The organism is Allobosea sp. FG18 (genome assembly GCF_057809495.1).
On record NZ_JBMDKB010000027.1, the window covers coordinates 1 to 57,671 of the forward strand.

Genomic DNA, 57,671 nt, shown 5'->3' on the forward strand with positions numbered 1-57,671 from the left:
CATCGCGGCCCATGCAGCACCGTGAGAAATGTCCGGGCTTTTGGGGGCTACAACACGCTGCCAATTGGTTACGTCCGTGCCTCCTTTGAGAGAGGGCATTTCAAAATTGATGAAGCGACCAGGCCATGCATCGAGTGGATGTATGATGCCCGGCTGCAAGGCGTGAGCATTCACGCAATTTTGCGCGGTTTGAAGGAAATGGCGCCTCCAGGCGTCAAGGTGCCAGCAACGGTATGCCAGCTCTCCAGAAGCTTGAAAAACCCGCTCTACAAAGGAGTTTTCACGTTCCGAAAGACAGAAACAAAAAAGAAGGACGGGAAGGTATTGCGTACGATGAGACATCCTTCTGAGTGGAAGAGATTATCTGTGCCTCATTTGCAGATCGTCAGCGCGGAAACGTGGGATGCAGTTTATGATACGTTTAAAGGAACTCAACAAAAGCAAAGAGGCCAACGGCTCTTGTCCGGAAAAATAGTCTGCGGTGAATGTGGATTCCGAACGCATTATCTTTCTGCAAGGCGGCGCGGACAGTACATTGGTTGCTTCAATAATAGAATTAAATATAGGTACGGAGGGGCCGCGACTTGCTCAATGGGTGTGGTTTTGGCGGCGCCCATTCACCAGGCAGCAGTCGGCGCAATTCGAGAAATGCTTCGTGGTGATTGGCAAGAGGAGGAATACCAGAGGATTCTGGATTCGGAATTGGACGAACAGCGGAAAGCGATAGAACAGCGCCGACATGATTTGGAGCGGCGCCGGGATGCGTTGAAAGAGAACATCAAACGTGCCGCTGAAAGAATGAGTCTGGGATCAATCCCCAAGGAGATTGCTGACGAAGTGATTGGTGAGGCTGCTCGCGGATGGAAGGAGGCGGTGTTCCAGCTGGAGACCCTTCCGGATTTGAGCAAGCGCTTGCTGGTCGAGAGCGGCAGGCGGGCTGGCCTCCTCGAGGTTTATGATCGCGTCGTAGCGAAGGTTGACTATCACGAGCGCGATCTAAGCACACAAGAAAGGATGGAGATCGCGGTATTGAGGCGATTGATCGCGGGGATCAAGATTGAAGAGATGCCTGCTACGAACTCGATCAGGATATCGGTCGATATTTCCAGCGCCGAAATGCTGGGGGTTAGGCTGCCGGAAGGCTCGTCGATTCCAGCAACCCGAACATATGTCGACTACGTTCATCGGCGTGGTACTGCCACTCCAGAGGTGGCGATCGCGACATACAATGAAGGAACCTATGCGCTCTCTGACGCGGAATGGGAGGTTGTGAGCACCCGTTTTCGTAAAGAGCTTTCTGGAATTTCGCTACCTCAAGAGCTGGGGATCCGCGCGTTGATCAACTTGCTGGTCTTCGCGGGCTCCACCTCGATCCGCCGGCGCTTTCTGCGAACATATAGGCTGGTGGAGTCGCAGTGGGGGATGGTTGCTCTGGGCACACTCATCCGTACTGGCCTGTGGAAGCGGATCTTTGATTGCCTGGAAGACACCTTTCAGCAGCGAAGGCGCTCGTTCAATTCGGATCTGGCAACGTTCTTTCTCTATCATTGAAGAAAGCGCCGTCTGCTCAGCAGGCGGCGCTTTTTCATAGGGGGCCACGATTTCTACTATTTTTCGGCAGCGATGCGGCCTGAACGCTTGGCTGAGGCGATATCGTAGCCCGGGGGCAATTCCTTGCCTTCGGGCCAAAATGCGCCATCGATTGTCATGAGCACGCCTGAGACCACGCGATTGTACATCAAGCGATAGAGCATCTCTGTCGGAAGCAGGGAGCGCGCAGAATGCTCCTGAATGATCTCGGGTGCTGAGAGCGGACGTCCGGCCGCCAGGATCATGTCGATCGCTTCATTGACGGCCCGCTTGTTGAACGCGCGGCTATGGTACGCTTTGTCCCCTTCAAACGCAGGTGTAAACGCAGCGGCATTGGGGGCAGCCACCTGAGATGAGTTCGCATGCGCGCGCTCTGCTGTCGGCAATTCGCCCTCGGGGATTGAGGGCACTTGCTCCCCAGTCAGCCTAGCCAGGTAACCGGCAACCGACTTTCTTTCAGCCAAAAGCGCGGCAATCCGCTCGTCCAAGCCTTCCAGTTCGCGACGCGCAAATGCCACCGCCTGGGCTTTGTCGGGATCCTGGGGCATGCGTTCATCTCCATGCAGTCCACGAAATGGTGGATGGACAAAATTAAAAAAATGATTGTACGAGTTAATCGGGTTATATGATTGACATCGAGGCCCTGCTGGGAGTTGCCCTGTGTCAATCCTGTTTGTTCATGCGTCCCCCGCCGCGATCGCGGCCTCTTTGGTCACGGAGTACGTGATCGCCCCTGAAGTCCTCCCCTGCTGCTATGAGCCGGCGCCTTTCTTGGCAGGGCACCTTGAGAGCCGCGGCCTGCGAGGCTTCAAGGCCATCCCCGAAGTCATCGATGTTTTCGCGGAGGACATCGAGAAGTGCGTTCGGAAGCATCCCATCCTGCGCGGCACGCTGCTCGCGCACTCGAAAAGTGTGATCTCGGAGATCGCCCATCTGAACCCGCGCTGCTCGCGCTTGATCCGGGCCCGCGAGCGTTTTCTTGCGGATCCGACGGTACGCGGAATGCTGGATCGCCGACCGGGCTGGGAGTTGGATGCCCTGGTCGCCGCTGCGGCCATCGAACTCAATCTGCCCGTTCTCGGATTTAGCAAATTCTACCGCGCGTACGCTGAGCATCATCCGATTTCCGCGGGAGTTAGGGATCCGCGCGATGGAGCGTGGATTATTCCGCCGGCCGCATGACGCACCCAAAAATCGAGCCTCTAATGGCGCTGCGAGGAACCCTCGCAGCGCCATTTTCGTTTTAATCCTCGTAATCATCCGGATCCCGCCCGGTGAGTATCAGCCATTGACGCATGAAGGCGCGTCGCTCTTCGTCGGGGCCTGGCCGGAACGTGATTTCCCCGCCGGGCCCGCGGACCATTCGCTCCTCCAGCGAATTAAAAAAGGCGTTCGCGTCGAATGTCTCTTGTGGCAAGTTGACTCTCCGTGTCCCGATCGGCGTGGCATTGATGCCGCGCGATGATTTGAACCATATAATATTCGGGTGCTCGCTGTAAAGAGCAAAAAGGATTAAACGGTTGATTGTCGTTTGGTGCGAGTTGGTGGTGATCGCGCTACCTCCTGGATCTGCGCTACGACGCCCGTCGCTTTTGCAAGCCATTCCCTGCCGCATCACGTTCACCTTCCACACGGCGCGGAAGCCTACGCAGGCGCGATTGGCGCTGGTGTCATCACCGTTCTGGCCTCAAGCGCACTGCTTGCCGCCAAGGAAGGCGTCGCCGAGAAGGTTCGGGACTTCGTTGAGGAGCGCATCAGTGACGCTCATGCGGTGGTTCGCAGGAGCTTCGATGAGGCGTGGCGGCATGGCGTCAACCTGGCACACCTGACTGTCGCGGCTGTCCGCGGCGCCAGCCTCCGATCGCTCAAGGAAGGCCTGGCGGCCACTCGGCAGAAAGCGCGAGACAATGGCGCCAACGGCTGGTTCCGCGGCGTGGTCCTCGGCAAGGGTGCGTTGATTTTCGCAGACCGCCGGCACCTTGCCATGGCTCTCGAAGCCGTCAGCGCCAGCCGTAAGCGTCACAAGCGGGATGCCGACATCGTTGTCATTCGCCAGGGCGAATCCATCGACGCGCCATCGATCGTCCGGCTACGGCAGGATGGCGGGGCGAGCATGGTCTGGACGGCGCGCGGGAAGGTGGTCGCGACGGCGGATTATGATGCAGGAGGCGATCTCGTCACGAAGACCGGTGACCTCGATCTTCCCGATCGACAGATCGCAACGACCACCTGTTTCGCGCGCGCTCTCCTCGCCGATCACGATATCACGCTCAATGTGCCGGCTGATCACGATTACCGCGCCGGCGGCGATGGATCGATCATTGTGATTCGGCCGGGGGACCGAAGAATCGACAATCCCATTGGCGCTGCGATGATCGGTCCGCTCGGGACTGAGCGTCATTTCAGAAGCGGGGTGGAAGCGCTCGCACCTGATGCAGCGGAGCCAGAGCTCACCTTGGCGCCGCGGTTCTAGGCCGCGCCTGCGGAGAGCTCTTTCAAGGCCTCATCGCGAGCATTGTTTATTGTGGCCATCATGCTCGTGCTGCCGCCGTGGTCAGGATGATGCTTCCGAGCGAGTCTCGCATAGGCACTCTTCACATCGCTCAGTGAAGCTCCTCGCTTGAGCCCGAGAACGGCCCAGCAGCTGGCCTCTTCTTGCGGCGCAGGTTCGGCCCTGTGCCTCCCTTGCCTGCGCCTCCTCGACGACGAATTCCGCCGCGCCCGAGCCGCGGCGTCGAGATCGCGATGGAATGCCTCCGCTGCCACCGAGACCGCGATGAGCGGATCAGGATAGATCCCTTCGCATCTTGCGAAGATCCCTTCACCCTCCAGCTCGAAAACGAAGCGAAACGCGTCGCCGAGCGTGAATGTCTGAACGAAGATGGCGACTCGGTAGCCGAACATCGCTCGTGACATGAGGTCGAGAGCCTGGCGGTGAGCGTCCTCTGCCCGCAAACGGCGGCGCCTCTCCCGCCCGCGTCGTATCAGGCGAGTAGAGAGCTCACCAAACGCCCAAAGTCCCAGCAGCAGCAGGAACCATCGCACGCCCTCGGGGCCGGCCAGAAACGCCTCGACGTGTTTCCACAGGCCATAAAGCCGCTGGCCGGCCAGTTTGACGCCTTCAAAAGGAGTAATCAGGTCGTGCGGTTCCAAGGGTGCCAGATCTGGATTCGAAGGAATACGACCATGGTCCTTCGGATGTGCAATGATGTCGACCCACCCTTGTGGATTGCGAGCCCCGGCCGATAAAATTCGGCATGTTGATCTCGATTCCGTTCACCTATGCAGCGAATGCCAAGGAGGGCCGTGCTCGCAACAGCACGCGCCTGACTTTGGCCGCCACCTCGGATGTTCTGGTTCGTGAGATCAGTCCGGATGAGGCGCCGATCGCCGTCTGGTGGACACCGGGCGATCTGCAGATGTCTCATCAGACCGCGCTGCGGGTCGCCAATGGGCTTCTCTGGCAGCCGCTTCTCCAGGACGACGGTATACGCCTCGAGGAGCCACCGGATGACGTTGTCTGCGCGCGGAGCATGGGTAGAGCGAGGCGCTCGCATTCCAGTGGCAAATTGCTCAGCCGGCCTCGTCTGGTTACTGGCGAAGGGTTGAAGGCCCACCTTCAGCGCGCTGGCCTGCAAAATCTCGGTGGTCCGGGGACGACTCGCCTGATCAGCGGCGCTTTGCTCAGCGCAAAGAGTGAGACTGATCCGTCGATCCGGGACATTGGTGACGACGATCGATCGAAAGAGCTCGCGATGGTCGGGCGCGAGATGGCGAAGATCTGCCTCATCGGCGGCGTGGCTCATCGCGCCATCGACCTGCCTCTGATCAAGATCGGGGCCGGCCCCTATGGCGATCTTGGGTTCGCCTATGGCTACGAGGCCTGGCACGAGAATGCTGCGCAGATCAGGCAGATCGACCAATTTGAAGATGCCAAGGCCTATCTCGTGTCGCTTCGTGGCAAAGGCCACCGCGTCTCTTTCCTCCCGCCCGAGATCGTTCGCCCGGACCTTCTCGATCTCAGCGAGCCGCTCATGCCGGCTGCGATGAGCCTGGCCGCCCAGATCGTTACGAAGCTCTCCCAGAGGGACAGCACCGGCTGGAGGCCATATGGATCGCCTCGGGTGTCGGGCTATCCGGTCGAGGTCATCGTCGGGTTCATGAAGGTCAGAGACGCTCACGCCGCGCGCGATACAACCTTGATTGCACAAGCGCTCGGCGAGTTTGCCGAAGCAACCGAGCCCCATGGCACGCTGCACAGCTTCCATGCAGAGGCGGCGGCGTTCATGAAGCGCTGGGAGGACGCCTACACGCCAAAAGGGGTCACCCCATGAAGGATACCGTCGAGATCCAGGTCGCTGTCGTCTACGACGCCCATGTCACCAGCAGCAACGGCAAGCATGAGGTGCGATCATATCGCGAGATCATGACGTTCAAGGTGCCATCCGTGACCGAAGAGCAGGCTCCGGTTGCGGTGCGTTGGGCGGGCAGCTGGTCCTATCAAGGCGACGACCACCTGACAGACGTGCGGGTCCGCGACGGGGTCGCTTACGAGCCGATCGTGAAACGAGAATGGGACATGGCGGCCGCGGCACACGATCGCCTGCGCCTGTTGCCTGTGACCCTCGATGACCTCTCGCAGCCGACTGAGCTTGAGTTCCAGAGCCTGGTCGCGCGTATCCCCAGCGTCCCCAAGGCCCTGACGAAGGCGACCGACGTCAAGCGCCCCGGCCCGCCGAACCCGACGTCAGTCCGGCGCAGCGAGCGCGACTGGGAGATCGAGCGGTTGACCGAATATTTCCAAGAGTCCGTTCTGTTCGTCGCCGGGACGCTTCATCTCAAGTCCTCGATCCCCGTCTATGTGATCGAGACGGGGTACGATACGCAGACCCGTAAACCGGCAGTGCAAATCAAACTCGAACCCTCCGGCGGCGGGAAGATAAAGGACTGGTTCAGGGCCTTCTCGGCAACTGAACGCGACCTGGTGCTGAAGGAAGCATCGGCCGTAGCCCGCGGATTCAAGCTGAAGGAGCCGGCTGAGCCGGCGAGGGTCGAGATCGTTGACCCTGACCTCGCTCATTTCGATGCTCTGCCATTCGTCCTCTCTCACGCTTTGGCCCAGGCTGAGACAGCTTTGGCGCGACATCTACCCAAAGGCACGATTGAATCGGCCTACCTGTTCGATGAGGTCCGCCAGCGGCGCTCGCGCCGCGAGGATATCGGCCTTCAGGCCGATAGCGACCTGCTTATGCGCGTTCGCGCTCTTCTCACCGACGAGCGCGCGGAGCGGGCAGAGGAGTTCGACAGGAGCGTCGAACGGTTCGATGCTCTTGCGGCCGAACGCACCCTCGAAGGGCTCGCGCTGTGATCATCGAGGCGAGCGTCTCATTCACCGGGCGGTACAAGCCAAAACGCGCCAGGAACTGGTCGGAAACAGAATTCCGGTCCTCGACACCCGTGCGGCTGGACGAGATATCCGGCGATGAAGCTCCGATTGTTCTTTGGTTCAGTCCGCCAGGAAGCACACCCGACCTGCAGGTGGCGATCCGAGGACATGAGGGGCGCCTGTACCAGCCGCTGATCGAAGGCACCTACCGATCACCAGGTCCCGTTCCCATCGTCGATGGAGCGGTGCGGCAGCTTGAGATCGAAGGCAGCAGCGATCGCAGCAAGCCCCACCTAGTCGACGCAAAGCGCCTCGTGGGCATGTTGGAGGTTGGCAGCCCGCGGGTGATTAACGGTGCCCTGATGTATGCCCATGAGCACAAGGGTGTTGCGCAGCGCGAGCTCGACGCGGCTGAATACGACGTCCCCGAGGAGACGAAAGCCAAAGCCGGGATCCAGCGTCTGATGCGGGGCTTCAGGCTGATTGACGGGATACCCTATTCCGTTGTCGACGCGCCTCTCCTGACGTTCGACGGCAACCGGAAAATCGCGACAAGGCATCGTGACGGGGCGTGCAACGTCGAAAGTTATGAGCTGGCGGATATCGACAGGCTCTTGGTCGTGGCCGGCGAGGGTGCGGTCATATGGGAGACATCGCGACCGGAGATCCTGCGACCAGATCTATTGCCCGAAGTCGACCATCCGCTGAACGCCGACATCGCCGATGTCGTGAAGCGGATCCTGATCGGCCCCACGACCGGCATGGATCCAGCCAACCTGGGCCGAGAGAGCCTGGAGACGACCCTTGCATGGCTGAGCCTTCGCGACGGCAGGAAGGAAGGGGTTTCCTCATCCGAACTACTGGAGCGCCTGGAGCGCCTCACGAGCGCGGCCAGTGCGCAATTGATGAAACCCTTGATCGAGCGAGCACGGGCCATCATCGCTCGTGACTACACATTGCGAGCCCATGACGAGCTAGCAGATCTCAGTTTCGACGGCCTCGCCTCATGAGACAAGTTCTCCCCTTTTCGTTCAGCGTGCACCGTCAGGAAGGCTCGCGCCATGTCACGCGAGTCTATCGTGACGAAATCGAACTCCCGATACGGGAAGCGGACGAGCGAGAGGCTCCTCTCGCGCTCCGTTGGCGAGGCGGGATCGTAACCGGGCCGAAGCCGGCCGGCGGCGTGCCTGTACGCGTCTACGGCGGGGACGGGCGGGCTTATGAGCCGGTTCGTCGCGCAGTCACCGGGAACGGGGCGAATGCGAGCGAGAATGTCAGGCTAACGCGAGGCGGCGAACTCGATCTCTCCGGGACATTCCTCGATCGCGACGAGCTGATCGCCGAGTTGAAGAACCCGAAGGCTGCGAAGACGCGCATACCCGCGCGTCCGTCCGCGGCGATCCAGGACGAGCAACGACAATCGAGCGCCGTGGTCCAGGCGTTTGCCCGAGACAATCTCTTGATCCTCGCGGACGAGCTCTGGGTCGCAACAACTCTCCCTGTCTTCATCGTGACAAGTCGGGACGCCCTCGGCCGGGTCGACCTGATACTGCCTCACCGGCATCGGGGAAGCTTCTTCAATGTCTTTGGCGTCCTGGAGCGGGACCACGCGTTGCGCGCGGCCGAGGAGATGGTCACGCAGCTCCGTTCAAAGGGCACCAAGCCGGAACCGCGGGTTCACGACGCGGCTACCCAGATTGAGGTGATCAATCCCACGCTGTGCGGCCTCGCTGTCGAGCGCAGCTGCCGTCGCGACCTGATGTGGCGATTCCGCGAAGCTTCGGCAGCATTCCTGCCGTATGGAGACGCTGATCATGCGCGGGCGTACGACAAGCTTCGCAATCGAATCGAGGCTTTCTCCCGCTCCCGCAGTGACGACGACGGTCTCGTCGAAGAAGATGTCAGCGTGACCCGCGCCTGTTTCGATGCCTATGAGGCCTGTGGAGGAAAGCGGGCGGACGAATTCCGCTGGCGGGTGGAGCGCATGGAGGAGCTCAGCGGAATGCGCAATGAGCCCCTGCCACTCCTCCCCGGGTTCTAGGCCAAAGAGAGGCTGCAGACCCCATCAGAAATAGAACGGGGCTCGCAGCGTGCGCTGCGAGCCCCGTTCCTTAAAAGCATCAGGCGGCGGTCAGAACTTGTACGCCGCCGTCGCCTGGACGAGGTGCAGCTCGTTGCCGAAGCTGTCGCCGAGACGGGCGTTCGACTTCTTGCCGAAGTCCGCATAGCGGTAGCCGATACCGAGCACGACGTTCGGGGTCAGCAGATAGTCGACGCCGGCGCCGATCGTGTAGCCCCACTGGTCCTGCTTGCCCGAGGCGACGAAGCCGGCGATCTGGGTCGCGGTCTCCTGGCGCTCGTAGGCGACACCCGCCTGGATGTACGGCAGGAAGCTCTCGTAGGCGTAGCCGAGCTTGGCGCTGAGGAAGCCGAAGCGGTCGACCTTCGACTTGGTGGTGTCGCCGAAACCGTTGGTGTGCGTCTTCTCGATGCCGGCGAAGTTGGCTTCGAGGGCGGCGCCGATCACGATGTTCGTCGGGAACTGGTAGTAGGCCTGCAGGTTGATACCGCCGAAGCCGCCGTCGGCGTCGGGCTTGCGCAGCGGCGCGAGGCTCCAGGCGGTCTGCAGGAACGGGCCGCCTTCGAAGCGGCTCCAGCCGAAGCCACCCTGCGCGCCGACCGAGAAACCGGTCCAGTCCACGGCGGTGGAACGAATCGGGGAGGCGACGGACACGGGAGCCGGGGCGAGGCCGCCGGCGATGGGCAGGTCGGCGGCGAAAGCGGAGCCGGCAGCCATCAGGGCGGCGCCGGCGAGGAGGAACGAACGAAGGGTCTTCACTGGGTGTCTCCGGGTTTGGACTTGATCGACAATCGCTCAAAAGAACGAGCAGTCAATCCTTATGCTCTGTCCTTGATTGCCCACCGGTCCGAAGGATTGATGGTCGCTCAAGTCGCCCATGAACATCACCGGACAGGGCTTGATAACACAATGTCTGCAAGCGAGGATTCGGTGGACGGCCAAAAAGAATCTTGTTTGCGATGAAGGATTGAGGGGTGCGTTCAGGCGACCTGGCCTGCCTGCTCGTCTTCATCCCAGGTGCCGGCGCCGAGATCGGAGTAATCCTCTCCGATCGAAATCACAGGCGAGCCGAGGAGATCCTCATCGACCCCGAGGAGACGATCCCACATGAGATCGGTTGAGATCACCGAGCTCGCCTCACTCTGATTGACGCGGGTGTGCGCCTCGTCGGCTTCCCGCGCGATGCGGAAGGTCGGGGACACAGCGAACGGTTTGTTCCCGTAATCCATCATTTCCGAGGGGAGGTTGATCCGGAGAGCCGTCTCGGCGGCACGCTGAGTGATGATCGCTTCCTCAAGGCGCCTTCTATCCCTGGTGCCGATCTGGTCGTCGACCCAATCGGCTTCGCGCGCTGTCCCGACCACGCGAGGCCGCACAGGCTCGCCGACCTCCAGGTCGAAGTCTGCCTCATTCCAATCCAGAATGCGCTCCAGAGCGGCCCTGACGCGATGCTCGGGATCTCTGAGCTCGGTCCTGACAAACGCGTAGGAAATGCTCTGATCGGGCCCACGCACCTTCACAGGCGTAAAGCCCCAGGTCCAGCGCTGGTTCATTCCGCAGGAGCCGTCTTCATGGCCGAAGCCGAACGACTTCATGTCCGTGATGACAGCCTTGCGGTCCCGGTACTCCGGCATCGTCGCGATCGCCAGATCGGCGTGAAGGACACCGTCACAGCGACGCACCGCTTCAAACACCTTGATGAAGCGGGTGTTCCGATAGACGAGGTCATCGAGATTGATCAGGTCGTCGACGATGACGTTGTCGGGAACGACCTTGGAAATCGCGAACCAAACGGGTGCCTCACCCTGCCGATAGACAGGGCGAAGACGGCCGACAAACTGCTTCAGCTCTTCCTCACGATACTGGCGCTGGACGATCCGGGCCCAGGTTCCCGGATACATGGGGACCGGCACCAGAGCGTCGTGTCCGCTACGCATCCGCAAAACCTGGTTTTCCACGGGAATGCGGAGCGGCCCACCATCGAAGCCACAGCCATCACCGCGCTTGTCGAATGGGTCTTCGGGCGTATCGTCGTCGAAGGTGAGCGCTGCGACGACGCCGTCGATCGTGTGGATCGGGACCTCCATACGACCGACCGAGACGGCCGCCGCATGATGTTTGGCGAAGTCGAGGCCTCGCATCGCGCCGAAGTGGCAGTAGTCGACATTCGAGGGGGAATCCCAGGCTGTATTGATCGCCCGGCGAACGACGACGCTCGCTCCGAACACAACGCGCCCGTAGCCGTACAGGCCAGACAGATTGCTCAGAACGCGGCGCAGGTTCTCCTTGCGCTTGCCGGCGTAGGTCTTCTCTTCCCAGGTCTTGTTGCGGCCGGCGACGATCGAGACGTTCGAATAGGTGCTGTCGACGGCCACGACAGTCCGAACGTTCAACGGCGCCTCGACCTCGTCGACGATGACCTCGCGCTCTCCGAAGACCTTGCCGATGATCTCTCGTGAGGCCGAGGCATCCAGCAGCAGGATGGGGGCGTTCACCCAATTCGGGGCTGAGCGCCAGGAGAGACGCACCTTCTCGCTCTTGACGTTCGAGTCGGTGTCCTGGAACAGGAACTGAATGCGTATCTCGCGATCGCCCTTGGCGCGCCGGCGGTAAGGCAGCCCTGTCTGCTCCGAGAGCGGGACATGCGCCTTGTCCTGATCCAGCAGCGCGATGCGCTCCTCGACGATCTTCCAGAACCGGTACTCTTCTCGGACCTCCGTTCCCGTCGGTGTGTTGCAGAGCTCTCTGAGATCGTCGAGGGGCGTGTCCGGGGTGACGGCCGAGCTCGTCGTCATGGCGTTGCCGCAGACGCGCAGGGCCGACGCAACCAGCATGGCGCCGGTCGTCACTGTGTCGCCCACCTTGTTGTTGAAGTCGAACAGGGCGCGCGCCGGGCAGCCCTGACGCTGGAGAGCCGCGGCAGCAATTTCCGCCGCACGCTCGCGATCCAGCAGAATTTCGTCAGCCGACATCCCGGCCTCACGCTCCTTCTTGGTGAGGCGCGGCGGACGACGAGGGCTCTTCAGCGTCTCATAGCTTAGGGTGGTCGTGTGAACGAAGAGATGAAAAATGCGCTCGTCGGCGATGACGGCACGCACCTTCTTGAGCTCTTCAGGGATCGAGAGCGTGAAGAACGCGTGCGGCAGGAACACCACATGCGAGCGAGCAATCTCACGCCGCTGCTGGATAGCCGGGCAGGTGGAGTAGTGGACGCAATATTTGTCCTCCTTCTCCCCATACTCGTCGGTGACGGTCGCCTTGCAGAGGCCAGCCGAGCCGATGCCGGCGGACATCAGGAGCTGGAGCTTTTCCTGCATCTGGCAGCCGGCGGCGAGCTTGCCCTTGTAGGTCATCGTCCGTAATGAGGCAGATGCCGCATCGCGACGCAGATCCGCGATGCGCGCTTCGATCTCATCCTCGGGGATGAGACCCTTCTCGACGGCTTGTGCGGCCAGGTCCTCATCGCTGAGGTTGGCATCCAGATTGAGGACATTCGCCCTGGTCCGGAGCTCTTCGATGTTGTGGTAGGTCGGCAGGAGGAACAGGATCGGGCCCGGCGAACCCTCCGGATCGGCATCCCATGCATAGGTGCGCTCGTCCGTCGCGATATAGCGGATCGTGGCCGTGGTCTTACCGGCGCCGGTAGGCGCTGCCAGCACCCGGATCGGGTTCTCGCGATCCTCATCTGTATCGTAGACCTGCGCGAAGAAGGCATCCAGCGACCGTGCGATGTCGCTTTGGACCTTGACCGCGATTTCGGAGCGGTCGGGAATGAGGGCTCGTTCCTCGCGTGCGCGGTCTTCCGGCGTCTGGATCTGCGCAGCGACATGCCGGCGATCGGTGATGGCGGTCCCCGTGCTCCGAGGAATGAACGACAGGCTGTCGAACTCACCGACAACCTCGCGCTCGGGAGCTTTGCTCCGCACCTGCGGCGGCACGACCTGACCCTGGGCGTCGACACGCATCGAAAGCGGCTTCAGATCGCCGTCGCGCAGCATTCGAGCGGCGCGGTCGACCTTCTCATTGACCTCGCGGTTCAGATAATCCTCGGTCCAGCGGCCTTCGAGGCTCGCAGTGGCCTTGAACTGCTGAACGACCATGCCCTTGAGGCGATTGAGGCCTTCGCCGGTCTCGTCCGTGGCCGCACCGGCGTTCATCTGCACGGCGCGGCGGGCCAGCGTGTAAAGATAGGTCTCTCGACCGTCGGTGACGCGTCCAATGTCGTCAGTCGACCAATTTTCGCCGAAATCGGAAATGCGCGGCTGAATCAGGTTGCTGGAGCTGTCGTATGTCCACTCCAGCGGCGTCGCGTTCGACGCCGAACGGAAGAACTGACGGACGGTCTGCACCTCCTCCAGGAAGGCATCGACCATTTCCAGCGTCACCAGCGGCGCGCTCTCGGGCCCGCGCATGATGGGATGCGTTGCGATCCAGTCGAAATAGCGACCGGTTTTGTGGTGAAGGCCGTAGAACGTCGCAGGCTTCCCCTGGCCGAGGAATTCGATCTGATCTTCGGAGCGTTGCAGCTCGCCATCCGGCCCCTTGTCAGCGAGAGCGAACCGGAACGACCGGTTCTTCATCTCGACGCCTTCTTCAAGGCGATAGACCAGGAGGATCTTGGGCGCGCGACCAATTCGCCGGAAAGGCGAGCGACCGAGGACGCGGTCCGCGATCTCCTCGATCTTCCACACAAGCCGATCATCAAGAACGTCGACGTCGAGCGCGAACGTGTTTCCGGAGGCTTTGCCGAAGATCACCGCCACGTTGTGGTGAGGAACCTGGTTTGCCCAGCGCTCAACCTCGGCGACCTCGGGGGCGACGAACTGGAACGGGCGCCATTTCAGAGCTTCGCCGTCGATGATCGCGCTGCGACGACGCTCGCCACGCTCCTGCGGGAACACCGACCAGCCCCGCGCGGCAAGTTGAGGCCCGAAGGGGCTGAAGTAGGTCTCGTTCAGACCATACTTGAGCTCTCGGCCTTGCTCAGCGGACACTGGCCCACCACGAGCTTGCGAAGCGTCCAGCATTCGACGCCAACACCCTGACAAAAAGAACGGATCAAAGGACCGATTCAACGATCCTTTGCAATTCGTAGGACCCAGCTATGCGAGGGTCAACGCGTCGGGGCGACCTTATCCTCCGGATTATCGTCTTCGTCCGGCATGTTGAGATGGCGCTTCGCCTCGTTCGATTCGCGTTCCGCCAGGACGATGTTGAGCGCGTCCTGATCGGTGACGCGGATCCCGTCGGGGGTCTCCGTTGCCACCGGCCGAGCCTTGAAAGACACACCCTTGATGGGCGCCAGCGTCGCGGTGAAGCGGCCGGTGGCGAAATCCATCGACACGCCGGCGTATTCCGCCGAGCAGCGACCACCGGAAGCCGCCGAGTTCATGCACGCCATACCCTGGCGGATCATGTTCCCGATGGCGCGATCGGCGCCGTCATGATCCTGGGTGTTGACCCCGGCCGTGGCGACCGCAAAGCGGATGAATGCTGCCGTCGGGGCATAGCCCGGATAGAGCGGATCACCCTGCTGCGTCGCGACCGCTGGCGCGCGACCGAACGCTGGAGAGGGGGCCGAGGCATCGCCGCGCGGCGCGGCCGACGGCATAGCAGGCGGCAGCCCGCCTCCTGGAGACAGTTGGGCCTGTCGGTTCCCGGCGATCGGAACAGGAGCTGCCGAGCCTGCCGGGACGTTGAGCCGCGGTGCGGACTGGCGCGCAATGCCGCCCCAGAAGGAATCGACTTGGGCAGCGGAGATCTCACCGGTGATAACCGGACGACCGAACTCCGAGTGCGCATTCCCGGCCATCGCGACCGTGAAGGCGGCGGTTGCGCCCGTCGCGATCGCGATCGTGCGAAGCGCGCGCGGGAACAGTTTCCCTCCGCCCTCGCCCCCGGCGAATACAGCTCCCTCGGAGATGAACTTGCCGAGGGGAGCAAGCTTCACAGCCAGCCGAGAAGCGGCGTTCTCGGCATGCGCGATCATGCTCATGGCCAGGCCTTTGGCGGCGTCACCAGCCTGCAGAACGGCAACGGAAGCCATGATGCGCACCCGCCGCGCGTCGCTGCGCAGGGCCTCGGTGACGACACTCGGGACGACGCCCGCGGCGAGGCGGGCCGTGTCGGCGCCAGCACCTACCTTGTGCTTCAGCTGCTCGATCCGTGCCGTCGATGCACGAGCCATCGCGATACCCTTGCCGTAAGCGGACACGGCGGCGTAGCGGGCCGGCTCCGGAAGCCTGAACCACGGCGGCGGAGGGGCCGGCGGAAAAAGCTTCCGGACGATGGCGCGGGAGCGGTCATCCTGGAACGGGCCGAATGCGGCGAAGAGGTAGAGCTCGTGGTCAGCCATCGCGCGGCGATCGCCAGGAGCGAGGCGAACTGCGTCAGCGACGCCGACGCGAACAGCGCTCTGCACCTTGCCCAGAAGCTTCTCGACGCGCGATGCCAATCCCAGAGGACCGGATCCACGAACGGCCTTACCCTGGAACTTGCCAAAGCCGGCATGCACCGCGGAAACGGCGTTTGCCATGGCCTCGACATCGAAGATATCCCCTGGCTGCATTTCGCGCTTCCTCAGGCCTTGTCGATCAGAGTGATCTGGGTGTGGATGATGAGTTCGTCGGAATCGATGTCGTCGGGATTGACCACGTTCACTTCGAGGATCTTGATCACGGGCGCATCCCGCAGAGCCTCGACGGTCCCATCGACGAAGGTGCGGCGAGCCTTTTCAACGCCGCCCTGCTCGATGGTGAAATAACCCTCGCCAACGCCCACCTGGAGAGGTTCGCCTTCCTCGATCCCGCAGGGATGAACGAAGATGCAGGCGTCCCCGTCATCGGCGAAGGCGACGCCGTCGATCAGCTCAATCACATCGGCAGAGGGGGCGGTGTCGATCGACATGGTGGACAAGATCCTTGGATTCGTTGCAAGCGACCAGTGGTTGGCGAATCCTGTGCAAGCAAGGACTGCAAACCGATTCCTTCGAAGATGCTCGATAAAGCTGATCTCGCCAAGCCGCCGCGCGCCTTTACGGAGGACGAGTGGTCCAAGATCCCTCCCGACGAACAGGGGGAGGCGCTTTCGCGCGCGAGCTTCATCATGATGAGGGGAGGGGTGACCCCAGGGCAGGCTCTCGATCTCGCTTTTAAGGGAATGGAGCAGGACCTCAGTCATGCTGAAGGAGAGGTCAGCTGGGCAACGATCCATCCACTCATTGGAGCTTGGCCGCCGCCAGCCCGCTTCCCCGATGGCCGCATCCGTCGCGCCATCGTCGAACTGGCTGAGCTGACCGAGGGCTTTGCCAGGGCTGAGATCGAGGTTGGCGGGCAGATTCAGGTCGCTATCCAGGGAATTCGAGATGCAGCACCGTCGGAACCGGTCGCAAACATCGCGATCGCCGAGTTTCGAAAGATGGTGGCACCGGATCCCACCGCGATGACGGCGGAGGCGGAGGCTGAAGTTGCCTACGAGCCGGAGCTGCCAGCGATCCCATTTCCAGAGGAGGACGACGACGCAATCCGGCTCTAAGATTTCCGCTATTACAGGAATGAGATGAGTTTTCCGGCTTTAGCGGAAACCAATGGACGGCTCCAATGATTTCCGCTATAACCGGAAAACGAAAGGGATTCCGGGGATGACGGAAAATTATGCAGCCCGTTTGGGCAAGCAACTGGCCGAGGCGCGGAAGAGGCGCGGCTGGCATCTGCGCGATGTTGCCGACCGAACAGGTCGATCGATCTCCCGCATCTCGGAAGTGGAGTTGGGGCGGACCAACAGCTCGGCATCGAGCCTGGCCGAGGCTGGTGACGCCGTAGGGATGACGCTGATGTTCATTCCGAACGATAAGCTCGACCAGGTCATGGCTTTGATCAGCGAACCGCGCCCGACGGCGAGGCCGACGTCTTATGACGTAAAATCCACGTTCAACGACGTCTTCCTGGATGATGCCGACCCTGACCCCGATCAGGATGGCGAAGAGCCGCAGGAGGCACCCAGTGCTCGTCGTTGATCGTCCCTCAATAGCCGGGGTCCACCTCCGCCCCGAGCCGGGCAAGCAGATCCGAGTTGGCACGCTCATGCGTGACGATTCCGGTGTTGTGACCTTCGTCGTCGACGAGGGTTACATCGCCCTCGGCCCTGATCGCCCAATCGTCAGCATGGCCTGGCGCGGAGTGGACGAAGCCGACTCGATCTCGCGCCTGAGAGCCAGGGGTGACAAGATCATGCAGGGCGGCCTGCTGCCGGCCTTCTTCCAGAACATGATGCCGGAGGGAGCCTTGCGTGAGCTCGTGAGCAAGGAGTTCGTCCATGGGGCCTTCGATCAATTCGACCTTGCCGTGAAGCTCGGAGGCGACCTCCCCGGCGCCATCGTAATCAGTCATGAGGCGGGGAAGCAGCCCCGATTGGCCAAGAGAGAAGAAGCCGCGCCTGAGCTGGGAGAGGACAAACCCGTCGCCAATGTGAGGTTTTCGCTCGCCGGCGTGCAGCTCAAGTTCAGCGCGGACACCGTCGATCGTAAATCGATCACGGTCCCGGCGATCGGCTCTGAAGGCGAGATCATCCTGAAGACGCCCTCGAAGCAGTACCGGTTGCTCCCGGAGGTCGAATTCACATCGATGGCGCTGGCTGCTGCCGGCGGCGTCCGCACGGCAGAATTCTGGCTCGTTGAGTCCGAAGAGGTCAGCGGGGTCCCGGAAGAATACCTCAGCTACGGTCCTCATGCGCTGGCTGTGAAACGCTTCGATCGGGAGCCAGGAGGTCGCCGAATCCATATTGAGGACTTCGCGCAGATTTTCGGAGCGCTTCCCGAAGCGAAATACGTCACCGGCAACGAGGCAACGGTCTTGAATGCGGTGAGACGGTTCTGCACCGATAGCCGCGGCGAACTATTGGAGGCTGTACGGCGTCTGATGGTGTCGATTTTGCTCGGAGACGGCGATCGACACCTCAAGAACAGCTCCTTGATTTACAGGGAAACCGATCTCGGCCAGACGGCCTTTTTGACGCCGAGCTACGATGTGGTCGCGACGAACCTGTGGGGTGACGCCCGCATGGCGCTCAAGTTTGGTGGCAGTGATGACCCCTGGCGCTATGACACGGGCAAGTTCGAACGCGCTGCCGGCTTGTTGAAGGTCGAGCCGAAGGTGCTTCTCAAGGAGGCCAAACGAACGGTCGAGCGCGCACGGGACACCTGGCCGGAGACGCTTCGGGACATGCCGATCCCGAAGGCCTGGAAGGAGAAGATCGTCGATCGGATCGAGAAGCTCCCCCTGGCCAACGAGTTGTCCCCAAAACCTGTTCGAGGCGTCGAATTTCCCGACGACGAACCGGAGCCGGCCGCCGCTCCCAAACCATGAGCGGGAACACCGGCAATCCACCGATTGTGGAGCTCGAATCAAGGACTCACTTGCGAGTGCTTGCCACTCGTAGGAGAGTCGCGGGCGAGATCCACAAATCCGGTCGAATCGATGAAACGCGCGATCCTCTTCCTAGGCTTCGGACTGGCTGCATTGGTGGGCGGATGTGCTCGCGACACGCTGCAGCATGGGCCGTTCCTGATCGGCGCCGCGCGCCCCGACGTGCGAGACGGCGTGTGCTGCCCATCGCAGGAGATCCGTTCTCAGGACGCGCGTAGCCTGTGGGTGCCCTGTCAGAAGGTCGTGCTGGGCTGCGGGATCCAGGTCGAAGCCGTCGAGGTCTACGAAGAGCCTCGCGTCGTCGTCGAAGACCTGAAGCGTGTCGAGCGCCGGCCGGCCCGGTTGCGTTCCAGGTCGGCCTGGGACGGCTGACCCCTACCGAACGTAGCAGATCACATCGATCGAGCGAATCTTCTCCGAGATGATCCGCTCGATGACATTCCAATCTCCGCCGCCTAAATCCGCACCGATCCGTGGGATCGCGAGCCGGGGATCTTCGTAGAAGAAGCCTTCCTTGCGTTCGATATGACGGGCTGCGCCGCGTTCGATCATCTCGAACGCGCGCTCGACAGCGCCGTAATCGATATACTGAATTCCCTTGGGGTCGCTCTTCTGACGGATACGCTGCTGCACGATAAGGTGCAGGACCTTCTTGGTCGGCCCGAGCCAGGGTATGACCTCGCCAAGCCGATAGCCGTTGTTCTCCCCGTGTTCGAGATAGGCTTCCTTCGCCTCGGGATAGGCCTCTGCCAGCGCATAGGCGAAGCCCTTGCCCATCTTCCCCAGAGCATTGCAACCATGCGCGATGGCGATCTCATCGCCGGTGAAGAGGTCTCCGAGCTTGTAACGAAGCCTACCGACGACGCGGCCTTCGAACTCGCTCATGCTGCGTGAGCCATTCTGTCTGCGCCGACGAATGCGTCCTCCGGCTTGAGAATCGCAGACGTGACCCCCGAGAAGGTGCTCAATTCGGCTGTTCCGATGACATCCAGCATCCTGCCTTCAGACTGAGCGATGAGGTCGCCAAATGGCGTTCCAATCCCGTTAAATAGGAGGACGACGGTATCGCCTGCATCCCCGCTAAGCCAGGCCTTGATATGCAGGCCCTTGAGGATCTGAACGCGACGAACGAAGCCGCCGACGACCGCGATCCGCGGTTTGGCGTTGCCTTGCCCGAACGGCTGAAGCGCAGTGAACGCGTCGACCAGATCAGGCTCAAGCTCGCCGCATTCCACCACCAGGTCGAGCATCACCGCCGGCGGCACGAAACCCTGGATGCTTCCGTTCATAAAGGTCCGGAAGTCGTCGAGCTTCACCGGATCGAGGGTCAAGCCGGCTGCCGCGCCGTGACCGCCCCCCTTGACGAGAAGCCCATTCTGATAGGCCTGGATGACGTTCTCGCCGATGTTGTAGCCCTCGACCGAGCGGCAGGATCCCTTACCGGAGTTCCCGATGATGATGGCGGGGCGATCGAAGGCTTCCCGGACCTTGGCCGCGACCAGGCCAACAACGCCGGGATGCCATTCCTCGTCGTAGAGCACGATGACGCCGCTGTTCTTGTCCTGCCCTGACTGGATCGCGAGGTCTTTGGCGAGCTGAACGGCGTGCTTCTGCATCTTCTGCCGCTCGCTGTTCATCTCGTGAAGCTGCTTGGCCAGAAACTCGGCCCGCTTCTCGTCGTCCGTCGTCAGTATCTCGGCGCCAAGCGTCATGTCGTCGATCCGGCCGGCAGCGTTGATGCAGGGGCCGAAGACGAAGCCGCAAGAGACGGGCGTGAAGGCGCTCTCGCCGGTCGCATCGACCAAGGCTCGGATACCCGCGATCTCGGCCATCCTGGGCAGCCCCAGTGCAACGTAGGCCCGGTTGAGGCCGACGAGAGGGACGACGTCAGCAACGGTTCCCAGCGCCACAAGCCCGAGCAGGCAGCGGATGTCTGGTGGGTTGCCGGGATAGAAGCCAGCAGCGCGAAGTTCCCGAACGACGCCGACGGCGAAGAGGAAGGCCAAACCAGCGGTGCAGAGGTAGTCGAGCGAGCGGTCCTCGTCGGGGCGCTTGGGGTTGACCAGGACGGCATCAGGGAGCTCGGCGCCGGCTTCGTGGTGATCGATGATCAGGACATCCAGTCCGGCCTGGCGCGCATGCGTCACCGGCTCGATTGCTGCCGTACCCGAATCCAGGATGACCAGCAGGTTCGCGCCACTCGCCGCGAGCTCATCGACGAGGCGAGTGTTCGGTCCATAGCCGTCGCGGATGCGATGCGGGATACGCCACAGCACGCGCTCATGCCCAAGCAAGCGCAGAAAGCGGATTACGATCGCGGTTGAGGTGGCGCCATCCACGTCATAGTCGCCGATTAGCCCGATAGCTTCACCGCGCTGAACTGCCTCAGCAAAGCGCTTCGTCGCCTGGTCCATGCCCTTCAGGCGCGACGGATCAGGCATCGCGGATTTGAAGTTGGGAGCGAAGAAGGCTTCGAGGTCGCCGACACCGCGCGCGGCAGCGATCTGACCGACGCGAGAGTCGACCCAGGCCGGAGCGGTGTGATTGGGAGCCTCTCGCAAACCATAGGTCCGGTTGCGGGCGGAGCGATCGGTGCAGAACTGGAGTGACATCGCCTCATCCTGATCGCGAGGTGTGCAACTGTCGACGCCGAGCAACCGCAATCCACCGATATCATGAAGGAATGAATGGGCGGTCCTTGAGAAATTCTGCAGACGCGGCTTGGATTGGACTCGCAATCATGAATTGCCATCCCATTTCTCATCCGAGTTCGGAACGGGTCCATGCCAATCTCCACGAAAGTTCTGATCATCGGTTCGGGTGCCGCCGGCTATACGGCAGCAATTTATGCTGCGCGCGCTGGTCTCGATCCGATCGTGATCTCGGGCCTTCAGCCGGGCGGGCAGCTCACGATCACCACAGATGTCGAGAACATGCCCGGCTTTCCTGACGGCGTTCAGGGCCCGGAGCTGATGGAGAAAATGCGGGCGCAGGCCGAGCGCTTCGGCACCCGCGTTGTCGTCGATACGGTCGTGGAGGTCGATCTCTCGGCCCGCCCCATCAAGGCCGTCACCGACAATGGTGATATCTACGAAGGTGAGACGCTGATCATCGCCACCGGCGCGCAGGCGCGCTGGCTCGGCATCGAGTCGGAGCAGCGCTTCAACGGATTTGGGGTTTCGGCCTGCGCTACTTGCGACGGGTTCTTCTATCGCGGCAAGAACGTCGTGGTGATCGGAGGCGGCAACACCGCCGTCGAGGAGGCCCTCTACCTCGCCAACCTCGCGGCGAAGGTGACGCTCGTCCACCGACGCGACAGCCTGCGCGCGGAAAAGATCCTCCAGGAGCGACTCTTCGCGCACCCCAAGATCGAGGTCATCTGGGATCACGCTGTCGACGAGGTTCTCGGCGACCTGCAGCCGCTCGTCGCAGTCAATGGCCTTCGTATCAAGCATGTCCGTTCGGGAGCCACCCAGTTGGTCGCCGTCGACGGCGTCTTCATCGCGATCGGACACGATCCAGCCGTCTCCCTCTTCAAGGGGCAGGTCCAGCTGGACGAGTCCGGTTGCATCAAGGTCGACCAGCGGACCATGCGGCTCATTGGGACCGACGCCCCGGCGTGGGGAGCGGGTGACGTTGCGGGCCCGGTAACCAGGCAGGCGGTCGTCGCGGCCGGCATGGGCTGCATCGCAGCGCTCGAAGCCGAGAAGTTCCTCGCCGCCATGACGCCCGCGACGCAGGCAGAGGCAGCGTAACCGGCAATGATGGCCACGAAAGCCACCAAGTGGCTGATCGCGACCCTGCTCCTGTCGGCTGCGCTGCTGACAGGTGCGAGCGAAGCGATCGCCAAGGGCAGCTATTCGCGCCCCTCGTTTTCGAGCTCGTCGAGCTACTCGCGTCCGAGCATTTCGGCGCCGTCCCGTTCGTCGAGCTTTGGAAGCTCGTCCGGGTACACGCGCCCGTCGCTCTCCGCGCCGCGCCCGACGGCACCGAGCGCAGCGCCATCGCGGCCGGCCCCCTCTTTCGGTGACCGGCAGATTAACCGATCGATCTCCGGATCTGCCCTCCGAGAGTACCGTGAGCGGAGAGACATCGAGGTCAATCGGCCGTCAATGTCGGCTCCCCGCCCGAGCCCTCCGTCACCCAGCGTGGCCTCACCTTCGGGCCAGCCGAGCGTCCCGAACGCGACCGCTTCGGGGACCGCTTGGTCGCGTCCTTCAGCACCTTCGGTGCCACCGACGCCTCGCGCGCCGTCGTGGTCCAACCCGCCGGCACCCTATGCGACAACGACGCGGAGCTACGGCGGTGACAGCAATAGCTGGCTCCTGTGGTGGCTGCTCGCCAATCAGCAGCATTCCTCGTCAGCAGCCTGGATGGCGGCTCATCGCGACGATGCCAACGTCAAGGCATGGCGAGCCGAAGCGGAAGAGATGGCTCGAAACAACGCCGACCTTCGCGAGAAGCTCGACGCGCTCGATCGCCGCGTGTCCGGCCTGTCACCGACAGAGGTCGCCAACGCGACGCTCCCGGACGACGTGACGGCCGCCCTTTCGATCACAAGAGCGAAGGCTCAGACGCGAGAGCGCCCTGCGTCCGATCAGGAAGGCCTCGGCCTCATCGGATGGTTGTTCGTTCTCTCGCTACTCGCCGCGGCGACCCTCGTGATTTTGCAGTTCCTGCGAAGGAAGAACCCTCCGATGCGGACCACGACCGCAGCGCGTTCCCCTGCGCCGCCTCCGCCGAAGACGCCGACGATGAGGTTTATTCCCGGCCACGTCGTGCAGCTCGAATATGCCCAGTTCTTGCTCGCGGACCAGCTGAAGGTCACGGCCCCGAAGGGGCTAACTGCCTCCCGCCAGGAGCTCTCGGTTACGGCGGTCGGCGAGATCGGCGACAACCAATTCCGACTGCACCTCGGGGACGATGCTTTCATCGCCGCCACGATCGGCAGGGATGGCAGCGTCGCTGAAGCGCGCTTCTTCAGCATGATCGATGAGGTGACGCCGGAAACCGCGGACGAATGGGGTCTCTGGCTGAGCCCCCAGGACGGCCTCATCGGTTTCCCGGTCTTCGAGACCAAGGACGGAGTTCGCTACGACCGCGTCTGGGCTCCAGGCGAGACGCAGGCAGCCCCGATTTCGGTCACGGAAGGCGTAACCAACGCGGACCTTAGTGAGCGCCCCTACGGTCACGAGATGATGCTGTACGCTCGCGACACGGGCCTCAGCCAGCCTGCTCCTGCCACCGAATTCCTTCTGGTCTCAGCCACTGAGGAAGGCTTCGGATCCGCCTATGTGCGGCTGTGGGCAGGCATCGACATCCCGACATCTTCCATTCGCTCGACGAAGGCCTGAACCAAATGATCGACACCTCTCTCATCCTCAACACACTCGGCAGTGGCGTGCCTGTGATCCTGCTGCATGCCGTTATGGCGTCGGCCATGTTCGCCGGCGCCCTCTGGCTGCGCGTTTGTCTCACCCCCTTCGAGGAGCTCGCGGAGATCCAGGCCGGCAACTCCGCCGCCGCAATCAATCTGAGTGGGGTGATGATCGCGCTCGCGGTCCCCCTGGCATCGACGCTTGTCACCAGCGCCGGGACTCTCGACGTCGCGGTCTGGGGACTGGTGACGGTCGCTGTGCAGCTCGTTTTCAGCGAATTCGCCGGGCGTCTTTTCATCCGGCAGACGGATGTCGTGCGGGACCGTAACGCCGCCGGCGCCATCGCGCTCGCTTCCGCCCAGCTGAGCCTTGGCCTTCTGAACGCCGGTGCGCTCGCTCTCTGATTTTACGATTCCGCGCCCCGGGACCGGCCGGGACCGCGGATCCTCTTTCCGGTTAGGAGAAGAACCATGAGCCTGGCTTTCATCAAGAACCTTTTGGGCGTCCGTAAGGACAAAGTCGTCGCCAGCGCGATCGAGGCGGTGGTTCGCATGGATCCGAAATCGGCCACCGAGGCCGAACTCAGGACCATGGAGGAGAACCTCGATCGCATCGGCCGCGCGGTCGCCGACGCGCAGATTGCCTTCGACAAGGAAAAGCGCGAAGCCGACGCCATCGTCGCGATGTTCAATCAACGCCTCGCCGCCGCGGAGTTGCTGCAGACCAAGGTTCTCGGCGAGGAAGATCCCGCCGCCAAGGCCGGCTTGCAGAAGAGCCTCGAGGACCTCCTCGGGCTGATCGAAGGCATGCACGAAGACGTCGCTCGGGAAAAGCAGGATGCCGTCGACGCCGAAGCATTCCTGGCCGAGCTGCAGACGGCCTACAGCGAGGCTGCCGGGCGCATCCGCACGGCGCGCGCCGACCTGGAGCGCGCCGAACGCGATATGGCCCGAGCCGATCGACAGCTCGATGCGGCCAAGGGGCGGGAGCAAAACGCGCGAGAGCTGGCCGGCCTTTCTTCAGCGAGCAACGGAATCGACGTGGCCCTGAAGGCTATGAAGGATGCGGCGACAAATGCCACGACCGCGGCAGCCGTGGCGGACCAGAAGGCGCGCCTTTTGCGGCCGACCGCTCCGGAGAAGGCTGACGCGAACATTGCAGCCGCTATGGCTGCAGCCGCAGGTACGCCGGCTGCTCCCGCGTCGAGCGCGGACCGCCTGGCGGCGCTCAAGGCCGCTCGGGTCTGAATACCGCGACAATGTTCGGAAGGCGGCGTCGCGCTGACGCCGCCTTTTCTGTTTCAGGATGCAACGGGGATAAGAATGCCTGGATCCGGCATCCCAATGAGCTTCGCCGTCTGAAGCATGCTTTGGCGTCGGCCAGTGGCCGCGGCGAGCAGAGCTTCAACCTCGGCTAGCTCCTGGCGCTTCCTAACCGCGTCCTGGATTGCTCGATAGACCTTAACCGCCTCGACTTTGCACGCGCTAGCAATCAGGCGTTCCGGGAATTGGATGGCAAAGTTGTAGGCGGCCATTCGAATGGATTTGACGACGATCTCAGCCTCTGACTGCGAGACCGGTTCGCCTTCGCCTCTGCCGGCAGCCTGGTGCGACATGGAGAAGTCTGGGCGACCGTAGCGCGCAGCGGAGACGAACCACCAAGGCTCGGCATCGCGATCCTGAGGATCCGCCGCATCCTTTAGCCTCGTCAGCCGGCACGTCGCCTTCAGCAGAACGCCGCCGGTGCTGATGCCCCGATAGCCCACTTCAACCGTATCGCCGTCCAGTGCCTTGGTCGTGAACTGGGCTGCGCGGCCGAGATTAGTCCGTTCGGTGACGTATGGCTCGCTTCGAGCATCCCAATAGGCAATCTCGGCATCGAGGCGTTCGCGAGAGATGTCGACGGCAGGCAGGGCATACATAGGTGGGACGGCAACAGGTGGAGGGACCAGCTCCACGTCATCTAGGGCGGATAGCCTGCTCGACAGGGTCAAATTCAAAGTCTCCGATCGTGCCAGCCATAAGCAGCCGCACGGCTTCATCGATCACAGTCACAGGCACGAGGAACCATTCCCGCGGCTGAACACCCCGCGAGAACCTGTCCGTCACGTCGATCTTAAGCGCCACAGCTCCAAAGAAATTATGAAGGATGCGTTCGACCCTGACTGGATCCGAATTGAACAGCGTAAACGTCTTCAGGAGTTCCGCCGGCGCCATGAGGAAGGTCGGGTCCTGGCTCGCCCGTGCAATACGCCGCTCCGCCTTTCCAGTGGTGACGCCGATCTTGTGCAGGTTCTTGAGCCCGCGGATTGCCGGGTTCGATCCGCGGTAGAGCGCGACGTAAATGCACCCCGAGCGGATATCGCCCTCCTGGACCGAACTCCCGAAGAGCGGGCCGGCCTGGGGAGTGGAAATGCGCCGCCCGCTTTCGTCCTTGTAGAGGTGGCGAGCGAGGCTTCGAAGCAAGAGTTCGGACTCGGTTCCGTTGTCGTAGATGCAGCGCAAGCGGGCATCCTTGCGGCCGTAGCGGACGTGGGGGTCGTTCACCTCGGCCACGTAGACGATTACCCCGTTGAGGATGAACCAGTCGCCGGCGTTGATATCCTGCTCGTTAACGAACCGAAGCGCCTTCCGGGATCCGCTTGCGAGCTCGGCCGCGCACGCATCAAAGAGAGGCTTGAAGTTAGCGAAGTCAGGGCAGGGCGTCCGGTTCGCGATCCAATCCGCCTCGGCGCGCTTGCCCCCGACAAACCGAAGCTCGAAAATATCGTCGTGCTCGGAAGAAAGCACACCGTCGTCGAGCGACAGGATCTCATCGACCGACGTGGGAGAGACGGCACCAGGCTCCATCGTCGGCTTCAAAGGCGACAGGACGCCGTGCCGATCGAAGGGCTTCAGCGACGCGATGAGATCCGGCTTCGAGAGGTATTTGCCGAGCCGGATGGCAAGCCGTCTTTCCGTCGTCGACGCGGTGATGCCGCGCACGGCGTCAGGCATCAGCGGTCGACGGCCATTGGCGTCGACGAAAAGCAGAATCTCCTCGAATTCCTGGCGGACCCGAGTATCGACGGTCGATGCGGCCTGGGTCTCCTCCGGGACCGAAATCAGGTCATCATCGGCGAGAATGTCGTCGAGGGAGCGCTTGGTCATCTCAGCCGGCTGCCTCGCGCCGTCGGCGTACCTTCTCGTTCTGGAGCCAGATCACCGCCTCGGCCATGCGACGCTCCATTGGAACCTGGCTCTGGATGTTCGGCATCGAGCCGTGCACCTTCTTGAACTCGACGATCCGGTCATAGAGCAGAACGGCCTCGGCTTCCGTCATTGCGATCGTGGTCGCGCGGATCGTTTCGTGGATGCGCTGGAGCACGGGCGCGCTCACCGCCTTCGAGAGAACCTCGTAGGCGCGCTGAAACGGGTTGACTGCGTCAATGAGATCGATGTGCAGGTCGTCGATATTGATGAAGCGTCCGGCCATTTTGACGAAACGATCCCCACCGGTGTCATTTACGGCCGCGGTCGCGCCTCCGGCTCCGCTCCCGCCTGAACCGCCGCCAGAGCTTCCAGAGCCAGCCCCTAGGACCTCCTCGCCTTCAACCGCCGCTCGCTTCAGCACTGTGTCGACCACGAGGTGTTGGCGAACCTCCTCGACCTCGGTGTCGGAGAGACCGGGATAGCGCTCCTCGATCAGCTTGGGGATGTAGACCTTGTTGATCACCTCGGGCGCGTACTCCTGGGGGCTCATCGCGGCGCGCATGATGGTGTCGTTCTGGAGGATCGCAGCCTTCAGGTCGTTGAGGTCGCTCTCGATAATCTGCCTTGAGCGCTCCGTAGATGGCTCCTTGAAGCCTTTGATCCGAACGGTCTGGTCCCCGTCATCCGCCTTCTGGCGATGCCCTTCGACGTCGTCATCATCCTTGTGCGTCTTGAACTTGAAGTTCGGCGCGAGGACTTGCTCCATCAGGAGCGAGCAGGCGATCGCCTTCAGCATATTGTTCACGGCGCTGACGACCGTGTCTTCGGCAGCGTCAGGCTGCGCGATCAGGTTCGTGAATCGGGCTTCTTCCTTGCCTGGGGCGTCGCGGGTCACACGTCCGATGATCTGGACGACTTCCGTCAGCGATCCCCTGTAGCCGACCGTCAGAGCGTGCTCGCACCAGATCCAGTCGAACCCTTCCTTCGCCATGCCAAGCGCGATGATGATGTCGAGGTCGTCCTTAGACTTGATCCCGCGGATCGTCTCCATGACGAGCTCGCGCCCTTCCTCGGTGACCAGGTCAGCGACTTTCAAAAGGCGGCCGGACGGGTGCTTGATGAGATAAAGGCCAGTTTTCGGATCGCGATCCTTAACGACGTCACCGAGGTGATCTAGGATAAGATCCACCTCAATGTACTTGTCCTTGGTGCTTTCTCCAGACTGGACGCTGGGGATGTGGATGATGGTCTTTAGAGAAGGGTCGATGGACTCACCGATGACATCGACGTAGCGCCCTCGATACATCTGGAACGCCAAGATCAGCCGCTTCAGATGCTCGTAATTGGCCAGCTGCTCATACGTGGTGTAAGCAACCTTCGTGAACTTCGCTTCGTCCTCGGGCAAGAGGATCGGCGTCGCGTCGCCGCGGAAATAGGAGCCCGTCATCGCGACGATGTGGGTCTCCTTGTTCAAGAGGAAGGCGCGGACGATTTCGCCGAGACGGCTGTCCTCCCCCGCCGACGCATGGTGGAACTCGTCGATTGCGACGCAGATGTTTTCGAATGCCGCAGGGCCCAGCTGCTCGTAGGCGAAGCGGAGCGTCGCGTGGGTGCAGACCAGCACTTCGCCCGGGCTGGACATGAACCGCACGAACTCTGCGACCTTCCGGCGGTTTCCGGCGGTCGTGCAAAGATTCCACTCTTCCGCGACCACCCAGTCCGCGAAGAAGCCGTCTTTAGACAGCGGAGTCGAGCCGAAAGAGGCGCCGATCGTCCTCTCGGGGACGGCGACGATCAGCTTGGAAAGCCCCTGATTCCGGAGCTTGTCGAGCCCCACGAACATCAGCGCCCGGCTTTTACCGGACGCCGGCGGTGACTTCACGAGCAGGAACTGCGCGTTCCTGTGTTCGAAGACGCGAGCCTGCATCTCGCGCATGCCAAGCGCGTTCGTTTTCTTGCCGGTTCCCTTATGGGCGTAGTGTACGGCAACCAAATCGGTCATCAGGCAGCCCTCCCAGCGGCTGACTCGGTCGCATTGCGCGCAGCGTAGAGCTTGAAGAGGTGCGAGAGCCTCTCTTCGTCGGATTTGAAGGGTCTGCCCCGGTAAATCGTCTCAAGGGCTTCGTCGAGCTCCTGGTGAGCTTTGAGGAGGCCCGGGGGCATCTTTCCTGGGTCGTAAAGATCATCGATCCGAGCGCCGGGGTGGTTCTCGCGCTCGTCCATGATCTTCCAGGCGCAGTCCGCCAGGGCCGCCTTCTGCTTCTCCGACAGATCCGGCAACGGCAGGGTGTGGTAGATCAGCGTGTTCGAATATCTGATGCGCAGCTCCAGGCCGCCCCCGACTGCCAGACTCCAGAGCGCATGCAGGCGCGAGCTCAGAATCGCCATGACGTGGTGGGGAGCATCGAAGATCGCGAAATGCGGCGCGATGACGAGCGAGTCCTGAGGGAGATAGCCGACCGGGAGATAGGCGCGTCGTTCACTCGACACCTGAGGGATGAAGAGGATTTCGCCTGCCTCGTGCCGGTTCTCGATGAAGAGGTGCGGAGTCGGCGCCCAGCTCTTGGTCTCGGGACGCTTGCTGTCCTCGCGATAGGTTTTGCAGCGATCGAGCCGGGTCTTCAGGGCAGGGATTGCCTCGGCCTGGCGGACGTTCTTGTCGTCAAGCCATAAGCACCAGCGCTCGATCCCCTTGATAAACTCCTGCGCTCCGAAAATGCGCTTGAAAAGAGGCCGGGCTTCAGGGTGCTCCGAGAGAACGGCGTTCATCTCCTGGGGAGAGAACAGCAGGTGCCCGCCATCGTTCGACATGCTGCCGAAGTTCATGCGAGGCAGGTCGCTGCCAGCCGCCCGGCGCGGGCGCACGATCACGGTAGGTGCGTCGACGAGGTAGGGGTTGATGTTCTTGACCGCCTTGAGGGTGCCCTCAGGGCTGTAGAGGAGCTTGTCCTCCGATGAGGCTGCGCCGACGCCAACGATGATGCAGGTCACACCAGCGACGTTGGACGCGCCGTTCCTCCATTTGAACGCCTGGTGAGCGAACAGGATCTCCTGCCCCCGCTTGTAGATCAGCGGCCAAAGCAGGCTGGCATGCTCGCCCTGGCAGATCGAGTTGGTGGTGACGAACGCGAAGCGTCCGCCTGTCGCGGCCGCATACTCCGACGCCTTGATCATGAAGGCGCAGACATAATCCATGTTGCCGAACTTCGTGGTCACGCCATCGAAGACATGCGCCATATCGGCCTTCTGCTCGGCGGTCTGTTGGCCTCGACCGAGATACGGCGGATTGCCGACAACATACGTCTCGGACCCCTTTTCGGCTGGGCAGACGCTCAACCACGCTACGCGGGTCGCATTGCCGCATCGGATGGTCCCGCCGTCGGTCAGGGGAAGGGCGGGCTTCCCGCTGCCAAACACCCCCTCGAACTCCTTGTTGAGCTGGTGCTGCGCGATCCAGAGCGAAAGCTTGGCGGTTTCCGCGGCGAAGTCAGTGTATTCGATCCCGAAGAACGACGAGAGACGTATCTCCGACATCGGCAGGGACAGCTGCGATGATAGCTCCTTCAGCCGTTGGAAGACCCGGATTTCGAGCCGCCGCATTTCCCGGTACGAAACGATCAGGAAGTTGCCAGAGCCGCAGGCCGGGTCGAACACGCGTAGCCGATAAAGCCTCTTCAACAGGGCCTCCAGCGCCGGCTTGCTGTTCCAGCCCTTGGTCAGGTCGCGCTCAAGCGAGTCGAGGAACATCGGCCGGAGGATGTTCATGATGTTCGAGACGCTGGTGTAGTGGACACCCATCCGGGCGCGCAGCGCAGGGTCGACCGCTGCCTGGATCATCGACCCGAAAATGTCAGGCGTGATCGCGGCGTAATTGAGCAGCGAGAGTTCGACCAGGAGCCGCAGTGCGGCGCCATCGAATTCCGGAACTTCGGTCCGGTCGCGGAACAGCCCGCCATTCACATAGGGGTAGCGACGAGCATAGGCGGGGATGTCTTCCCGATCCTCGTTCGGCCGATCCATCGCATCGAAGAGCGCGGTCAGGATCGACTTTGCGTTCGAGCCGTCTCGGCTCATGAGCTCAGCGATCGTCCGGGAAAAGAGCCCTTCTTCGAGGATGCCTGTGTCCTCGGCAAAGAGGCAAAACAGGACCCGCGTCATGAAGAGGTTCATCGCATGGGTGCGATCCTGCTTCAGCCACTCGCGGTTCGCGGCCACGATCGCATCATAGAAGCGAGCCAGCCTCGATGCCGCCTTGATGTCCGCAGGGTTCTCGGGGGCCGCCTCGTATCGCTCGACCCCGCCCAGGGGCAGCAAGATGTCGAAATGGTCGCCGAGCTTCGCGAGGTCGTCGTGACGATACTCGTCCGCCTTCATGTCGCGGATCGAGACCTTCGCACCGTCGGTTGCAATCAGGATGCGGGGCTTGTGAGCCTTGGCTGCAGCGGCCTCGGCCATTTCATCGAGTGTCTCGGCGACCCTGTCCCGCGAACTGACGCGGAAGAACAGCTTCCCCTTCCAGAGAAGGTCGTCGGAACGCTCGCCCTTGTTCAGGCTGCCGGCTTGCAAGCGCGCCACCGTTGCGCGAGGGGCGCCATAGATTTCCAGGAGCCTAAGAGGAAGTCGTGCAGGATCGAAGGGACTCTGCTCACCAAGTGAGCTCAGATTGCTTTCGATCTCGGCTATATTCACAGCAAGGCCACCTTCACCAAACGAAGCGTCAGCCTAGGCGAAGATGCCTTAACGGGGGAAGAAGCAGAGCGAGCTCACCCACCGAGAATCGTAGCAGAGTTAAGCGATATTCGGAGAACAGCGGCGTTTGGGCGCCTTGCAGATGCTCTCAACACGATAGTGGCTGCGGGTCGTTCAAAACCCGCAAATTCGCGTCAACCATTCAAGAGCGCCATTTGCGTAGGCGGTTCTTCAGGAGTTCAGCTCCAAGCTTGGGCGGAGCTCCTGAAGCCGGTTAGTAGGGAGCGTCCGCAACCACATCGCCGCAGAGCTCATCGGCAATCTGCGCGATGATGCCATCCTGCGCCTTCGCCCGATCGATCGCGTCGCCGCTCTCCACCAGGATGGTGATGCGCCGAGCAATGTCTTCCTTCGCAGTGCCGTTCGGATAGCGCCTGGCAAGCCGCTTGCGGGCCTCCACAGCGCCAAGGCGGGCGTAGAGGCGATTGCGCAGCGCCGCGTCTTCCGAGGTCGTCGAGAAAGCCCAGATCTCGATCGGGCTGAGCGTGTTGAAGAGATGGTGCTCCTGCGCACCATCCTTCATCTTCAGGATCGCCAGGAACGGCGCGCCGCCGGGCCCCGGACCGTTGAGCTTGTCCCGGACGATCGCAGTCGCCGTCTCGCTCAGATCGAACATGACGCGGCACTGGTCGGCTTCCGCCGGCGTCGAGCCGCCCATGATCCAGATGCCGGACGCGAGGTTAATCATCTCCTTGTCGAAGTCGGACAGGAGCTGGCTCGCCAGGGCGATCTGCACGTTCCACTTCCGGCCCTCGCGCATGTCGACGATGACCTGGTTCCGGACCGACTGAGAGCCACCCGTGCGGTGGAACTCGTCGTAGACCAGCCGCTTCGGCACTTCCTGGATGCGCTGAATCCGCATCGAATGGTGCTTGCGATAGCTCTCCGGAATGATCGGGATGCCGGCCGGACCGTTGACCTTCAGCAGGGGCGCATTGAGGTAGAAATCCTTCGCCAGCGTGAAGCGGGCGAGCATGTACATCAGAGCGGCCTGCTTCTCGGCCGCGCCGGTGCCACCGCGCGCCACTTCGTCGAGATCGAGCGCGACGACGCGCGCGTCGCCGATATCGAAACGCGTCGGGCGCGAGAGGATCGGATACTCCTTCGCGGCACTGATCGCCGTGCGCTCCAGAATTGACAGGATGCGCTCACCGTCATCCTGGGCCGCCGCGAACAGGTCGGAGATGTCCGGCCGGCGGAGGATCTTCGCGATGTCCTGCAGCATCGGAACCGCATAGCGCTGCGCCATCGTTGCGTAATGGATCGCGTTCTTCTCGAAGAAGGCATCGACGACCTGCCACCAGATCGTCTCGTGGTCGGTCTTGATGCCATAGCGGTCAATCGCATCGTCGACTTCGTTGTCGACGCCGCGGATGTAGAGCTTGGGCTCAGACTTCTTGTCCTCGTCCGAGCACATGTCATAGAGGGCGTCGATACAGAAGCCGGCGAGCTCGGCCATGGCCTTCGGGGGCGCAGTTTCGCCGATCTGCGTACCGATGGCGCAGATGAAATTGATCAGGAACTGCCGCTCATGCGGGAAGCAGCGCCGGCAGCCGAGCTGGGTGTCGAACGGATTGATTGCGAACGCCTCGGTGTTGCTGAGACGCGTGTAGAGAGCTTCGTGTCGCCGGTCTGGTGGCAGCGCCTCCTTCAACAGCGAGATCAGACCCGACGAAGACGGGCCGATATCGATGATCGCGATGCGGGGAAGCTTCGCGCCGCCGACACCCTGGGTCGAAACCGGGGACAGGCACGAGGCGAAGTTCGCGGTGTTCAGGTAGACCGACTTGCCCTTGCCCGGGGGAGCAAAGACGATGTCGATGAAGGCGTCCTGCAGCGCTGAGCCCGGCTGGAAGGGCCAGATGCGCCGATCTTCCGTCCGGAACATGATCGCCCCGGTATTCCAGGGGCTGGCATCACGATCCCAGGGGATCAACATCATGGTGTCGGCGAGCGGGATCGCAGTCGGCGGCGCGGTGGCAGACGCGTCGAGACCGAGCGCGCTGGACATGACGCAGGCGAGGGGGTCGCCGGCCGTCGGCGCCGCGATGCAGTAGCCCCAGCTCTCGACGGCGTTCTGAAGCCGGCTCTCGCGCTCCTCGATCAGAGCCATGTTGTCGTTCGGCGCCCAGGTGGCGAACGAAGCGCGGAAGCGAGTGATGATCTGCCCATCGAGCCGCATCTCCTGCAGCTCTTTGATCGCATCCTTGAGCGGCCGGTTCTCACTGCTCGACCAGCTGAAGATAGACGCGAAGAAGGCCTTGAGGCCCAGCCCCGCGAGGCCATCGCCTTCGACGAGGAAGGATGCCCTCCAGGGGAACTCGTCCGCGTCGATCATGCGGCGAAGGAGCTTCGAGAACGGGAACAGCTCCTGTGGTCCGACGGCCATGTCGATGCCGGCGAAGTTGCGGGAGCCGATCGTCACGATGCGGTGGTTCACGCGCGTCGCTTCGCGAACGAAAATCTGTTCGTCGATACGTGGCCAGAGCAGGTGCGAGACGTCGTTCTCGGAGATCTCCGGATACCGGATAGGCGTCTCGTCGCCGATGAGCGTCGGCTTCCAGTCGGAGCCGACGAAGTCAGGATAGACCGAGGAACGAATGGCACGGACGCCTTCGTGGACGCCGACTGCACGCGACCGGATATTCACGTCCTTCAGCTCCTGGACGAAGCTCGCGACGAAGGACTTGTGTCGATCCCGCAACGGGCGGGCGGCCCGGAAGACATCCTGCGTGTCGGCCATATCGGGCCAGAAGCCCGGCGGGCGCGAAGTGATCTTCGCCTTCTCGCGTTCCTGCTTGGTCAGCGCGGTGAGACGCGTCCAGAGCACAACGTAATAGGCCTCGTAGACGACATAGTCCTTCAAGAAGCGCACACGCTCCTCGAAGAGGTCCTTCAGTTCGAGGTCCAGCGTGCGAGCGGTCGCGCGCGCGGCGCCGAGCTGCCCCTGGATCATCTTCGGCGACCAGTCGGGATCACGGACGAAACAGAACTGGAGCGCATGACCGGGCTGGCCGAGATATTTGGCCATGTTCGTGGTCATGCGATGAACGATGTTGTTCAGCTCGGGCTCGCCGATGACCCGCGTGATCCCGTCGATCTTCACGATCGACATCAGGGAACCGTCCTTGGCGACGAAGATCTGCTGACCGTCGGTAGTTTCCAGCATGGAGAAGCTGGAAACCGGCTTCTTCACGGTGGAGGAAAACGCCTCGATGGCGTTCGATACGATATTCGCGAGGGCCATGCCGTTCTCCGGAGACGCGATTCAAGGAATCGCGTCAATCCAACAGGATTCGTTCCATCCTAAGAGAACCCGCACTCCTTGGGCGGTCAAGGCGGCCTATGGAGCCATGGAAGGAATCTGGTGGAGATCCTCTGGCTCCGGCTGCGGCGCCGGGGTTGGTCGGCGCGGTGGCGGGGGTGGCGGTCGACGCACGGGTGAGACTGGGACAGAGGTGACGCTGACCTGCGGCGCGGGCGCGCGAGCCTGACCGATCCCGGGGAGGGGCCGGGGAGCCATCCGAGGCAGCGGAGGTGGTACCGGGCGTGGCGCCCGCGAAGCGGCAACAGGCGCCGCTGGCGGAGGACCGGGCGGGCGGCGAAGCGGCGCAGGCGCAGCAGCCCGAGGTGCCGCGGGCGGCGCGATCGCAGCGAGCTCCGGACGACCAGCAAGACCCATCTCGACGCTGAAGTGCCGAATGAACTCCTGCAGTCGCGTATCGCGCTTGGATGCCTCGATGTTGGCGACGGCCTTCTCGATCACATCCCGCTCACCCACGATAAAGAGTGAGGATTTCGCGCGGGTCCAGCCCGTGTACAGCAGGCTTCGGTCCAGCATGCGCTCATGGGCCGAGCAGACCGGCATGATGACAGCCGGGTACTGCGAGCCCTGGCTCTTATGCACGGTCATCGCATAGGCGAGGATTAGCTTGCGCCATTGGGCAGCCGGATATTCGACGTCATGGCCGCAATCGAACTTGATCTTGATCATGTTGCGTGTCGCGCCCGAAGGCGTCGGCTTCGCGTAGGCATCAACGATGGTGCCGACGTCGCCGTTCATGACGTCATTCTCGTCGTCGTTCTCGGTCAGCATCACGCGATCGCCGACGCGCGGGATCGGGATGTCAGCGTCGTCCGCATTCGGGAGAATGCCGGCGATGTCACGCCCTCGCGGATTCAGCTCTCGTGACAACATTCGATTGATGCGTCGCGTGCCCACCTCACCAGGCGCCTGGGGCACAAGAACAGCGATCTGGTGTGGCTGAAGGCGCAGGCCTTCGGTGCAGGCCTTCGTGACGCACCAACGAACCTGCTCGACGATATCGCTTTCGGCGCGCTCATAGAGGATGACGCCACCCTCGTACCGATTGCTGAGGAAGGGGACATCGCCCTGGCGGATCTCGGCCGCGCCGGTCGCAATCCTGGAGTCGCCGGTCTGCCGATATACGTTGACGAGCTCACCGCACGGCACCAGGCGAAGGCCGTCCGGGCCAGTCGCCTGCATGAGATCGTTCAGGACCGCGCCGGCGTCCACGGACGGCAGCTGGTTCTTGTCGCCGACGAGTACCAGGCGCCCGTCAGCCGGCATCGCCGCCAGGAGGGCCTGCATCGTCTGGATGTCGATCATCGAAGCCTCGTCGATGACGACGAAACATCCAGCTGGCAGTGGGTTGGCAGCGTTTCGTCCGAAGACCGTCCGCCCGTTCGCCACATCCTCCCGAGCCTGCAGGAGATGATGAATGGTGGATGCCTTGCGACCAGTGGTCTCCTCAAGACGCTTGGCGGCCTTGCCCGTCGGGGCACACAGGAGGATCGGGCCGGGATCCAGTTTCTCGGCCGCCATGACAACAACCTCGGAGACCGTCGACTTGCCGGTGCCGGGGCCGCCGGTCAGAACGGAGATCGGTTCGATCACAGAGGTGAGGACGGCTGCGCGCTGAAACGCATCGAAGCGCTTGTACTTCTCGGACGAGAACAGGCCGTCGAGGACGATCTGGGCGCGGTCTGCCTGGTTCTTGCGCCCACGAACCAGCGCAGTCACCGCTGCTTTTGCGATGGCGTGTTCGGCCTCGTGGAACTCACGAAGCATGACGACGCTCTCGCCTTCGCGCAGCGACACGCTGACGGGAGAGGTCGCATCACCGAGCTTGCTGACCAGGAAAGCGCTCGTCGTGGCCAGGGGGATGCCGAACTGATCCTCCATCCGCTGACCAAGGAGATTGGCTCGCGCGAAGGAGTGGCCCTCCATGCGTCGGGCATCGAGGAGCTCAACAAGGGCGGCCCCGACCCGGCGCTCGTCCTCTTTGCTGATGCCAATATGCGTGCCGATCTTGTCAGCGTTGCCGAAGCCGACGTTCCGAACGCGAGCGGCGCGATAGGGATTGGCCTGGATGGTCTCCAACGCGCCATCGCGGAATGCCTCGAGGATGGAATCGATCGCACGCGGATCCACACCCGAGCTTTCGAGGAGCACGACTGCACGCCGACCCGAGATGCGGCGCCCCCAGTCGCGAAGGATAGCCGTCCGAAACTGCCTGGGATCCCTGGAAAGCCCGAGGACGAGCTCGGGATTGCGCTCGCAGAGATGCGCGACTCGCTCGCCATGCTTGTCGGCAAAGACCTTGGCTGTCGCCAGCGTCACGCCATGGGTATCAGCCGTGAAGATCGTGGAGAGCCAGCGGGCGGCACCGTCCTTGGTGATCGGCAGGTCTGGCCGAATCGACTTCGCGTAGAAGATCTCTTCGTCGCGGCCGTTGTAGCTGCGCTGACGCCAATTACCGTCGCTGATGACGAAATCGCCAGCCTCGATTTCCGCGCCATTACCGCTGATTTTGCCGTCGACGAGCCCTGTGGTGCTCTCATAGCGGATCGTCGCGAAAACGGATCCCGTCTTCGCGTCCTTGCGGAGAACCCGCACAACGATCGCCCTGATTTGCTCCATGGTCCCCGCACACTCGAATGCGCGGTCAGTCTATCTCTGCGCGATGCAAGAGACGCTCGAAAAAGAAGCGCGTCGCAGATGATCGATAAGGCGTCCGGTTGAAGGTTCAGTTTTTGTGGCTTTCTTAGGCCGCACATAGGTTCGCGACGTCGATCCTATTTGGAAATGCTATGACTGACGACCGGAAGGGTATCTATCTACGGCTGCTGTGGCAGTACCGCCAGGCAACTGGTGCGCGTCAGCGTCCGAAACTCGATCCGACTGAGATGCGCGAACTGATCGCGTCTGCATGGAGGCAGTTGCTCGAAGCCGACGACCTGGGCATCTATCGCGAGCATCAGGTCGATGCGATGCGAGCAATCGCGGACCATATCAGCGACCGCGAGAATGACCCGAGTGCGCTCACCGTCATCCCGACGGCCGGCGGTAAAACCCGCATTTTTTTGGCGCAGACCAATGCCATTTGGCAGGCGGGCAAAGCCGCCGGCGTAATGCCGAACGTCCTGGTGCTTCTGCCGACCAGACAGCTCATCACGCAAACCCTTGAGGGCTTTGACGAGCATTTCCCGGACGTTGAAGTCGGCGCGATCGACGTTGGCCGGAAGTCAGCGGCACCGGTGACGCTAGTCACCTATGAGGGGTTCACTCGGATGGTCCAGGAGGGCCACATTAGTCCAGAAATGATCGATGCGATCGTGATGGATGAAGCCCATCGTGGACTGTCCGACCTCAGGCAGTCGGTTCTGGATGGCTTCCTCGGACGTTCGGTCGTCACCGCCTTCAGCGCGACCCCAAATTTCGATGACGAGAAGGGCGTGACGGCTTTGATCGGCGCGCAGAACGAGGTCATTAACGTCCCAGCTCAGGTGCTTCGCAACCGTCGCGTGATCTCGCCTGTCGTAAATTACGTGCTGCGCGTCGACATCAACGGCAATGTCCCTGCTTCGGGCATGGAGCGAACCAAGCTGAAGCGTAAAGCTGTCGTCGATGCGACGCTCGATTTCCTCCTTAGCGCCAAGGACGATTTCGGTCTCAGACCGGACGAGGATCCAACGGTTCTCGCTGACAAAGTCACGGTCTTCTATGGCGCGGACTGCGCTCACGCTCGCGTTTATGCCGCCGAATACAACCGGCGCTTTGGCGGCCGCAAAACCATGAAGGTGGTGACAGGAGAGGATCCGGTCGAGATGATCGATGCCCTCGCCGTCGAAGTCGGCGAGGGCAATCTCCATGGGATCGCGAACGCCAAGCTTTTGCAAGAGGGGTGGGACCTCCCAGCGGTAGGCGTGGTCGTGAATACGCCGACGGAATCTGACGTCGTCCAGCTCCAGCAATCCGGCCGCGCTCAGCGCATCGACCCCAGATTTTCACCCGAGTCGCGGGACCAAATTGCATACGTTCTCGACGTGCAAATCTACATAAACGGTGTCCTTGAGGGGAACCCGGTTGCCTTCTATCAGGCGGCTGAAGGCGTCGATGTTCGGTTCGTCACTGCCAATCCCGTGGATTTCGCAGACATCCGGATTGAGGGCTATCGCGGTGCCGACTTCCAGCCGGAAGAGGCCATCGAGCCTGACGGCGTCAGTGAGTTGGAGCCGATCCGCGCCTCCGAGGTCCTGCCGTCGCTTCGTGTGGAGGCCGGAGCTGTCCTAGCGACCTCGGACGTTGGCGCGACCTTGCCGCCAACCCAATCCACGTCTCCGCTTACGGTTTGGCCTCAGCATGTGAGTGCCGACGAGAACAAGCTGCTTCAAAACGGCGGCTCCATGGCTCAGGGAGGCGCCACGGGGGAGGTCGCAACCGTTCCAGTCGAGGACCGCGCCAAGGATGAGGTCGTTGCCGCACCGATCGCGGAGGGTGCCAAGACCGAAGCCCCTCAGGCCCCGGCCGAGGAGCGCGCACCCAATCGCCTGGTCCTGACGGAGGAAGCAATTCGGGCCGCTTCGGATCCTGGCCATATTCCGGATGGGGTCGCGACTATCTCTCCTGTCGCCGCACGGCTCGAAGGACGCTTGCTTCCCCCGGACATGACGGCCCGGGATATCACCATCGAAGGCAAGCTCCATCACACGGAGAGGCTGCTCCCCCGCGAGGAGAAGCCCACTGTCGCCTCAGCTGTCGAAGACGGCTGGCACGATATCAGGAGCGCTGCGGCCTGGCTCGAAGTCGACATCAACGATCCGGACTTCAACAGCACCTGGCGGCAGGTTGAGCTGAAGGCACGGCGGGTCGAGGACGTCAGATTGAATTCGCTGAAGCTTGAAGCCGGAACCCGCTTGAGCAACAGCGGAACGGTGCTGATGATGTCCCCTACCGACGTTGAGGTGCTCGGACGCGCGATCGGCCGCGTCCATGGGATGCCGCACCTGAGCAAAGAGTGGCTGACGCGTGAAGACGTGGTCGGTGCAATTTCCAATGACGCTGCCGACGAAGTCAATGCTGTGTTCAGAACCTTCGAAGGGCAATGGAAGCTGTCACCGGCGGGCACCCGTGCCGGCGAGGCGCCGATCAGATGCGGTCTGTTCAAGGACGGCGATGATCGCTCTTTCGCCGTTCATGAAGACGATCTGCATTCCGTCATCGCGTTTCTCGACTCGAAGCGACCGACCAGCCCGCAGAAGGACGAGCTCAACTTCGATGACGTCTGCGGTCGGCTGAAGACCAGCGGCTTCGCCATCAAGGATTTCTGGCGGAAGACTGCGCTGCAGGTCCGCGTAGGCACACCCCTGCGTGACAACGGTCGTCGCGTTCGAGCACGCTCGATTAAGCAGCTCAGAGGCGTGCCTGAGCTGCTGATCCACGAGAGCGAACTCGCCTGGGTCGCGAAGAGCCTCAAGATCGCGCTCCCCGCGGCCGAAATGGCCATCGTGGAGGAGGCCGCCGCGGCGAAGATCGCTCGTGACCAGGCTCGTAGCGAGAGGTTGGCATTCGAGAAGGAGCCTGTGACCGAGGCAGGTCCTCACACCACAGCAGGCCGGGAGCCAGCTGAGAGGTCGCCTGCAAGCGATGTCGAGCCCTCCGTAACCGAGGACTCACCTGCCAAGGAGCGTGGACCCTCGGCAACCGAGAAGACGTCCGGCGGCGACGTCGAGCGTTCTGCTGCCGACAAGCCGACGCGCCCGCCGGCAGAGGAGCGCAGCACCCGCAATCGAGAACTCCTCGATCAGCCCAACGGATGGCTGCTGCAGCGTGACGTTGCCCGCGCGCTGGGAACGAAGATCCCGCAGGATCGGAAGTTCATCCAGCAGTGGAATTCACTCGTCCGCGCACTCGATGCCGGGAAGACCCCGATGGCGGGCAGGAACGAATGCGCCTTCGACCGTCTCCAGGGCCAAGCTTCCGCTGACCCGCGCCTCCATCACACGTCGCTCGTCGCCTTCGCGGAGAGCATTGGTCGTGTCGTGCGTGTCCGGGATCCCGAATGGGAGATGCCGGAGCGCGAAATGGCGCCAACCCCGATGATGTGAGGTGCGTCAGATCAGGCGCACGCCACTCAGGATGGCGAAGACGAAGCCAACAGCCAGCGCGGGCCCCATTGGGGCCCATAGCACCCCGGATCGCCGGAGAGGGCCCGCATAGGCGATGTAGGCGACAACCGATGCCAGGATCAGCGTGAAGCTACCGCAGATCCCGACCCAAGCGCCGGCAGCTCCGAGAAAGGCAACATCACCCAGCGAGACGCCATCGACCTGCTTAGCGCTCGCCACCAGCTTGAACGCGCCGAGGACCGCGGCGCCGCAAAACAGGGCTCCCCAGATCCGATTGATCGCGTCGGGCTCGACGGGTGAGAAGAGCAGGCCGAGGAAGGCCAGTGGCACGGTGAGGTTGTCCGGGATCTCGTGGCAGACAAGATCGAGCCAGGCACAAAAGAAGGCGAGCGAGCACGCCGTCAGCAGGATCCAGGTCGAGAAAGCCGGGCCGGTCCATGCAATCGCTCCCGCCCAGACCAGAGCAAACGACATTTCGACCGCAGGGTAGGCCCAGCGACCGATGGCGCCAGCGCCGCTATAAGGGAGCCAACTGATGATCGGGAGAACGAGGCCGCCGGAGGCGCGTGCCATCCGCAAATAGGGAGGCGGCGACAAAAGCGCTCCACCGGCCTCGGCTTTCCACCCGGTCACTTTGGGCCAGCGCTCGACAGCGCGACCAATCGAATGGGCAACGCATGCACCGATGAGTCCCGCCAACAGCGGAAAGAAGATCGGCGCCGCACCGTGAAGGAAGGCAAGCGCGCGGGAGAGCTCGTCGCCGAGGCCCTGGGCGGAATAAGCGAAGGCCGAGACGATCTGGCAGGCGCCGGTGGCGCAGGAACCACCCATTAGGGGCTCGGAGCGTTCGGCGTCTCGACCGCCTTGAGCGCATCGAGAGACAGCTTCCCGATCCGCGCCGCCGCAAAGCTCAAAGCGTCGGCGGCAGCGCGAAACTCCGCGTCAATGGCGTCGAGAGGGCGCTCTCGAAGGAGCCAGCTCTGACGATCAGCCTCGGGCTGACCAGCCAGCGCCGCTACGGTGCGTCGTGAGACGCTTTCGTAGATTCCGGCGAGGATCTGCCCGTTCTCGCGCATGACGCTCTGGAAGACGCTCCTGCGGTCCTCGGAGGATGCATCGCCAGGGAGGATCGCCCGCACGTTCTCCGAGGTCGTCTCGACCAGGAGAGCGCTCATCCGGCTCAGCGCATTGTCTCGTCCAAGCCGAAAGTCATAGAGCATCACCGACCGGAGCAGCAGAGCCGAGCTCGCCGCGGCGGAGAGGCTGATGCTTCCAGCCTCGCTGATGTCTCGCCAGCGCATCGCCTCGCCGTCGAAAACGATGTGTGCCTGGCGAACGGCGTCGACGATCGTCTCGGCTGCGAACTCGATATCCAGGTCCCTGCTATCGGCCCAAGCCATGGCCACCGCCTCAGCGGCCTCCACGCGAAAATGGCGAGCGGCCTCGGGCAGAGCGGCGGCTTCGAGATCGGGGAACAGCGAACGGGCGATAATGCTCGCCAGCTCGCGGGCTCGAAGCGTCATGTCCGCGAATTCACGCGAAGCAGCGATATCTTCGGCCTTCCTGCCCTTGGCGAGCATCACGCGGAAGAGCGGCGCCTGGTGCTTCAGGAACTGCTGTGCTGCGAGCCGGTAGCGAAAGCGTTCCTCGCGCTGCGCACGCTCGCTCTCATAGGCGCTCTCGGACTTCTTGGCGGCGTCCTTGATGGCTGCAAGTGACATGTGCCTGCCTCACTCAGCCGTCGCCAGACGGTACTCGTACTCTTCGAGCACGGTCGCATCGAGGCCGTTCTTTTCGAGATAGCGGGCGAATTGCCCCACAAGGTCATCGAGCGCGAACTCGCCGTCGAAATCGAAGCGCCGGATCACCGCGGCGACAGGACCGTGGATGAGATAGGGGGTCGCAGCGATGACACCATCGACGCGGTAGCCGAGGAGCGAGCCCGGATCGGGTGTGAGCTGGAGCTTGAAGCCCGGGAAAATTCCTTTCACGCGCCCGGTAGAGGAGCGAACGGTGTCCCAGTCTTCCGATGCGCAGGCGAGAAGAGCCGGCAACAGAAAGCGGGGGTCGGCAAACTCGGTGGGACCGAGAACAGTGCCAGCGATCACCGCTTCCTTGTCGGCAAAAATGCCCTCCAGGACCTTCTCGACCAGCGCTGAGACGCGACGGACAGGCTCGCTCGGCGGGCCTTTAGGACCCGATGCACCGACGATGTAGTTCGCATACCATGGATTGAGGGGAGCATCAGTCCGGTTCGGCACCCGGGAAAGAGCATCTTCGATCACGGCAGCGGCGTCTTCCGGCGCCGGGCTCGTGCAGATCCCGGGCATTTCGAGGCGGCTATAGCCCTGTGGCAACCAGGCGATGCCGGTAACGCGGTCGAGTGGAGCTTTGGCGGCCGCTGAAAGCTCCATTGTCGCTTCCGCGATGGCGCGCTCCGGATCAACGCTCTCTGCCCCATACCAGCGGCGCTCGCCTTCTTCGAGGATCAGCGGGGACTCGTGAACGAACACCGCGCACAGACCCATCTCGGGATGAGCGACGGCTGGAAAGGGGAAGCGCACAGTCGGAGGAACGACCGAGAAGCCCGGCGAGAGATGCTGCGACAGCGACATGATCAGAGCATTGCGCTTGATCAGGTCCTCTGCGTTGGCGGCTTGGATCACGGGAACGGTCCTTCAAGGATCAGCGATCGAATCCTACGATTCTGCGAAAGACTTTACATCGAGAAGGGCTGGTCGCAACCTTCCAACAAGGATTGAAACGAATCGGACTGGGATAACGACCATGGCGACGATGCGCCCGATCGAAGAGATCGCAGAAGCGCACCCGATGCTGGACTTGGTTCGGCGGGTGTCGCGCGTCGGCGCGCAGGTGGCCGAACGAAAGTCAGGCTCGAAGGTCTTCTACGACCTGTTTCTCGGAACGCTCGGGTCGAGTTCGTTTGCCTTCGCTTTCGAGTCGGACGGAACCCTTGCCCTCGGTGTCCCAGAGATCGACATTGCTGGCTTCGTATCCATCGACTGGGCCGGAGCTGCGCTCATCCGGAACCTGGAAGGCCGAGACTATCTCGCTTTGTCCTGCACGACGATCGATCCGCGGGCGCCGCTGGCGTGGCGCATCTTCCTGAATGTCGCCTTCCAGGTCAGCGAGCAGATCGCAAAACGGGCGCCCGCCAAAATGCGGATGCGCCCGATGCGCGTGTTGAAGACTGGCCCGATGGCTGCCAAAGGGCTTCCGCTCACGGAAATGAGCTTCACGCTCCTCTAGCCGATCAGGCAATCTGCGAATCTCGCGCCGGCCAGGGCCGAGGTCCATTGCGGCTCTGTGCGACCTTGTGAGGAAACTCCATGCGCGCAAGGAGCCCATGCGGTTCGCGATCATGCAGAGAGAGCTTGCCATCGTGCTGTTCGGCGACGGCCTTCACGATCGATAATCCAAGGCCAAAGCCCGTGTCGTCGTGAATAGTGCGAGCCTCATCGCCGCGCATGAATGGTTCGGTCACACGTTCCTTCTCGTTGTCGGGAATACCCGGTCCGTTATCGGCGACCTCAATCGTGATAAGGCCGCCCAACGCACTCAGCGAAATTACGACTGTATCTCCGAACTTGATTGCGTTCCCGACCAGGTTGGTGATTGCCCGTTCGATACCTTGCGGATCGACCTCCGCCGCAAGATGACGGGGGCCGATGTAATCGACCTCGTGACCAAGATCGAGGAACTGGTCGCGCACGGTGGTTAGAAGGGTCGGCAGGTCTACGGCCGCCCGACGCTGAGTGCCTCGACCCTCACGCAAGAACGACAGCGCCTGTTCAACCATCGCGCGCATCTGCTCGATGTCGCGGACCATGTCCTGGCGAACCTTGTCGTCTTTGACGAAATCACAGCGCATCTGGAGGCGCGTGAGCGGCGTCATCAGGTCGTGCGAAACGGCCGCGAGCATCCGGCTGCGCTCGGCAACCAGTTTCCTGACGCGGGACACGGCTCGATTGAGAGCGGTCGTCGCTGCCCGTATCTCCGTAGGGCCGGTTGCAGGTATCGGCGCCGTCTCACGATCGAGCGCGAAGGAATTGGCTGCTTCCTCCACCTGCTGAAGCGGGCGAGCCAGCGTCCTGCGCGACCACCAGAGGAGGAACGGGGTAGTGAGAAAGATGTAGAATAGGCCGCGAATGAAAGTGTCCCACGCCCAGACCGCCGGCTGATTGCGGCAGCGCACGGTCGCGGCGATCAGCGTCTTATCCCTCAGCCGGATTACGATGCGTCCGGTTGGAGCGTCCGCCTCTCGCGGAAAGAAGACCTGGCGATCCGGCCCAAGGATGCGCTGCACGGATTTGATCTCTGGAGCGTCCTCCAGTGGCGCCCGAACCGTCATGTCCGCCGGGAGAACCGTCACTCCCATCCTTGGGAATGTTTGCTTTATCGCCTGCAGCTGCTGATCGCGCTGCTGCTGATCGGTCATATCGTCCATCAGACGAATGGCGTAGGAGAACCCGTTGCCTTCCGCCGAGTCACAGCGGCCTGACTGACCACCATCGATGACATGGACGTCGATAGCCGTGATGGCCTGGAATGCTATCTCGCTTCCCAGAACGAGGAGAATGATCTGGGACGCAATCGTCGGAAGTTTGAGGAACCGCGGGATCACCGAACCACGACCTCAGGTGCGAAAATATAGCCCTCGCCCCGAACAGTGCGGATAATTTGAGGATCCCGAGGATCGATCTCGATCTTCTGCCGCAGGCGGCTGATGAGAATGTCTATGGACCTATCGAGGGCCGTCGAGGTGTGGCCCTGCGTGTAGTCGAGCAAATTGTCCCGAGTGAGCACACGCTTTGAGCGCTCGACAAGCACACGAAGCAGATCGAATTCGGCACCGGTGAGATTGACGATGCTGCCATCGCTGTTGCGCAGCTCGCGCAAGCCCATGTCGAGATCGAAGCCAGAGAACGAGAGAACCCGGGCAGGGTTGCCCGCGGGTGCTCGCGCGAGTTCTTCCCGGCGCAGCATGGCGCGAACCCGGGCGAGTAGCTCACGCAACGAGAACGGCTTCACCAGGTAGTCGTCGGCCCCAACCTCGAGGCCGATAACGCGATCATTGTCCTCACCACGGGCGGATAGGAACATGATCGGGATCGCAGACGCCGATCGGACGCGGCTGCAGATACTGATGCCGTTCTCGCCCGGCAGCATCACGTCCAGGATGAGCATGTCATACTGGCCATCGGCAAAAACCCGATCGAATGAAGGAGCGTCCGCCGCGACGGTCACACGCATGCCGTTCTCGGACAGGTACTGGTCGATCATTTCGCTGATCTTGCGATCGTCCTCGACGACGAGAACGTGAGGTTTTGTGCTCATAGCTTCGAACTGAACCAACAATGGCGGGATCAGGATCCGCGCCAAAACACGACTTCGCCAGCATTCCTATTGCCGCATTCGGGGGGCCAAGGCCAGCAATTACCCCGACTGCTTCAATTCGCCAGCAACCTAAAGGCCCTGCGTTAACGGAGCCTTTACCTTGGCAGCCCATGCACGCGGCGAAACCAAGCCAGACATGAACCAGAAACAAAAAAGGGGGTTCCAGACAAACTGGAGAAATATGGCGCCTGTAGAAGGCTGTCCGTGACCTTCTGAACTCTGCCTGCTGAAGGGTCGCAGATTCCGGAGAGCCCTTTCGCGGGGGTATCTCCAGACTAGGGATCAGCGAGCTGCAGCAGGACCAAGCCGATCAGCGACTTCGCCCATATCGCGTGCTTTGGCTTTCATCTCATCGGCTGACATGGTGCCATCCACTGTCAGGACCGGTTTCCATTGCTTTTTGCGACGTTCAGCGTTCGGCGCGAACTTCGGAAGCATGACATAGCGCTTTCCGCGCTTGCCTTTCCCTTTGAGCATTTCCGCGACGATTGCCGTTGGTTCGCGCACGTCGAGCCCTTGGATCTTCATCCACTGGAATAGTCCGTCGATGACCTCCCGCAACTTGGCAGGGTCGTCTGTCGGCGATGCCGGCTCGCTGGCGCCGCCGGTAAGCGCAGATGCGCCAACGCGCTCCGCGGCCTCGGCGGCACGCAGAACGGCAAGGAGCTTTTCAGGAACCTGAGACTGGGGGATGCCGAACGCGATCGCTCGCGCTCCGGTTTCCCCGGTCGCCTTCATCTGAACGGCGTTTACCGCCTCCAGCAGGTCAATGTAGGCCTTCCGCATGTCCGTTCCGCCCTAAGTCGAGCCGCGTTCGCGAGAAAAGGTCTCGCGAACGAGTGCAAGGCTCAAGGGCGAACGCGGTCAAAACGGTGGATCAGCCCACGTCAGTTAGGCGGAAATGGCAACGCCGGCGCCGTTTGCCGTCGACGCGAGCGTCGAACAAGCGACTTCCGCGATGCACGAGTAGCGCACCGGACCCAAACGGGGCTGGTGGCGGCGGATTTCGATGGATTGGAGCTTGCCCTTGGCGAGCTCAATGAGGTCAGGGGCCATGTCCTCAGCGGACAGGCCGCAATCGGCAGCCCCTTCGACGTAGCTGCGCATCTCGGCTTCGAGAGGCGCCAGGAGCTCGGCCTCATAATCGCTGAGGCCCAGCACGATAAGCTCAAACTTTATGGATTCGGTGAGATGGTCGACCGACGGATGCGTTGCGTACGACATTGACCTTCGCCTGCTGGCTGAACTCTGAACAAAACTAACTGGAGAGGCGTTCGCGCGCCTCGGGGGCACCCATGGCTGAGCACCATGGAAATGTCTATAGATTTAGAGTTTTCCGATTCGTGCAAAACCCTCTTTCATGGGTGAGTCTCTGGATTGCAACAGCCTCCGACGCTGAGCCGGGTGCACCTGCGGTCCACTCAAATTCTCCATACCCGCAAGGCCCCGGCCGGGGAACGGGTTCCTTGGGGCGAAACGGTGACGAGGTTAATCTGCATCACAGGACGCCTCGGAATCCCCGACTAAGTGATTAAGGACTCGTTAGCGAACATAACGAGAACAGCATGAGCCGAGCGGGAAGTCAAGCGGGATTAGGATAATGATCCCATCTTGTGAATAACATCTTCAAGCGAAAGGGGCGCCCCGTGTCCACGAGGCGCCCCTTTCGCTGTGCGGCGAAGCCTCATCCGCCGCTGCTAGGCGTCTTCCTCGGCCTGGGTGTCGCTCATGAGGCTGGCCAGGAAATCCGACACGTAGACGGTATCCGAGCCCGGCTGGGCGAGGGGCTCCTCCGTGGGGGCGCCCTCAGTGAACAGGCGATCGCTGCCATGGGCGGCGGCATCGACCATCGGGCGCACGGCCGGGTCGGCCGGCCGGTAGGAGCCGCCGGTCGCGTCGACGAACTTCTTCTCGACCTCGGCGGCGGTGGTCGACGCCGGATCGAAATAAGCGTCCGACATGACGCGCAGGAAGGCGTCGTGGCCGAGCTCGTCGGATTCAGCGATCGACTTGCCGGCGACATCGACGCCATGGCCGATCTCGCGCAGCGTGACCGGGCGCGCCTCGATCTCGGGCAGCGGGCCGCGGCGGACCGGGCGCTCGTCGGGGTCGGGCGCGAGCTGGGCGAGCTCGGCCTCGTCGTGGTTGAAGCCGTCCTCGTCGATCAGCTCCGGCGGCAGGTCGGCCGGGGTGCGCCAGTCGCCCTCGGAGGGCTGCTGGCGGGCCATGGATTCGACCAGGGCGGAGAGGCCGCCGCTGCTGGCGCCGTCTTCGTTGAGGGAGACGTGCTTGACGGTCGGGCGCGGCGGCGGGGCGGCCGGGCGGGCCGGCGTCGCGATGCTGGAGCCGGGGCTCGCCGAAGCCGGCCGGGCCGCGGTTGCCGCGGCGACGGCGCGGGTCACCTGGAACAGGCCGACGCAGGCTGCTTCCGCCACCGGCTGGCGCGGCCGGCGCTCGATATACTCGGCCATGCCCTGGGCTGCGACGGCGATCTCGTCGAGCGCCTCGGCCTTGGCGTAGATTTGCGTCTTCGCGGCCTCGGCCTCGCGCGCCATCGCAGCGGCAAAGGCGGGATCGAGCAGCTTCTCCAGGACGTCGGGGGTGCGGTCGACGAACTCGACCTCGTCGAGGCTCGGCTTCTCGACGATGATGAAGTGGTTGACCGCCAGCATCATCGTCTTCTTGTCGATGACGGAGGGCGGGTCGGCATAGAAGGAGCGCGCCCGGATCAGCTTGTCGCCATGGGTGACATGCATTTGCCCTTCCTTCTGGCCGGTCAGGTCGCGCAGATCGACGCGGTCGATCAGCTCGACCCCGGCCTCGGAATTGTCGCGATAGCTGACCGAGGTCAGTTCGCCGACATGGGCCTGATAGCCCTTGAGCTGCGAGCGCTGGCCCTTGCCGCCGCGGTCGATCGCGAGCTTGGCGGTCTCGTTGGGCTCTTCCGTCCGCATGAAGATCTTGGTGTTGGTATTGGCGATGATCGAGTTCGCCTCTTTGTCGTTGTGGCGCTTCATCGACTGCAGGTCCTGCGCGCCGAAGATCATCGCGAAGCCGAGCGAGCGGGCCTGCGCCGCCATCACGGCCATGCCGGTCACCAGGTAATAGCCGCACTCGTCCAAAATCACGGGGAACGGACTGCTGGAATTGGTGACGCGGTTGTCGACGATCCGCTGGACTGTGCCTTCGAGCTCGGAACCGAGCGCGTTACCCATCATTCCCTTGAGCGTGGCCACAACGATCTTGCCGAGGTTGGCAATTTCGTCGTCCGCCTTTTCGAGGGCGGGCAGCATGATCACGAGGCCGCGCCGATTGAGCACGACGTCTGCCATGTCCACTTCACCGAAGGGCGTCGAGAAGATGTAGCCGTAGACGTCGGCCAGGCTGCCCATGATCTTGGTGAACTGCATCTCCAGGTAGCCGTGCTGGTCGAGCGTGGTCTGAGCCTGGTTGTAGCCCTTATCGTCCTTGTAGCCCGGCAGAGACGTCAGATAGGACGAGATCGAGTGCCGGATGTGCGGAGGCATGTCCGGGTACTTGGTGGGCTTTGCCAGGTCGATGATGCGCTTGAGACTGAGGTAGTCACGGATCACGCCGACGTTGAGGTCGACGACATTTTGCTCGCGCAGCCAGACGAGAGCACGCATCACGCCGGTGAACATGGCGCTTGCTCGACCCTTCCAAAGCGCGCCGTCACCGCCGGTCTCATCCATCAGCGAGATAACGAGCTGCGTCAGAGAGTCCGACGAGCCATTGGAGAAGGGGTTCAGCGTGTTCGAGGTGATGTTGAAGTCGCCGCGGAAGCCGCTGGTATCGCGGTTGCCGGTCATGAAATTGATGACGAGCAGGTCATCCTCGCGACCGAAATACCGCATCAGCGCGTACAGCTTGAAATAAAGCGACACGTCCGCCTTGCCGTCGCAGAACAGGAACCCGGAATTCCAGCTCAATGCGTTCGCGACGAAGCCAATCAACGCCTCGGTCTTACCCGCGCCGGTCGTCCCCAGCACCAGAAAATGCTGACGGCAATCATCGTTCCCAAGCCAAAGCTCGCTGCCTCGGACCATGTCATTGCCGAGGAAAAAGATTCCCTTGGCGGGCCCGATCGCACCGTTGGGCATGGGGTTGTTGGGATCAATGAGGCCGGATTGCGCTGGCAATCGGAGATCCAGCCCCTCGCGTTTCGAAAGCGCCCAGGCTGTAATGGCGAGCGCGATGATCATCATCACATCGCCGACCGCGGGCACCACGAAGCCGACAGCGGCCAGCATGACAACCGCCATCGACGCGTTGGCGGGCTTGTGCATCCAATCCGCGAACTTGGTGAAGAGCGGGCGGGCATCGCGATGCAGCCACTCGACATTAAGCTCCTGCGACTCCTTCAGGCCGCGCGTCATTTTTGCCATTGCAGCGACCTCAGCAGCGATTCAAATGCAGCGTGAAGGAGCACGAGCGCCTCGCGCGGCGGCAAGCCGACGGGTCGACCTCAAGCGGACCGGAAGCATGGACCTTCATGGGCAAACGCGCGCGATTCATCATCATCCTCATGGAATGCCGAATTAGACCTTGGAAACCAAGGATTGGCAAACGCGCTCGGTCCTTCGATTTCGGGATTGCTGCAAGAATTAGATTGAAAGTCCTAGGATCGCCTTCTAACCCTCGGTCGTCCGAGATCGAATCGGACGATTCGGGAGTCCCTCATGCAGACCGCAAAACCCGCCGAGCGTCAGGTTCGCTTCGGCTTCGGCGCCAACATCGCCCGCCCTCGTCGCAAGCTGCCGACTGATGGACGGTCGACCCAGGAGCTCGTCGCCGAGTTCTTGAAGACGAAGGAAGTCACGAAATGTCCGACGCGCTATGCCGACGGCGCGATCAAGGCGTCCGGCTACTACGAGTGGTAGGCTGACACAGGCGACCCAGTCTTCGCGAGGGGCCGCTTAATAGCGGCCCTCGGCATACCGGATAATGGTGGGCTTAGCGTGCCTCTGAGACCATCCAGGAGATGTCATCGGGCTTCGGATTGCCCCGGACGACGCGGACGAGCCCCGCGCTATCGGTGAACACAGCCGTCGGCGTGGCAAAGGCCGAGAAGGTCGCCTCCCAGAGCAGGCGACCGATTTTCATCTCGATTTCGCGATCTTGATCGATCACAGCCGAAAGCTGCGCCGATGAGGGAGTGCCACGTGTTATCAGGCCATCCTCCCGAACCAGCCCGGCAAGCGAGCGGAAGTCACGGGCATCCCGTTGACGGGCGACATTTGCACGAGCGGCGGCCACTGGCCCCGCGAAAACGATGAACCGCCAGCGGCACCGATCAAGAAGCGTCTCCGCGGCTCTCAGCAGGTGGCTCGACTCGACGCATCCCGGTGATACGAGGACCTGAACAAGCGCCCCCTGACCGATCTCAGTCGCCTCCTGCTTCAGCAGCATGCGAACCAGCTCGGGGCGCGCAATTCTCCCGAATGCCCGGGCGCCTCCCGTCGGAAGAAAAAGAGCCGCAGCACCTGAAATGACGGAACGCCTTGAGGGATTCACCGATATTCTCTCTCGCGGAGTGGACGCGCGCACCTGAACCACGCAAGCATGATCCGGAACAATCGTTGGCGCAATCCTTTGATCCGATCCTTCATCCTTTCCGCCGCGCTCCTCGCGAGCATCGCTCCGGCGCTTCCCGCAGAGCCAGCGGCGCCTTGGCCAGACAGCGCGCGCTCACGCTCTCTGTCTCGACCGTCGTGGGTTCTCTTGATCCCGGCGCGGCGGCTTCCGAATGGCACGCTTTCGATCTGGGATCGGAACGATGACTGGTCGCGCATGTGGCGAGCGCCGGCGACCGTAGATGGCTTGCGGATCGTGCCACTGTTTGGTGACGACGAGGACAAGCGCTCGGTAACGGCGGAATCCATCGATGGGATGATGGTGGATAGCCTTGAGCGCGTCATGAGGAAGTATGGAGCGCCTGGCGTGGCGCTGGCTGTAACGGATGGGAGAACCGTAGCGCTCGCCGGTTGGGTTCCCGGCTACGCCGCCTCCTGGGAGCCGTCAGATGTGCACCAGGACCCTGCTCAGACAAAGGCACAAGCCCTTACCGTCCTCTCTGGCATGTTCCGGGCTGGGGGCGCCGCTCAAGCCTCGCGTTCGCAACCTGAGAAAGCAACCGAGAGTGCAGGCGCCGGCGACGTCCAAATCGAGGCCTATCGAGCTGGTGCCGATGGGGCGACCGAATATCGCCTGATCCTCCTTCCCCCGCCGGCAGCAATCGTAGACCAGGCCTTGGCGCGCCTTCAGGCGATTCCCGGGCTCCAGGTGCTGTCCAGTGAGCCCTACGCCGAGGGCCTGCGCCTGGTGGTAAGCAATAACTCGGGTGGGCAGCTCCCGGCCCAGTTGCGAGCAGCGGGCTTCAGCGTTCGCTGATCTGAGGCGGGCACAAAAAAGGCCCGGTTGCCCGAGCCTTCTCATTCGGCCTTTCAGGATGATCAGTTCATTCGGCGCCCGAGGCCCGGGTTCTGCAGTCGGTTTTCATACGCCTTCAGGGCACCCGAGATATCGAGGCCGCCCCCGATGCGTTCGAAATCGGCGCCGCCCTCGACCTCGGAACGATTGCCGTTGTGCACCAACTCGGCACCGACCGAGATCGACATCGAGAAGCCCCACACCTTGCCCGTATTGTCGAGATCGGGCGCCATCTTGAAGACGCCTTCGTCGCCCGGGGCGTAGAGAGCGCCGTCCCCGATGGCCTGCCATTCAGGGTGTTCCACCATGACGGGCAGGAGAGCGGCAGCGCGCAGGTTGCGGCTACGGAGATCAGCATCGGTGAGACCTTCGGCTGCGCTCCGCGCCAGGAGGCCGTACTGCGTTGCCAGCACGCCGACATAGGACTCCGGTGTTTCGCCGGCGCCACGCGCGGCATCCATACGCACGAGCTTCGGATCGAGATCCTGATGGATCTCGCTGAGGCGAACGCCGTAAAGACGTTCCATGCTTACCGACGCGGCCTTCATGTAATCCGCCTTTCCCGGGCTGACAGATACCATCGATGTTCTCCGAAACGGCCGGCCTTTTGGGCCTTCGAGCTGAGTTTGGAATCGAGCGTTGAAAGTGGCAAAGCACTTTTTTGACCCGGTGCCCATTTTATTCGGGCCCGAGATAGCGGACCGGATTGACGGATCCGCGCGGGCGTTTGGGTAGACGGGTCCGAAGGTAAAGCTGCGCCACCTCTTCCGGCGCCGGCTTGCCGACAAATCCCCAGCGGCCAGGCATGGCACTCGTCAATGCCGGAAAGAATTCGGGTGTCGCCGGGTGCCACGCATCCGCCTTGAAGACTCCGATCACGAGGCCTTGGGACACTGCCAGCACATAATCGGCCGCGCGCGCTTTCACGGCGCTGAGCCGCCAAGCGTACCTGACAGCTTCGTAGAGGCTGCTTCGCTCAATGGCTGATTGATTGACGGAGATCGCGATCAGCTCTCCGAGGGGCTGGATAGGAGTGGCCTCATAGCGCTCGATGATCTCTCTCGCGTGGGCGACGCCGCGCTCGTCTGAGCCATGACCGCCTACGAGGTTGGTCGTTCCAGGATACGCGTCGAGCAGGGCTGCCTCGACCTCGAAGGCAGTGGGCTCATCGAGACCATGTCGGTGCACCACATGACCGACCTCAAGGCCGGCGCGCTTGATCTCGCGAATTCGGATCAGCTTGTCACCTGCAACGTCGCCATTCTCAGAGACGCCGTCCGCGTGTTCGAAGACGCGATTACCCCGTCCCTTGCCGACATAAAACGTGCTGCCGTCCCGAGGATCTATCAGGCGATAAACGTAATAGGCGACCGCCTGAATCACCGAATTTGAGAACACAGCACCACCTCACGACAACGACCACGACAGGCGAACGCAGCTTAGTCCTCGATCGGCGCCGGAGCGTGCGTGAGCGTCAAACCATCCATATCCGCCATGACGGATCGATCGAAACCGAAATCGGAGATCGGATCGATCTTGGCCCGCGGAGCCTCGTTGGCGACCATGGCCTGGAGCGGCGCGCGCAGCGGCTCGGGCAGCGATCGCACGATCTGCTCGGCATTGACCTCCCAGGGCTCCCGGTCAGGGTTTCCGAACGCCGAGGGCTGAGGCCGCTCACAGGCGTATTCGATCGCGGCCGAGACGCGCGGATCCAGTAGGCCAGGCGGCGACTTCGAGATCCAGGCGCGCCCACGATCCGTCAGCTGGAGATTGCCATCGACCAGGTTGCGTTCCATGAAACGCTCGATGTGCTTTGCCCAGGTCGAGGGCCGACCGAGCTTCGCGCCGATGGCGGCTTCGAGGAGAACAGCGTCGGCTCGGCGCGTTTCAAGGCTGGAGCCGCTGACCCACGTCACCTGGCCCGGGAAGCGCGGGCCGTTCTCTCGGCGCCAGTCCAGCGATCCGACCTTCTCGGCGACGGCTTGGCTAAACCCGCTTTTCACGAGGAAGGGCACGAGTTCGGCGCCGATGCCGGGCTGAGAAGTGAACCGCAGCCCCGTTTTGACGAGATCTCGCGCGATCTGGGCACGCACACCTTCGTCATGACCGAGCTGCTGGGGATTGGTCGTCAGATCGACCTTTCCGCCGATCGGGAAGGGAGCATCGTGCACGTCCTCCTCAGTCTTCGGCGCCATGGCATTGCGGTCGACATTGTAGCCAGCCTTCCGCAGAAGCGCCTCGATCTTCGCGGCAGTCGCCGGGGCGACGCCACGGGAGCCGGCACGAGGGTAGGAGAGTCGCCCCTGCTCGTAGAGCCGCTGCATGGAATCGTCGGTTTCGCGGGGCGACATGCCGAGCTTCTCGGCCGCGCGCACCATGACGTCACCCATGTGCGGGGCCGGCGACGCGACAGTTGAGGTTGCCCCGGCAGAAATCATCGGGAAGGCCATCCCCGTCAGGCGACGGGCGATCTCAGGATCGAAAGGCGCCACGCACGGCGCCTCGGCCATGAAAACGCGGCCTCCGTCCTTCGCCGGAGCGACCAGGTTGAGGCGTAGCGTCGACGGCTTGTCTCGCTGAACGAGCCCAAGCAACGCGGTCTGGACGCGGCCAACGCCAACATCCGGGCGGGAAAAGCTGGCGCCGATCAGCCGATCAACGATCGCGCGGGTTCGGCCGGCGACCGCGTCTGCTTTGCGAACGGGCGTAGCGGCATCGATGGATGCGCGAACGGAATCGTCGTCGAGACCTTTCATCCGGACGCGCAATGGATTCGGGTGCATGTCTCGGATCAGGGTCGCAACGTCCCAGGCGATGACATCGCCTTCGGCATCGGCATCGGTGGCGATGATGACGTTTTCGGCCATCATCGCTTCCGAGCGGAGCCTTTTCACGACCTCAACGTCCTTCGGGGTGCGCCGGAATTCACGCATCCGGGAATCGATCGCCGGAACGTCGAGATTTTCCGGCATATCGAAGAGATGCCCCTTCGTGGCCTGCACCTTTGCCGAGAAGCCGAGACGCTTCAGGATCGTCTCAAGGGTGCGCGCCTTCAACGGCGCTTCGATCACGAAGAGGTCCATATCAGGCCTTCGGCGCCATACCGGACATCGCCATCAGACGGTCGATGAGCTTGCGGAAAGCGTTGCTGATCGCCTCGGCAATGTTCTTGAGGCGGTCTTCGAGCTTGCGACGCTCTTCCTCCGTCACGGGCTTGGGCATGCGGTCGTTGAGACGGCTGACGACGTCCTTGACGTTCTCGCTTGCATTCTCGGCGTCGAAGCGGTCCGGGAAGTTCTTGGACAGCGTCTCCGCATCGCCGACGACGCGATCCAACATGCCGCTGAGCTCCTGGTGGGCATCCTCAATCTTGGTGCTGGCGGCAGCCACCTTCGGGTCCTTGAGGATCGACGGCTCAGCAGCGCGGAGCTTGGCGACGAGCTCCGCGGGAGCATCCCCGCTGGAGATCTTCTCCATGGCGCTGTCGACGGTCAGCTCCTTGTCCTGCGCATACGCTTCGAGAGCGGTGCGGAAGTCCTGCGCGCCATCCGCCTCGAGGACAGCCTGGTTGTAAGCCACGACCGAACGGCCCACGGCATTCGCAGTGCCGGCGACTTCCAGAACGCGACTGCGGTACTGTGCCGACTTGGCCGTGAACATGCGCTCTCGGAGCGAGGCAAGGATGTCGTTGTGAGCATCGTCGACCTTGCCGCGGTCGTTCGCGATGCCCTCCATGCGGCGGAGAGCCCGACGGCGAGGATCGCCGGCGATCAGGGAAGCCATACCGGAGACGAGCCCGCCGAGCAGGCCGCTGCTGCCGCCGACGCTCTGGGCCGCTTCCATCTCGGCATAGCGGCGCATGAGCTCTTCTTCGTCACGCTGGCGACGGTCCAGCTTCGCGGCCATGGGGCGGATCGTCTTGGCGACCTCCTCCATGTAGGAGCGAGCAAGCTCGCTGGAGATTTCCGGGTCGAGGCCGGATGAGCGGAGCAGCTGCTCCGCCATGCTGGTGTCCACGACGGATGGCGGAACGACGTGCGGCTCGGCCTGATGCGACAGATCCGCCCCGTCTAGAGCTGATCCGGCTTCATGAGCCTCCTCGACCACGGGAGAGGCCTCGGCGGCCGCCGGCGCAAGTGAGGCCTCGATGCCGGACGAAACGCCCTTCTCGGCCATGGCGCGCTTCAGATGGGCGTCCAGATCGTTGGCGGGAGCGGCGCCCGGCGCCGGGCGCGTCAGCGAAGCAACAGCGGCCGGAGCCGACGATGACGCGTCGGCGATCGGCTTGAACTGGGAGAGATCGTGTTCGTCGACAGGAGCCGCGGGCGCTGCCGCGACCGGAGTAGCGGCAGCCGGTGTCGAGGTCTCGAAGTCACCCGCATCCACGGCGCTCTCAGGAGCACCGGAATCCTCATCAACCTGAGGAGCGGAGGCCTTTTTCTTGAGTGCAGCGAGTCCCATCACGATCTCCCGGGATCAACGAATCGTCGTCGCAGCCGGAGCGATGTTGCGGCTGCTCTCAGTCTGGATGGACAGCATCGTTGCAAGCATCAAGTTCTGGCGCTCGATGAGCTT

General features: G+C 62.5%; 48 protein-coding genes (1 of these 48 running past the window's edge). 20 read left to right on the forward strand and 28 right to left on the reverse strand.

All coding sequences use genetic code 11. From position 1 onward, the window contains the following. A partial coding sequence (locus ACODTJ_RS24495) for a recombinase family protein (protein ID WP_488850421.1) occupies positions 1-1,551 on the forward strand: 1,551 nt, incomplete at its 5' end. 56 nt (positions 1,552-1,607) lie between these two features. Here ACODTJ_RS24495 and ACODTJ_RS24500 read toward each other — a convergent pair. Then, positions 1,608-2,138 carry a hypothetical protein gene (locus ACODTJ_RS24500; RefSeq protein ID WP_488850423.1) on the reverse strand — a complete coding sequence of 177 codons (531 nt, stop codon included), beginning with the start codon at positions 2,136-2,138 and terminating at the stop codon, positions 1,608-1,610. Positions 2,139-2,250: 112 nt separating this feature from the next. Here ACODTJ_RS24500 and ACODTJ_RS24505 point away from each other — a divergent pair, with 112 nt between their 5' ends. Then, entirely contained in the window at positions 2,251-2,772 is a 522-nt protein-coding gene (locus ACODTJ_RS24505; protein ID WP_488850425.1) for a hypothetical protein, read from the forward strand. Positions 2,773-3,121: 349 nt separating this feature from the next. Then, complete coding sequence (locus ACODTJ_RS24510; RefSeq protein ID WP_488850427.1) at positions 3,122-4,063, forward strand: hypothetical protein; 942 nt, start codon at positions 3,122-3,124, stop codon at positions 4,061-4,063. Here ACODTJ_RS24510 and ACODTJ_RS24515 read toward each other — a convergent pair. Continuing rightward, positions 4,060-4,743 (reverse strand): J domain-containing protein, encoded by a 684-nt coding sequence (locus ACODTJ_RS24515; RefSeq protein WP_488850429.1) that lies wholly within the window; start codon positions 4,741-4,743, stop codon positions 4,060-4,062. The two genes, ACODTJ_RS24510 and ACODTJ_RS24515, sit on opposite strands and share 4 nt — an antisense overlap. Before the next feature lie 104 nt (positions 4,744-4,847). Between ACODTJ_RS24515 and ACODTJ_RS24520 the strand changes: the two genes are divergently transcribed. The 4 genes from ACODTJ_RS24520 to ACODTJ_RS24535 are packed head-to-tail and all read left to right on the forward strand — an operon-like array spanning position 4,848 to position 9,017. Then, a complete protein-coding gene (locus tag ACODTJ_RS24520) occupies positions 4,848-5,924 on the forward strand; it encodes a hypothetical protein (protein ID WP_488850431.1) in 1,077 nt (358 codons plus the stop codon). After that, entirely contained in the window at positions 5,921-6,958 is a 1,038-nt protein-coding gene (locus ACODTJ_RS24525; RefSeq protein ID WP_488850433.1) for a hypothetical protein, read from the forward strand. Before ACODTJ_RS24520 ends, ACODTJ_RS24525 begins: the two co-directional genes overlap by 4 nt. After that, a complete protein-coding gene (locus tag ACODTJ_RS24530; protein WP_488850435.1) occupies positions 6,955-7,986 on the forward strand; it encodes a hypothetical protein in 1,032 nt (343 codons plus the stop codon). Before ACODTJ_RS24525 ends, ACODTJ_RS24530 begins: the two co-directional genes overlap by 4 nt. After that, complete coding sequence (locus ACODTJ_RS24535; RefSeq protein ID WP_488850437.1) at positions 7,983-9,017, forward strand: hypothetical protein; 1,035 nt, start codon at positions 7,983-7,985, stop codon at positions 9,015-9,017. The genes ACODTJ_RS24530 and ACODTJ_RS24535 overlap by 4 nt, the downstream gene beginning before the upstream one ends. A gap of 90 nt (positions 9,018-9,107) precedes the next feature. Here ACODTJ_RS24535 and ACODTJ_RS24540 read toward each other — a convergent pair whose 3' ends face one another. The 4 genes from ACODTJ_RS24540 to ACODTJ_RS24555 all read right to left on the reverse strand — a co-directional run bounded on the left by ACODTJ_RS24540 (position 9,108) and on the right by ACODTJ_RS24555 (position 15,962). Continuing rightward, a complete protein-coding gene (locus ACODTJ_RS24540) occupies positions 9,108-9,815 on the reverse strand; it encodes an outer membrane protein (RefSeq protein ID WP_488850439.1) in 708 nt (235 codons plus the stop codon). 221 nt (positions 9,816-10,036) lie between these two features. Further along, the gene (locus tag ACODTJ_RS24545; RefSeq protein ID WP_488850441.1) at positions 10,037-14,050 is read right to left on the reverse strand and encodes a bifunctional DNA primase/polymerase; all 4,014 of its coding nucleotides are present in this window, start codon (positions 14,048-14,050) and stop codon (positions 10,037-10,039) included. 119 nt (positions 14,051-14,169) lie between these two features. Further along, the gene (locus ACODTJ_RS24550; protein ID WP_488850443.1) at positions 14,170-15,102 is read right to left on the reverse strand and encodes a hypothetical protein; all 933 of its coding nucleotides are present in this window, start codon (positions 15,100-15,102) and stop codon (positions 14,170-14,172) included. A gap of 533 nt (positions 15,103-15,635) precedes the next feature. Continuing rightward, the gene (locus tag ACODTJ_RS24555) at positions 15,636-15,962 is read right to left on the reverse strand and encodes a hypothetical protein (RefSeq protein ID WP_488850445.1); all 327 of its coding nucleotides are present in this window, start codon (positions 15,960-15,962) and stop codon (positions 15,636-15,638) included. Between the two features lie 87 nt (positions 15,963-16,049). On the opposite strand from ACODTJ_RS24555, the gene ACODTJ_RS24560 reads away from it, so the two are divergent. The 4 genes from ACODTJ_RS24560 to ACODTJ_RS24575 all read left to right on the forward strand — a co-directional run bounded on the left by ACODTJ_RS24560 (position 16,050) and on the right by ACODTJ_RS24575 (position 18,850). Next, entirely contained in the window at positions 16,050-16,589 is a 540-nt protein-coding gene (locus ACODTJ_RS24560) for a hypothetical protein (RefSeq protein WP_488850447.1), read from the forward strand. Positions 16,590-16,641: 52 nt separating this feature from the next. Continuing rightward, positions 16,642-17,070, forward strand: a complete 429-nt coding sequence (locus ACODTJ_RS24565; protein ID WP_488850449.1) for a helix-turn-helix domain-containing protein — start codon at positions 16,642-16,644, stop codon at positions 17,068-17,070. Beyond that, a complete protein-coding gene (locus tag ACODTJ_RS24570) occupies positions 17,057-18,418 on the forward strand; it encodes a type II toxin-antitoxin system HipA family toxin (RefSeq protein WP_488850451.1) in 1,362 nt (453 codons plus the stop codon). The genes ACODTJ_RS24565 and ACODTJ_RS24570 overlap by 14 nt, the downstream gene beginning before the upstream one ends. 111 nt (positions 18,419-18,529) lie before the next feature. Further along, a complete protein-coding gene (locus ACODTJ_RS24575; RefSeq protein WP_488850453.1) occupies positions 18,530-18,850 on the forward strand; it encodes a hypothetical protein in 321 nt (106 codons plus the stop codon). A 3-nt stretch (positions 18,851-18,853) separates the two neighbouring features. On the opposite strand, the gene ACODTJ_RS24580 is transcribed toward ACODTJ_RS24575, so the two are convergent. Continuing rightward, positions 18,854-19,363: a macro domain-containing protein gene (locus ACODTJ_RS24580; RefSeq protein WP_488850455.1), complete on the reverse strand. Its 510-nt coding sequence runs from the start codon at positions 19,361-19,363 to the stop codon at positions 18,854-18,856. Further along, a complete protein-coding gene (gene recJ / locus ACODTJ_RS24585; RefSeq protein WP_488850457.1) occupies positions 19,360-21,135 on the reverse strand; it encodes a single-stranded-DNA-specific exonuclease RecJ in 1,776 nt (591 codons plus the stop codon). The genes ACODTJ_RS24580 and recJ overlap by 4 nt, the downstream gene beginning before the upstream one ends. Before the next feature lie 126 nt (positions 21,136-21,261). Between recJ and trxB the strand changes: the two genes are divergently transcribed. From trxB to ACODTJ_RS24605, 4 genes are all read left to right on the forward strand, one after another. Continuing rightward, a complete protein-coding gene (trxB, locus tag ACODTJ_RS24590; protein WP_488850459.1) occupies positions 21,262-22,233 on the forward strand; it encodes a thioredoxin-disulfide reductase in 972 nt (323 codons plus the stop codon). Between the two features lie 618 nt (positions 22,234-22,851). Continuing rightward, on the forward strand, positions 22,852-23,832 hold the full coding sequence (locus ACODTJ_RS24595; RefSeq protein ID WP_488850461.1) for a DUF2491 family protein: 981 nt from the start codon (positions 22,852-22,854) through the stop codon (positions 23,830-23,832). Positions 23,833-23,837: 5 nt separating this feature from the next. Further along, complete coding sequence (locus tag ACODTJ_RS24600) at positions 23,838-24,260, forward strand: DUF350 domain-containing protein (RefSeq protein WP_488850463.1); 423 nt, start codon at positions 23,838-23,840, stop codon at positions 24,258-24,260. A gap of 66 nt (positions 24,261-24,326) precedes the next feature. After that, entirely contained in the window at positions 24,327-25,103 is a 777-nt protein-coding gene (locus tag ACODTJ_RS24605) for a hypothetical protein (RefSeq protein ID WP_488850465.1), read from the forward strand. 53 nt (positions 25,104-25,156) lie between these two features. Here the strand turns inward: ACODTJ_RS24605 and ACODTJ_RS24610 are convergent, their stop codons facing one another. The 6 genes from ACODTJ_RS24610 to recD2 form a co-directional block, all read right to left on the reverse strand. After that, positions 25,157-25,777 (reverse strand): hypothetical protein, encoded by a 621-nt coding sequence (locus ACODTJ_RS24610; RefSeq protein WP_488850467.1) that lies wholly within the window; start codon positions 25,775-25,777, stop codon positions 25,157-25,159. 37 nt (positions 25,778-25,814) lie between these two features. After that, the gene (locus ACODTJ_RS24615; RefSeq protein ID WP_488850469.1) at positions 25,815-27,005 is read right to left on the reverse strand and encodes a GIY-YIG nuclease family protein; all 1,191 of its coding nucleotides are present in this window, start codon (positions 27,003-27,005) and stop codon (positions 25,815-25,817) included. A 1-nt stretch (position 27,006) separates the two neighbouring features. Next, entirely contained in the window at positions 27,007-29,049 is a 2,043-nt protein-coding gene (locus ACODTJ_RS24620) for a DEAD/DEAH box helicase (RefSeq protein WP_488850471.1), read from the reverse strand. Continuing rightward, positions 29,049-31,736 carry a class I SAM-dependent DNA methyltransferase gene (locus ACODTJ_RS24625; protein WP_488850473.1) on the reverse strand — a complete coding sequence of 896 codons (2,688 nt, stop codon included), beginning with the start codon at positions 31,734-31,736 and terminating at the stop codon, positions 29,049-29,051. The genes ACODTJ_RS24620 and ACODTJ_RS24625 overlap by 1 nt, the downstream gene beginning before the upstream one ends. A 274-nt stretch (positions 31,737-32,010) precedes the next feature. Next, a complete protein-coding gene (locus tag ACODTJ_RS24630) occupies positions 32,011-35,043 on the reverse strand; it encodes an ATP-binding protein (RefSeq protein WP_488850475.1) in 3,033 nt (1,010 codons plus the stop codon). Between the two features lie 96 nt (positions 35,044-35,139). After that, the gene (recD2, locus tag ACODTJ_RS24635; protein WP_488850476.1) at positions 35,140-37,740 is read right to left on the reverse strand and encodes an SF1B family DNA helicase RecD2; all 2,601 of its coding nucleotides are present in this window, start codon (positions 37,738-37,740) and stop codon (positions 35,140-35,142) included. A gap of 170 nt (positions 37,741-37,910) precedes the next feature. Between recD2 and ACODTJ_RS24640 the strand changes: the two genes are divergently transcribed. After that, positions 37,911-41,207: a DEAD/DEAH box helicase gene (locus ACODTJ_RS24640; protein ID WP_488850478.1), complete on the forward strand. Its 3,297-nt coding sequence runs from the start codon at positions 37,911-37,913 to the stop codon at positions 41,205-41,207. 6 nt (positions 41,208-41,213) lie between these two features. Here the strand turns inward: ACODTJ_RS24640 and ACODTJ_RS24645 are convergent, their stop codons facing one another. The 3 genes from ACODTJ_RS24645 to ACODTJ_RS24655 are packed head-to-tail and all read right to left on the reverse strand — an operon-like array spanning position 41,214 to position 43,894. After that, entirely contained in the window at positions 41,214-42,059 is an 846-nt protein-coding gene (locus ACODTJ_RS24645) for a prepilin peptidase (RefSeq protein ID WP_488850480.1), read from the reverse strand. Then, positions 42,059-42,949: a hypothetical protein gene (locus tag ACODTJ_RS24650; RefSeq protein ID WP_488850482.1), complete on the reverse strand. Its 891-nt coding sequence runs from the start codon at positions 42,947-42,949 to the stop codon at positions 42,059-42,061. Before ACODTJ_RS24650 ends, ACODTJ_RS24645 begins: the two co-directional genes overlap by 1 nt. Before the next feature lie 9 nt (positions 42,950-42,958). After that, positions 42,959-43,894, reverse strand: a complete 936-nt coding sequence (locus tag ACODTJ_RS24655; protein ID WP_488850484.1) for a hypothetical protein — start codon at positions 43,892-43,894, stop codon at positions 42,959-42,961. 121 nt (positions 43,895-44,015) lie between these two features. On the opposite strand from ACODTJ_RS24655, the gene ACODTJ_RS24660 reads away from it, so the two are divergent. Further along, complete coding sequence (locus ACODTJ_RS24660; protein WP_488850486.1) at positions 44,016-44,498, forward strand: hypothetical protein; 483 nt, start codon at positions 44,016-44,018, stop codon at positions 44,496-44,498. Positions 44,499-44,502: 4 nt separating this feature from the next. Here the strand turns inward: ACODTJ_RS24660 and ACODTJ_RS24665 are convergent, their stop codons facing one another. The 5 genes from ACODTJ_RS24665 to ACODTJ_RS24685 all read right to left on the reverse strand — a co-directional run bounded on the left by ACODTJ_RS24665 (position 44,503) and on the right by ACODTJ_RS24685 (position 50,656). Beyond that, positions 44,503-45,873, reverse strand: a complete 1,371-nt coding sequence (locus tag ACODTJ_RS24665) for an ATP-binding protein (protein ID WP_488850488.1) — start codon at positions 45,871-45,873, stop codon at positions 44,503-44,505. Continuing rightward, positions 45,870-46,586 carry a response regulator gene (locus ACODTJ_RS24670; RefSeq protein ID WP_488850529.1) on the reverse strand — a complete coding sequence of 239 codons (717 nt, stop codon included), beginning with the start codon at positions 46,584-46,586 and terminating at the stop codon, positions 45,870-45,872. The genes ACODTJ_RS24665 and ACODTJ_RS24670 overlap by 4 nt, the downstream gene beginning before the upstream one ends. A 342-nt stretch (positions 46,587-46,928) precedes the next feature. Next, positions 46,929-47,432 (reverse strand): hypothetical protein, encoded by a 504-nt coding sequence (locus ACODTJ_RS24675; RefSeq protein ID WP_488850490.1) that lies wholly within the window; start codon positions 47,430-47,432, stop codon positions 46,929-46,931. 105 nt (positions 47,433-47,537) lie between these two features. Then, positions 47,538-47,870 carry a hypothetical protein gene (locus ACODTJ_RS24680; RefSeq protein ID WP_488850492.1) on the reverse strand — a complete coding sequence of 111 codons (333 nt, stop codon included), beginning with the start codon at positions 47,868-47,870 and terminating at the stop codon, positions 47,538-47,540. A gap of 473 nt (positions 47,871-48,343) precedes the next feature. Next, complete coding sequence (locus ACODTJ_RS24685) at positions 48,344-50,656, reverse strand: type IV secretory system conjugative DNA transfer family protein (protein WP_488850494.1); 2,313 nt, start codon at positions 50,654-50,656, stop codon at positions 48,344-48,346. Positions 50,657-50,662: 6 nt separating this feature from the next. Between ACODTJ_RS24685 and ACODTJ_RS24690 the strand changes: the two genes are divergently transcribed. Continuing rightward, positions 50,663-51,088: a hypothetical protein gene (locus ACODTJ_RS24690; RefSeq protein WP_488850496.1), complete on the forward strand. Its 426-nt coding sequence runs from the start codon at positions 50,663-50,665 to the stop codon at positions 51,086-51,088. Between the two features lie 258 nt (positions 51,089-51,346). Then, on the forward strand, positions 51,347-51,547 hold the full coding sequence (locus ACODTJ_RS24695) for a hypothetical protein (RefSeq protein WP_488850497.1): 201 nt from the start codon (positions 51,347-51,349) through the stop codon (positions 51,545-51,547). A 73-nt stretch (positions 51,548-51,620) separates the two neighbouring features. Here the strand turns inward: ACODTJ_RS24695 and ACODTJ_RS24700 are convergent, their stop codons facing one another. After that, positions 51,621-52,076 carry a hypothetical protein gene (locus ACODTJ_RS24700; RefSeq protein WP_488850499.1) on the reverse strand — a complete coding sequence of 152 codons (456 nt, stop codon included), beginning with the start codon at positions 52,074-52,076 and terminating at the stop codon, positions 51,621-51,623. A gap of 153 nt (positions 52,077-52,229) precedes the next feature. Between ACODTJ_RS24700 and ACODTJ_RS24705 the strand changes: the two genes are divergently transcribed. Continuing rightward, positions 52,230-53,057 (forward strand): hypothetical protein, encoded by an 828-nt coding sequence (locus ACODTJ_RS24705; RefSeq protein ID WP_488850501.1) that lies wholly within the window; start codon positions 52,230-52,232, stop codon positions 53,055-53,057. A 62-nt stretch (positions 53,058-53,119) separates the two neighbouring features. Here ACODTJ_RS24705 and ACODTJ_RS24710 read toward each other — a convergent pair whose 3' ends face one another. From ACODTJ_RS24710 to ACODTJ_RS24730, 5 genes are all read right to left on the reverse strand, one after another. Beyond that, positions 53,120-53,677, reverse strand: a complete 558-nt coding sequence (locus ACODTJ_RS24710) for a hypothetical protein (protein WP_488850503.1) — start codon at positions 53,675-53,677, stop codon at positions 53,120-53,122. Positions 53,678-53,774: 97 nt separating this feature from the next. Then, positions 53,775-54,494, reverse strand: a complete 720-nt coding sequence (locus ACODTJ_RS24715) for an LEM-3-like GIY-YIG domain-containing protein (protein ID WP_488850505.1) — start codon at positions 54,492-54,494, stop codon at positions 53,775-53,777. Positions 54,495-54,535: 41 nt separating this feature from the next. Further along, positions 54,536-56,179: a toprim domain-containing protein gene (locus ACODTJ_RS24720; protein ID WP_488850507.1), complete on the reverse strand. Its 1,644-nt coding sequence runs from the start codon at positions 56,177-56,179 to the stop codon at positions 54,536-54,538. 1 nt (position 56,180) lies between these two features. Further along, on the reverse strand, positions 56,181-57,557 hold the full coding sequence (locus ACODTJ_RS24725) for a hypothetical protein (protein ID WP_488850509.1): 1,377 nt from the start codon (positions 57,555-57,557) through the stop codon (positions 56,181-56,183). Between the two features lie 15 nt (positions 57,558-57,572). After that, on the reverse strand, positions 57,573-57,671 hold the final stretch of the coding sequence (locus ACODTJ_RS24730; protein WP_488850511.1) for a hypothetical protein. 1,068 nt of this gene lie beyond the right edge of the window; 99 of the gene's 1,167 nt are visible here — the last part of the coding sequence; the start codon falls outside the window, past its right edge; its stop codon occupies positions 57,573-57,575.

Excerpts from the sequence above, each read along its gene's own strand:
- ACODTJ_RS24500 (WP_488850423.1), bottom strand. The coding sequence starts at position 2,138 with ATGCCCCAGGATCCCGACAAAGCCCAGGCGGTGGCATTTGCGCGTCGC.
- ACODTJ_RS24520 (WP_488850431.1), top strand. The coding sequence starts at position 4,848 with ATGTTGATCTCGATTCCGTTCACCTATGCAGCGAATGCCAAGGAGGGC.
- ACODTJ_RS24525 (WP_488850433.1), top strand. The coding sequence starts at position 5,921 with ATGAAGGATACCGTCGAGATCCAGGTCGCTGTCGTCTACGACGCCCAT.
- ACODTJ_RS24535 (WP_488850437.1), top strand. The coding sequence starts at position 7,983 with ATGAGACAAGTTCTCCCCTTTTCGTTCAGCGTGCACCGTCAGGAAGGC.
- ACODTJ_RS24550 (WP_488850443.1), bottom strand. The coding sequence starts at position 15,102 with ATGGCTTCCGTTGCCGTTCTGCAGGCTGGTGACGCCGCCAAAGGCCTG.
- ACODTJ_RS24555 (WP_488850445.1), bottom strand. The coding sequence starts at position 15,962 with ATGTCGATCGACACCGCCCCCTCTGCCGATGTGATTGAGCTGATCGAC.
- ACODTJ_RS24560 (WP_488850447.1), top strand. The coding sequence starts at position 16,050 with ATGCTCGATAAAGCTGATCTCGCCAAGCCGCCGCGCGCCTTTACGGAG.
- ACODTJ_RS24565 (WP_488850449.1), top strand. The coding sequence starts at position 16,642 with ATGGACGGCTCCAATGATTTCCGCTATAACCGGAAAACGAAAGGGATT.
- ACODTJ_RS24575 (WP_488850453.1), top strand. The coding sequence starts at position 18,530 with ATGAAACGCGCGATCCTCTTCCTAGGCTTCGGACTGGCTGCATTGGTG.
- ACODTJ_RS24580 (WP_488850455.1), bottom strand. The coding sequence starts at position 19,363 with ATGAGCGAGTTCGAAGGCCGCGTCGTCGGTAGGCTTCGTTACAAGCTC.
- trxB (WP_488850459.1), top strand. The coding sequence starts at position 21,262 with ATGCCAATCTCCACGAAAGTTCTGATCATCGGTTCGGGTGCCGCCGGC.
- ACODTJ_RS24595 (WP_488850461.1), top strand. The coding sequence starts at position 22,852 with ATGGCGGCTCATCGCGACGATGCCAACGTCAAGGCATGGCGAGCCGAA.
- ACODTJ_RS24600 (WP_488850463.1), top strand. The coding sequence starts at position 23,838 with ATGATCGACACCTCTCTCATCCTCAACACACTCGGCAGTGGCGTGCCT.
- ACODTJ_RS24605 (WP_488850465.1), top strand. The coding sequence starts at position 24,327 with ATGAGCCTGGCTTTCATCAAGAACCTTTTGGGCGTCCGTAAGGACAAA.
- ACODTJ_RS24610 (WP_488850467.1), bottom strand. The coding sequence starts at position 25,777 with ATGTATGCCCTGCCTGCCGTCGACATCTCTCGCGAACGCCTCGATGCC.
- ACODTJ_RS24615 (WP_488850469.1), bottom strand. The coding sequence starts at position 27,005 with ATGACCAAGCGCTCCCTCGACGACATTCTCGCCGATGATGACCTGATT.
- ACODTJ_RS24620 (WP_488850471.1), bottom strand. The coding sequence starts at position 29,049 with ATGACCGATTTGGTTGCCGTACACTACGCCCATAAGGGAACCGGCAAG.
- ACODTJ_RS24630 (WP_488850475.1), bottom strand. The coding sequence starts at position 35,043 with ATGGCCCTCGCGAATATCGTATCGAACGCCATCGAGGCGTTTTCCTCC.
- recD2 (WP_488850476.1), bottom strand. The coding sequence starts at position 37,740 with ATGGAGCAAATCAGGGCGATCGTTGTGCGGGTTCTCCGCAAGGACGCG.
- ACODTJ_RS24640 (WP_488850478.1), top strand. The coding sequence starts at position 37,911 with ATGACTGACGACCGGAAGGGTATCTATCTACGGCTGCTGTGGCAGTAC.
- ACODTJ_RS24645 (WP_488850480.1), bottom strand. The coding sequence starts at position 42,059 with ATGGGTGGTTCCTGCGCCACCGGCGCCTGCCAGATCGTCTCGGCCTTC.
- ACODTJ_RS24650 (WP_488850482.1), bottom strand. The coding sequence starts at position 42,949 with ATGTCACTTGCAGCCATCAAGGACGCCGCCAAGAAGTCCGAGAGCGCC.
- ACODTJ_RS24660 (WP_488850486.1), top strand. The coding sequence starts at position 44,016 with ATGGCGACGATGCGCCCGATCGAAGAGATCGCAGAAGCGCACCCGATG.
- ACODTJ_RS24670 (WP_488850529.1), bottom strand. The coding sequence starts at position 46,586 with ATGAGCACAAAACCTCACGTTCTCGTCGTCGAGGACGATCGCAAGATC.
- ACODTJ_RS24675 (WP_488850490.1), bottom strand. The coding sequence starts at position 47,432 with ATGCGGAAGGCCTACATTGACCTGCTGGAGGCGGTAAACGCCGTTCAG.
- ACODTJ_RS24680 (WP_488850492.1), bottom strand. The coding sequence starts at position 47,870 with ATGTCGTACGCAACGCATCCGTCGGTCGACCATCTCACCGAATCCATA.
- ACODTJ_RS24690 (WP_488850496.1), top strand. The coding sequence starts at position 50,663 with ATGCTGACGGCAATCATCGTTCCCAAGCCAAAGCTCGCTGCCTCGGAC.
- ACODTJ_RS24695 (WP_488850497.1), top strand. The coding sequence starts at position 51,347 with ATGCAGACCGCAAAACCCGCCGAGCGTCAGGTTCGCTTCGGCTTCGGC.
- ACODTJ_RS24700 (WP_488850499.1), bottom strand. The coding sequence starts at position 52,076 with ATGCTGCTGAAGCAGGAGGCGACTGAGATCGGTCAGGGGGCGCTTGTT.
- ACODTJ_RS24705 (WP_488850501.1), top strand. The coding sequence starts at position 52,230 with ATGATCCGGAACAATCGTTGGCGCAATCCTTTGATCCGATCCTTCATC.
- ACODTJ_RS24710 (WP_488850503.1), bottom strand. The coding sequence starts at position 53,677 with ATGGTATCTGTCAGCCCGGGAAAGGCGGATTACATGAAGGCCGCGTCG.
- ACODTJ_RS24720 (WP_488850507.1), bottom strand. The coding sequence starts at position 56,179 with ATGGACCTCTTCGTGATCGAAGCGCCGTTGAAGGCGCGCACCCTTGAG.
- ACODTJ_RS24725 (WP_488850509.1), bottom strand. The coding sequence starts at position 57,557 with ATGGGACTCGCTGCACTCAAGAAAAAGGCCTCCGCTCCTCAGGTTGAT.